Consider the following 55888-nt stretch of genomic DNA (forward strand, 5'->3'; position numbering starts at 1 on the left):
CATTATTGAAAAGTGATGGCTGTTCAACGGCAGAGCAGAGATAACGTTTACCTTTTTAATGTAACCTAATGTTACATGTTTGTTTTCGTTAGGTTTTGGGAAAGATAAAAAATTTGCAAAAGTGAAAAGCCACTAAAATTAAGTGGCTTTTATCGGAAGGGATTAGGCATAAAGAATGGCCTGCACGCGCCAGTGATTAACATGGTGATCTTCCTGCATCTGGACGATGCGATACCAGGATGCGCCCTGTTCATCGGCCTTCAGAGCGACGACACGTTCAACGTCTTGCGGACTCCCCGTGATATTATTGACGGAGATCTGACCAATCTCGTTCAGGCCCGTGACGCAATCCGCGCTGGCAAATTCGGCCGACTGCGCCGTGGTGCTCAGCAGGCCCGCTGAAAGCAATAGCGTCGTTAAAGCAAGGGTTCGTTTCATCGTCAGCTCCTTTTCACGTGTCTCCGGTATCCGCCGGGCAATCCTTCGCGAATAAACTCATTTCCATTGTTGCTGGCATGGAGTTTATTGTGGACAGGAAAATGTCTACGGACGCAAAGCAGTGTAAAAGTCGTTCAAATGATGATGCTTACTTACGGTACAAAATGCCCTGGGCGTACCACTGTCCCGTACTAATGGTTTCATCAATCATCGTGATGACGTAATAATCTGCTTTTGCGGCAACGGCCTGCGCTTCAATTGCGTCTTCTGCATCATCCGGGGAACCACGAACCATCGCGGATACGGTACCCAGGCGTTGTAATCCTTCCGTCTGATTACGACGAATTTCCTGAGGATGATCGGTAACCGGCGGCGCCGGTTCTGGCGTACCCTGCAATACGGAACATCCGCTGAGCAGCGAGACCAGCAATAAAGCGGTAAGCCTGCGCATAAACCTGTCTCTTTTCCTGATAGCCATAGTGTAGTTGTCTGCGAATTTAGTTTTGGGGGAATGTTCCCGAAGTGTTATCTGGGACGTAGATTTCGAATGAAAATATCGTGAAACCGTAATCCAGCTCTCAACATTATGAATCATTCATCAGCACAGGATCGACAATGATTGAAATTGAAACTCGCCAGCTGAGTGAGCATGAAATCATCCATGCTTTTCCGGCTGGTAAAGGTGAACAGCCGCTGCCGACGGTAGTTTTCTATCATGGCTTTCTCTCCTCGAAGCTGGTCTACAGCTATTTTGCCGTCGCGCTGGCGCAGGCCGGTTTCCGGGTGGTCATGCCTGATGCGCCGAATCATGGGGCACGCTTTACGGGCGATGAGCAGGCGCGGCTGGGGCTGTTCTGGCAAACGCTGCACGGCAATCTGACCGAGTTCGCCGGGCTGCGTGACGCGCTCTTGCAGGCCGGGCTGGTGGAGGGGAAACGGCTGGCGGTCGCAGGCGCATCAATGGGCGGAATGACGGCGCTGGGGATCATGGCCAGGCATCCGGAGGTGACGTCCGTGGCTTGCCTGATGGGATCGGGCTACTTTACGTCGCTGGCAAAGACGCTATTCCCGCCGCAGGCCCCTCAGGAGATTGAGACCCTGTTGTCTGAATGGGACGTCAGCCATGCGCTTTCGCAGCTGGCCGATCGTCCGCTGCTGCTGTGGCATGGGGATGCCGACGACGTCGTACCGCCCGGTGAAACGTTCCGCCTGCAACAGGCGCTACAGCGCGAAGGGCTGGACAGTAATCTGACCTGCCTGTGGGGAGCGGGTGTCCGGCACCGTATTACCCCGGCCGCGCTGGAAGCAACCGTAGAATTCTTCCGCCAGCACCTTTAAACGCGCAGCACCGTGACACCCTGATCCTCCAGCTTGCTGAGGATCTCGGGGTTGGCGTTTTTGCCGGTGATCACCATGCTGATTTGCTCGGCGCGGCTGAAAAGCATGCCGGCGCGTTCACCGACCTTGCTGCTGTCGACCAGCACCACCAGCTTGCCCACCACGTTAAGCATGTTCTGCTCTGCCATTGCGGTGAGCATATCGGTTTTATACAGTCCATCCGCCGTCAGGCCTTTGCCGCTGGTAAACATCCAGTGCCCGGCGTAGAGGCTGTTTTCACTGTCCTGCGGGCTCAGGGTGATGGACTGGCTCTTGTTATACTGGCCGCCCATGATCACCACGCTTTCATGTTCCTGGTCAATGAGATAATTGGCCAGCGGCAGATAGTTGGTAATGATTTGCACCGGCTTGCCGCACATTTCACGGCCCAGCAGAAACGCCGTCGAACCGCAGTTGATCACCACGCTCTCCCCGGGATTCACCAGCTGTGACGCCGCTCTGGCAATCCGCACCTTTTCATCGTGATTCTGCGCCTGGTGGATGTTCATCGGCGTCCAGCGTGGACGCTGCTGGCTGATGGCCTCTGCGCCATTGCGGACTTTTTTCAGCTTGCCGCTCTCATCCAGCTTGTTGATATCCCGTCGCGCGGTAGCGGGGGAGATCCCTAAACGTTCGATCACTTTCTCGACGGTGATAAACCCTGTTTGCGCCAGGAGTTCCAGTAAAATTTGATGCCGTTGCGCTTCCGTCATGAGCTATTCCGATAAGAATTGATTTGAAAAGATGATATTTGAAATAGCGTGAAATTACTAAAATAAAAATGACATCGCCAGACGCAGGGTCTGGCGATTGGGCCTCGGTATCAGAGGAAGGACTTGAACGGCAGATCGGGTTCAATCGTAAAGCAATCATCGAAACCACGCGGGTAGTGATACTCAAGATTGTCTTTATCCAGCGGCCAGGTGAACTTGCCGCCAACCTGCCAGATGAACGGCTTGAAGCCATACTTGAGGCGGTCTTTTTTCATCTCCCACAGGACGCGGATCTCTTGCGGATCGGCCTGGAAGTTTGACCAGATATCATGGTGGAACGGGATCACCACTTTGGTTTTCAGCGCTTCGGCCATACGCAGCATATCCGCGCTGGTCATTTTGTCGGTGATCCCGCGCGGGTTTTCACCGTAAGAGCCAAGCGCCACGTCAATCTGGTGCTCGTTACCGTGCTTCGCGTAGTAGTTGGAGTAGTGGGAGTCACCGCTGTGATACAGGGAACCGCCAGGCGTTTTGAACAGATAGTTCACCGCGCGCTCATCCATCCCGTCTGGCAGTACGCCTGCGGCTTTCTGATCGGCAGGCAGGGTGATCAGCGCGGTGCGGTCAAAGGCATCCAGCGCGTGAATCTCAATGTCTTTGATTTTCACCACGTCGCCCGGCTTCATCACGATGCAGCGCTCTTTTGGCACGCCCCAGCCAATCCACAAATCCACGCAGGTCTGCGGCCCGATAAACGGTACGTCGTCCGCGCAGTTTTGCATTACCGCTGCCGCCACGTTCACGTCGATATGATCGTTGTGATCGTGGGTAGAGAGAACGGCGTCGATCTGGCGAATGGCAAAAGGATCAAGCACAAAAGGCGTGGTGCGCAGGTTCGGCTGGAGCTTTTCAACGCCGGCCATACGCTGCATCTGGTGGCCTTTTTTCATCAGTGGATTGCCGTGGCTCTGTTTGCCGGTGCCGCACCAGAAATCAACACAAATGTTGGCGCCGCCTTCTGATTTCAGCCAGATCCCGGTGCAGCCCAGCCACCACATCGCAAATGTGCCAGGAGCAACCTGTTCCTGCTCGATCTCTTCGTTCAGCCAGCTACCCCACTCCGGAAAGGTACTCAGAATCCATGATTCACGGGTGATGGTTTTCACTTTACTCATCGTTTGACTCCTGGTTTTAATCAAAAGTAATCACACTGTGACTTGTTGTGATTAATGCTGGCACTGTTTAAATCGATTTGCAATGGCTTATTTACGGAAAATTCCCCTCGCCACATCACAGAAAAAACATCATGACGTTGATAAGATAACCGCTACAAATGATTAATATACTGAAAATTAAGAATTTATTTATTGGATTGGTTCGGTAGTGAAAATCATTACTAACGCCATGGAAATAAATTGCGTGATTCGTCACAAATAATCAAATGCAATCTTGTGATGATTATTTGTGATTAATAGAGTGATGACACCAACCACACAGGGATTGCCCCTCGTGTTCTCATTTTCTGGAGAGAGTTATGGAGATCCTCTACAACGTCTTTACCGTTTTCTTTAATCAGGTAATGACCAACGCCCCGCTGTTGCTGGGTATCGTGACGTGCCTGGGGTACATCCTGCTGCGCAAAAGCGTCAGCGTGATTATCAAAGGCACCATCAAAACCATCATTGGTTTTATGCTGTTGCAGGCGGGGTCTGGCATTCTGACCAGCACGTTTAAGCCGGTTGTTGCCAAAATGTCAGAGGTGTACGGCATTAACGGCGCCATCTCTGACACTTACGCGTCCATGATGGCCACCATCGATCGCATGGGAGATGCATACAGCTGGGTTGGGTATGCGGTACTGCTCGCGCTGGCGCTGAACATCATTTACGTGCTCCTGCGCCGTATCACCGGTATTCGCACCATCATGCTCACCGGGCACATCATGTTCCAGCAGGCGGGTCTGATTGCCGTTTCTCTCTATATCTTCGGCTACCCAATGTGGACCACGGTCATCTGCACGGCAGTGCTGGTCTCACTTTACTGGGGCATCACCTCCAACATGATGTATAAGCCAACGCAGGACGTTACGGACGGCTGCGGTTTCTCCATCGGTCACCAGCAGCAGTTCGCCTCCTGGATTGCTTACAAAGTCGCGCCGTACCTGGGCAAAAAAGAGGAGAGTGTTGAAGATCTCAAATTGCCTGGCTGGCTGAATATCTTCCACGACAACATCGTCTCCACGGCAATTGTGATGACCATCTTCTTCGGCGCCATCCTGCTCTCCTTTGGCATTGACGTGGTGCAGGCGATGGCGGGTAAAACCCACTGGACGGTCTATATCCTGCAAACCGGTTTCTCCTTCGCTGTTGCTATTTTCATCATCACCCAGGGCGTGCGTATGTTCGTCGCCGAACTGTCGGAAGCGTTTAACGGCATCTCCCAGCGCCTGATCCCTGGCGCGGTGCTGGCGATTGACTGTGCGGCTATCTATAGCTTTGCGCCAAACGCCGTTGTCTGGGGCTTTATGTGGGGCACCATCGGCCAGCTGATTGCGGTCGGCATTCTGGTGGGCTGTGGCTCCTCAATCCTGATTATTCCTGGCTTTATCCCGATGTTCTTCTCCAACGCCACTATCGGCGTGTTTGCTAACCACTTCGGCGGATGGCGCGCAGCGCTCAAGATCTGCCTGGTGATGGGCATGGTTGAAATCTTCGGGTGCGTGTGGGCGGTCAAGCTCACCGGCATGAGCGCCTGGATGGGCATGGCGGACTGGTCAATTCTGGCGCCGCCGATGATGCAGGGCTTTGCGTCCGTCGGGCTGGTCTTTATGGCCGTCATCATCCTGATTGCCCTGGCTTATATGTTCTTCGCTGGCCGTTCGCTGCGGGCTGAAGAAGATGCGGAAAAACAAACAGCAGAAGTGTCTGCTCATTAAGGAGTTTCGATTATGACCGTACGTATCCTGGCTGTGTGTGGCAATGGGCAAGGTAGCTCCATGATCATGAAGATGAAAGTGGACCAGTTTTTAACCCAGTCAAACATTGACCACACGGTGAACAGCTGCGCAGTGGGTGAATACAAAAGTGAACTGAACGGCGCGGACATCATCATCGCCTCAACGCACATTGCCGGCGAGATTAGCGTGTCGGGCAACAAATACGTGGTAGGCGTACGCAACATGCTGTCGCCTGCGGATTTCGGACCAAAGCTGCTGGAAGTGATCAAAGAACACTTCCCACAAGACGTGAAGTAAGGATGCCACATGAAACTACGTGATTCGCTGGCAGAGAATAACTCCATCCTTTTACAGGCCGAAGCCAGCACCTGGCAGGAAGCGGTGAAGCTGAGCGTGGATCTGCTGGTTAAGGCTGACGTTGTCGAGCCGCGTTACTACCAGGCGATTCTGGATGGCGTGGCGCAGCATGGCCCTTACTTTGTGATTGCGCCAGGCCTGGCGATGCCGCATGGCCGCCCGGAAGAGGGCGTCAAGAAAACCGGCTTCGCGCTGGTGACGTTGAAAACGCCGCTGGTGTTTAACCACGAAGATAACGACCCGGTCGACATCCTTATCACTATGGCGGCTGTCGATGCCAATACCCACCAGGAGGTGGGCATCATGCAGATCGTCAATCTGTTTGATGATGAAGCTAATTTTGACCGTTTACGCGCCTGCCGTACCGCGCAGGACGTGCTGGATTTAATTGATAACGCCACTGCGGCGGCCGTTTAAGAGGAATTTAAAATGTCATTACCAATGTTGCAGGTCGCGCTGGATAACCAGACTCTGTCTCACGCTTACGAAACCACCCGTCTGATTGCGGAAGAAGTGGACATCATCGAAGTCGGCACCATTCTGTGCGTGGGCGAAGGCGTTCGTGCGGTTCGTGACCTGAAGGCGCTCTATCCGCATAAAATCGTGCTGGCGGATGCCAAAATCGCCGATGCGGGCAAAATTCTCTCTCGCATGTGCTTTGAAGCCAACGCCGACTGGGTCACCGTGATCTGCTGTGCGGATATCAACACTGCGAAAGGCGCGCTGGACGTGGCGAAGGAGTTCAATGGCGACGTGCAGATTGAACTGACCGGTTTCTGGACCTGGGAGCAGGCGCAGGAGTGGCGCGAAGCAGGTATCCAGCAGGTGGTTTATCACCGCAGCCGTGATGCGCAGGCCGCAGGCGTGGCGTGGGGTGAAGCCGATATCAGCGCGATCAAACGTCTGGCCGATATGGGCTTCAAAGTGACCGTAACCGGTGGCCTGGCGCTGGAAGATCTGCCGCTGTTCAAGGGGATTCCAATTCACGTCTTTATTGCCGGTCGTAGCATTCGCGATGCGGAATCTCCGGTGGAAGCGGCGCGTCAGTTTAAACGCTCAATCGCTCAGCTTTGGGGTTAAGGAGCGGGTATGTTGTCAAAACAGGTCCCGCTTGGCATCTATGAAAAGGCACTCCCTGCGGGGGAGTGCTGGCTGGAGCGGTTACAGCTGGCGAAGCAGCTGGGTTTCGATTTTGTCGAAATGTCGCTGGATGAGACGGACGAGCGTCTTGCTCGCCTGGACTGGAGCCGCGACCAGCGTCTGGCGCTGGTGAGCGCCATTGCCGAAACCGGCGTGCGCGTGCCATCCATGTGCCTGAGCGCTCATCGTCGTTTTCCGCTTGGCAGCGAAGATGATGCCGTACGCGCCGAAGGGCTGGAGATCATGCGTAAAGCTATTCGCTTCGCACAGGATGTCGGCATCCGCGTGATCCAACTGGCGGGTTATGATGTTTACTATCAGGAAGCCAATGATGAAACGCGTCGTCGTTTCCGTGACGGCCTGAAAGAGAGCGTTGAGATGGCAAGCCGTGCGCAGGTGACGCTGGCGATGGAGATCATGGATTATCCGTTGATGAACTCCATCAGCAAGGCGCTGGGCTACGCGCACTATCTGAATAACCCGTGGTTCCAGCTTTATCCGGATATCGGCAACCTGTCGGCATGGGATAACGACGTACAGATGGAGCTTCAGGCGGGCATCGGGCATATCGTGGCGGTGCACGTTAAAGATACCCGTCCCGGCGTGTTTAAAAACGTACCGTTCGGCACCGGGGTGGTGGATTTCGAACGGTGCTTCCAGACGCTCAAACAGACAGGTTATTGCGGGCCTTACCTGATTGAGATGTGGAGCGAAACCGCGGACGATCCGGCGGCAGAAGTGGCGAAAGCCCGGGACTGGGTGTGCGAGCGCATGGCGCGGGCAGGACTGATGGAGGCGGAACATGCTTAAGCTGAAACAGCAGGTCTTTGAAGCCAATATGGATCTCCCGCGCTATGGACTGGTGACGTTTACGTGGGGCAACGTAAGCGCCATCGATCGCGAGCAGGGGCTGGTGGTGATTAAGCCGAGCGGCGTGGCCTATGACGCCATGAAAGCGGACGATATGGTGGTGGTTGACCTGGAAGGACTGGTCGTTGAAGGCAAATGGCGTCCTTCTTCTGATACGGCAACCCATCTGGCGCTGTACCAGCGTTACCCGTCCTTGGGGGGGATTGTACATACCCATTCCACGCACGCCACCGCCTGGGCACAGGCCGGGCTGGCGATCCCTGCTTTGGGTACAACGCACGCGGACTACTTCTTCGGTGATATTCCCTGCACGCGGGCGTTAACGCAGACTGAGGTCGAAGGCGAGTACGAACTTAACACCGGCAGGGTCATTATCGAAACGCTGGGTGAGACGGAACCACTGCATACGCCGGGTATTGTGGTGTACCAGCATGGTCCATTCTCCTGGGGTAAAGATGCGCATGACGCCGTGCATAACGCGGTGGTGATGGAAGAGGTGGCCAGAATGGCGTGGATTGCGCGCGGCATTAACCCACAGCTTCAGGGCATTGATGATTATCTGATGAACAAGCATTTCATGCGTAAGCACGGCCCGAATGCTTATTACGGGCAGAAGTGAATAAGTGCTCTGGAATACCGAAACAGTTGTAACCGGTGGTATTCCGGAGCCATTCATAAAAAAGCCCCCGGGCAGGGGGCAAATTATATATGGCTTTGATTTTCTTTGGCTTTCTTGGTGCTAGCGATAAAGCGTTACTGGTAAATATCTGCACTGGCGTGCATATTACCGTTGCTGCCGGGCTCACGTGTCAGCATGACGTGATAGCATTTTGCGCCCTGCGCATCGGTTTCTTCATTAAGCGCCTGATCTGCTTCACTTTCAGTGGCGAAGTTATGATTGATGTAAATAACGCCTAAGCTCTGCACATCATCCATGTTTCTGGCCTGTTGGCTGTCTATTCTGATGGCTGCCATCGCGTTTGCACTGAGCAAAAGCGCAGCCAAAATGGCGATTGCGATTCTTTTCATGATATGCGCTCCACGACTGCGTGCTGTGATACGGGGGAATGCTCTCCTTCTCTGTTCAGGGTTTCTGATTAAAGTGTAATCGCTACCCGGGTTGGGATGGGTGACCATTTCTGATGATGTTGTTCAAAAAAACAGCGCTTCTGATGAGTGCGATTTTAAATCACCCACTTAGAACAGCTTTACCCTTTGTGCGAATTATTTGTGCAATCAGCTTGAGTTTCCTGGGGGGCGCAAGTATTATGACGCGTCAATTTTTCAGCCGACCTTTAACACGTTCCTTGCCTCCCCGGGCCTCGGCTGACCCAGACAGGAGGCTGAATAATCCGTAAGGAGCAATTCGATGCGTCATTACGAAATCGTTTTTATGGTCCACCCTGACCAGAGCGAACAGGTTCCGGGCATGATCGAGCGTTACTCTGCTGCCATCACTGGTGCAGAAGGCACGATCCACCGTCTGGAAGACTGGGGCCGCCGTCAGCTGGCTTACCCGATCAACAAACTGCACAAAGCACACTACGTTCTGATGAACGTTGAAGCTCCGCAGGAAGTGATCGATGAGCTGGAAACTACCTTCCGCTTCAACGATGCCGTTATCCGCAGCATGGTTATGCGTACCAAACACGCAGTGACCGAAGCATCTCCGATGGTTAAAGCGAAAGACGAGCGCCGTGAGCGTCGCGATGATTTCGCAAACGAAACCGCAGATGATTCTGATGCTGGGGATTCTGAAGAGTAATTTCTGATGACCAACCGTCTGGTGTTGTCCGGCACCGTGTGCAGGACCCCCCTTCGAAAGGTCAGCCCATCAGGAATTCCGCATTGCCAGTTCGTGCTTGAGCATCGTTCTGTGCAAGAGGAAGCCGGGTTTCACCGGCAGGCGTGGTGCCAAATGCCCGTAATTATTAGCGGACACGAAAACCAGGCCATTACTCACAGTTTAACGGTCGGTAGCGCAGTAATCGTTCAGGGGTTCATTTCTTGCCACAAGGCAAAGAACGGCCTGAGCAAAATGGTTCTGCATGCCGAGCAGATTGATTTGATAGATTCTGGAGACTAGCCATATGGCACGTTATTTCCGTCGTCGCAAGTTCTGCCGTTTCACCGCGGAAGGCGTTCAAGAGATCGACTATAAAGATATCGCAACGCTGAAAAACTACATCACCGAAAGCGGTAAGATTGTCCCAAGCCGTATCACCGGTACTCGTGCAAAATATCAGCGTCAGCTGGCTCGCGCTATCAAACGCGCTCGCTACCTGTCTCTGCTGCCGTACACTGATCGTCATCAGTAATCGGGCACGGTCCATTAATACGACTTTAAGAGGATAAGGTAATGCAAGTTATTCTGCTTGATAAAGTAGCAAACCTGGGCAGCCTGGGTGATCAGGTAAACGTTAAAGCGGGTTACGCTCGTAACTTCCTGGTTCCACAGGGTAAAGCTGTTCCAGCTACTAAGAAAAACGTAGAGTTTTTCGAAGCACGTCGTGCTGAACTGGAAGCCAAACTGGCTGACGTTCTGGCGGCTGCTAACGCTCGCGCTGAAGCAATCAACGCACTGGGCACCGTTACCATCGCGTCCAAAGCTGGCGACGAAGGTAAACTGTTCGGTTCCATCGGTACGCGCGATATCGCTGATGCAGTTACTGCGGCAGGCGTTAAAGTGGCTAAGAGCGAAGTTCGTCTGCCGAACGGCGTTCTGCGTACCACTGGTGAGCACGAAGTTGACTTCCAGGTTCACAGCGAAGTGTTCGCTAAACTGGTTGTTAACGTAGTAGCTGAGTAATTTTTTACTCTGCTCGCGTCGAAGCGCCGGCCTTGTGCCGGCGTTTTGCTTTTTAGCGTGACCCTGCGTCATCTTTTGCTCTTGTAAGGTCGCTATTCCTGACGCATTCTCTGATAATAAATTGAAACGCAATTTTATTTATGAGATTTGTCATGGATACTGCTCTGCCCACGCCCGTCTTTGCCCGTCGAAATGTGGCCTATGCCTGCGCCACGCTCTGCTGTCTGCTTTGGGGAAGCTCGTACCCGGCCATTAAAAGTGGCTACGAACTCTTTCAGATCGCGACCGATGATATCCCCTCCAAAGTCGTCTTTGCCGGATACCGTTTTCTGTTTGCCGGCGCGTTGCTGCTGCTTTTTGCCCTGGCCCAGCGAAAACCGATTGGCAGGCTCACGCCCACGCAGTTTGGCCAGCTCACGATCCTCGGACTGACCCAGACCTCCCTCCAGTACACCTTCTTTTATATCGGCCTGGCCTACACGACCGGGGTGAACGGCTCTATCATGAATGCCACCGGGACCTTCTTCAGCGTGCTGCTGGCGCACTTTATCTACCACAACGACAAACTCAGCTATAACAAAACGCTGGGGTGTGTTCTGGGCTTTGCCGGGGTGATGCTGGTGAACTTCCACAGCGGGTTAAGTGAGTTCCAGTTTGTGTGGAAAGGTGACGGATTTGTGGTGCTGGCCGCCTTTATTCTCTCTGCGGCCACGCTTTACGGGAAACGCATTTCCCAGACCGTTGACCCGACGGTGATGACGGGATGGCAGCTGGGGATAGGCGGGGCGGCACTGGTTGCGGGAGGCTATGCCACGGGCGGGACGCTGGAGGTGCACAGCATGAAAGCCGTCGCCGTGCTGGGGTATCTGACGCTGCTCTCATCCGTGGCGTTCGCCCTGTGGAGCGCGCTGCTGAAAGTAAACCGCGTGAGTATGATTGCCCCGTTCAACTTTGTCATACCTGTAGCAGGGACGGTGCTCTCCGCCATCTTCCTCGGCGAAAACATTATGGACATTAAATACGCGATTGCGCTGGTGCTGGTCTGCTCGGGGATCTGGTGGGTGAATAAACGGCGTGCCTGAGAACAAAAGTGCCGGGTGGCGGCATCGCCTTACCCGGCCTGGGCCATTAACGTGCTCTGATGAAACTGCCGTCCGGCTGGCGGGTAAACAGTACCTGCTGCCCGTTGCCGGTATCGATCGTTAACCCGGTCACCACGCCGCTGGCGTTCTGACGGATCTGCACCATCTGACCATTTTGCAGGTTGCTGAGCGGCTTGCCTGCCCCCTCGACTTGCGCCATGGCATACACATCCGTTGCTGGCAAATTGTGGTCGCGGAACAGCTGGGCAAGAGTTTTCCCAGGCTCTACGCGATACGAACGCCACTGCTGCTCAATGCCGGTGGGCTGTTGCGCCTGTGGCTCTGAAGGGGTGGCGGCCTGCTCCTGATCTTCCTGAACCGGTTCAGGTTCAACCGGCGCAACCTGGCCCGGATCGTTAGACGGTGTAACCAGCTGCGTCTGCATCGGCTGTGAACCAGGCTGCGGCTGGCTTTGCGACTGGATATCCAGCTCAGCATTCCGGCTGACCGGCGCGGTATCAACGTTGTCACTGCCGGAAGGAAGCAGGAAGCCGATGACGATCAGCAACGCGCCGATGATAATGCCTCTGCGATGCAAAGGCGGCAGCGGGTCCATGATGCGAAAGTTATCCGGCGCATGCCAGATTTTCGCCAGGGTAGGTTTCAGTTCAAATCGCCCGGGCATGGCTCTCCTCCTGCTCCGCGTCTTTTTATCCTGTCCTGAGAAGTGTAGTTTGCTAACTGCCTGATGGGCGTAACAAAGCCAGCTTTCGTGACATATATTAGGGAAAATCCTGACGGCTACTATTGTTTCCGTTTCGTCGGAGTTTGTCACCTTTACTTAAGACAAAGTTTTACCCATAAGGGCATGGCTGATATGCTGCCCGCTACTTTAAATGTGATGGAAGGAAAACCCATGACCACCCCGACTTTTGACACTATCGAAGCGCAGGCAAGCTACGGCATCGGCTTGCAGGTAGGACAGCAGCTGAGCGAATCCGGCCTGGAAGGTCTGTTACCGGAAGCGCTGGTGGCGGGTATCGCTGACGCGCTGGAAGGCAAGCAGCCCGCTGTGCCGGTTGACGTTGTGCACCGTGCGCTGCGTGAAATCCACGAACGTGCTGACGCCGTACGTCGCGCGCGTTTCGAAGAGATGGCGGCAGAAGGCGTGAAATATCTGGAAGAGAACCGTGAGCGTGAAGGCGTGAACAGCACCGAGTCCGGCTTGCAGTTCCGCGTAATCAATCAGGGTGATGGCGCAATCCCGGCGCGTACCGACCACGTTCGCGTACACTACACCGGTAAGCTGATCGACGGTACCGTGTTCGACAGCTCCGTCGCGCGTGGCGAACCGGCTGAGTTCCCGGTCAACGGCGTTATCGCAGGCTGGATCGAAGCCCTGACCCTGATGCCAGTAGGTTCCAAATGGGAACTGACTATCCCGCACAACCTGGCTTACGGCGAGCGTGGCGCTGGCGCGTCCATTCCGCCATTCAGCACCCTGGTGTTTGAAGTCGAGCTGCTGGAAATCCTGTAATCGGTTTTTCTTATTTCCCTCTCTCCGATCGGGGAGAGGAAAATAGCGATAAAACCCGGAGTTACGACGGAATCAACATTTTGTATTGCAAACGAAACTGTTACGTGTATTTTTGTGAGCTGTTTCGCGCTGTATGAGTGATATGACACTCACTTTCAACATATTATTAACATAATATTCAAATCATAGTATTCATCCCGCCGATTCTTACCTACTATCGATTAGTCCTTACACAGGGGCCGTCATTTATTTGGCGTAAATAAAGGCCAGAAGAGCCTTAACAACACAGACAGGCATAAACAGGAAAATATCACATGGTAGATCAGGTCAAAGTCGCCGCCGCAGAAGAGGCGACGTCTGAACAGTCGCTACGGCGAAATCTCACGAACCGTCACATTCAGCTTATTGCCATTGGCGGAGCCATCGGCACAGGGCTGTTTATGGGCTCGGGCAAAACCATCAGTCTTGCCGGCCCGTCGATCATCTTCGTTTATATGATCATCGGTTTTATGCTCTTTTTCGTGATGCGTGCAATGGGTGAATTGCTGCTCTCGAATCTTGAATACAAATCCTTCAGCGACTTCGCGTCAGACCTGCTCGGCCCGTGGGCGGGCTATTTTACCGGCTGGACCTACTGGTTCTGCTGGGTGGTCACCGGCATGGCTGACGTTGTGGCCATCACGGCGTACGCGCAATTCTGGTTCCCAGGGCTATCGGACTGGGTGGCTTCGCTGGCGGTGATTGTCCTGCTGCTGAGCCTGAACCTCGCCACCGTTAAAATGTTCGGTGAGATGGAGTTCTGGTTCGCGATGATCAAAATCGTCGCCATCATCGCGCTGATTGTCGTCGGGCTGGTGATGGTGCTGACGCACTTCCAGTCGCCAACCGGCGTACAGGCGTCGTTTGCCCATCTGTGGAATGACGGCGGCTGGTTCCCGAAAGGGATCAGCGGCTTCTTTGCCGGCTTCCAGATTGCGGTGTTCGCGTTTGTCGGGATTGAGCTGGTCGGTACCACGGCGGCGGAAACCAAAGATCCGGAGAAATCCCTGCCGCGCGCGATCAACTCCATTCCGCTGCGTATCATCATGTTCTACGTGTTCGCGCTGATCGTCATTATGTCCGTGACGCCATGGAGTTCGGTGGTGCCAACCAAGAGCCCGTTCGTCGAGCTGTTCGTGCTGGTGGGACTGCCTGCTGCCGCGAGCCTGATTAACTTCGTGGTGCTGACCTCTGCGGCCTCTTCCGCGAACAGCGGCGTCTTCTCCACCAGCCGTATGCTGTTCGGTCTGGCGCAGGAGGGCGTTGCTCCGAGCGCGTTTGCCAAACTGTCTAAACGCGCGGTACCGGCGAAAGGGCTGACCTTCTCCTGCATCTGTCTGCTGGGCGGTGTGGTGATGCTCTACGTCAACCCGAGCGTAATCGGCGCGTTCACCATGATCACTACGGTGTCGGCGATCCTGTTCATGTTCGTCTGGACCATTATCCTCTGCTCATACCTGGTGTACCGCAAACAGCGTCCACACCTGCATGAGAAGTCGATCTACAAGATGCCGCTGGGCAAGCTGATGTGCTGGGTGTGCATGGCGTTCTTCGTCTTCGTGCTGGTGCTGCTGACGCTGGAAGAAGATACCCGCCAGGCGCTGATCGTCACGCCGCTGTGGTTTATTGCGCTGGGGCTGGGCTGGCTGTTTATCGGTAAGAAACGTATGGCGAGCATGCGTTAAGCATGTTGCCGGGTGGCGCTGACGCTTACCCGGCCTACGTTCGCGGACGTTGTAGGCCCGGTAAGCGCTAGCGCCGCCGGGCTTTTTTATTCCCCCGCTAATGCACGCGGGAACAGAACGTTATTCTCAAGACTGATGTGTTCCATCAGATCGTCGATCATCTCGTTAATGCCGTTGTACATGGCTTTCCAGGTGGTGCACGCCTCTGGCGGCGGTGTGACGTTGTCGGTGGTGTGTTTAATCACTTCCAGCAGTTCGCCGGCGTCATCATGTTCGCTTTCCATCACGCTGATGGGCCCCATGGCCTGGCTGCCCATGCCCTGTTTGATCATCGGGAAGAGGATCTGCTCCTCTTTCATCATGTGGCTGGAAAGTTCTTCGTGCAGCATGGTCAGGTATTTCGCCAGGCCGCGCGGTATGGAAGGTTTATCGGCATGAACGCGTTCAACTTTGGTCGCCTGTAAAATCAGCTCCGGCAGCTGCTCGCGGTGACGATCGTGGTAACGCACAATGATATGGTCGATGATTTCAGCCAGCGGCGCAGTGCGCCAGTCTTTGTCGACGGGCTGTTCAGCCAGCTGAGCCAGCTCCGCTTCGATAGCCTCTACATCCAGCTCTTTACGCGACGCTGCGCGCGCCAGCGTTTGCTTACCGCCGCAGCAGTAATCCATATCATATTTACGGAACAGCGCAGAAGCGCGAGGGATGGAGAGCGCCAGCTCGCCTAAGGGTTGGTCGCGGAAGGCCATAGCAGTTACCTCATCATCAGAAATATAAGATGCATTTTAAATGCATCTTTAAGTGGATACTATAACCCTTTAGAGGCAAGGGTGAAAACGAGAAAGGGATCACAAAAAAAGCATGCTTTCAACTTGCTGATTGAATGCAGAAAAGGGCTTTCGAAAGTTTTTAAAGGTGGAGAAACAGTAAACAACCTGCCGCGCGTGCCGATAGATACAGGTCAGACAATACCTGTATATAAATAAGGCAACGCATGTTTAAACGTATAAAAGTCATTACTCTTTTGATTTCGGTGCTGCTTGTGCTCGGCATCATGCAGCTGATCTCCGCTGGCATTTTCATTAATGCACTCAATAACGATAAAGAGAACTTCACCGTTTCTCAGCTTTCCAGCCAGAACGTTGCGGAGTTTACCGACGCCTGGATCAGCCTGAACCAGGCGCGCGTCACCCTCAACCGCGGCATGCTGCGCCTGCAAAGCAGCATGGCGTCGCAGATTAACGGCGGGCAGTTGAACGAGCTGGTCAATACCGCGAAAAACCTGCTGGCCGATGCCCAGACCCATTACGATAAATACTATGCGCTGCCGGAAACGCCGGGTATGGACGAGCACCTGGCCGATCGCCTGGAAGAGCAGTACCGCGTCTACTCCGCCACGCTGACGCAAATGAACGTTCTGCTGGGGCAGGGCAATCTGGAAGATATGTTCAAACAAAATGCCGAACAGAAGCAGACCGCGATGCAAAAGGTTTATCGCGAGTGGCGTGAGGCGCAGGCCGCGCTGACCGCCAAAGGTATCCAGGACAATGAAAGCGACTACAAACGCATTCTGTGGATCCTTTCTGCGGTGATGCTGCTGGTGATCGCGGTGATTATTTCCAGCTGGATTGCGATGCGCCGCGTGCTGCTGCTGCCGCTGGAAGAGGTGATCAACCATATCCGCGCCATTGCCGCAGGGGATTTAACCCAGCCGATTCAGGCTGAGGGTAAAAATGAAATGGCGATCCTGGCGCGCAACGTTCAGGAGATGCAGACTGCGCTGGCCAACACGGTGGGCGTGGTGCGTGAAGGCGCAGATACCATCTACACCGGCGCGGGTGAAATCTCGGCGGGCAGCAACGATCTCTCCTCCCGTACCGAACAGCAGGCCGCTTCTCTGGAAGAGACGGCAGCCAGCATGGAACAGTTAACCGCTACCGTGAAGCAAAACGCCGATAACGCGCGTCAGGCGTCACGCCTGGCGCTGGACGCCTCCTCCACCGCGAAGAAGGGCGGTAACGTGGTGGAAGGCGTGGTGCGGACGATGGACGAAATCGCCACCAGTTCCAGCAAAATCGCGCAAATTACTAACGTGATCGACGGCATTGCTTTCCAGACCAATATTCTGGCGCTGAACGCGGCGGTAGAAGCGGCGCGCGCGGGCGAGCAGGGACGTGGCTTCGCGGTTGTCGCGGGCGAGGTGCGTACCCTTGCCCAGCGCAGTGCGCAGGCGGCGAAAGAGATCAAAGCGCTGATCGATGATTCCGGCGAACGCGTCAACGCGGGTTCTCAGCTGGTAAATGAAGCGGGCGCGACGATGGCGGAGATCGTCAATGCGGTTACGCGCGTAACGGACATCATGGGTGAGATTGCGTCGGCCTCCGACGAACAGAGCCGCGGTATCGACCAGGTGGGTCAGGCGGTGGCGGAGATGGATCGCGTCACCCAGCAGAACGCCTCGCTGGTGGAAGAGTCTGCGGCGGCAGCGGCGGCGCTGGAAGATCAGGCAGCACGCCTGAACGACGCGGTGGCGGTGTTTAAGATCACCCGCAACCAGGCGGTGAAAGCCGCGCCCGTGAAGGCTTACGCGCCTAAGGCGCAGCCCGTAGCAACGGCGTCTGAAGCGAACTGGGAGACGTTCTAAAGGCTTGCCCGGTGGCGGCTACGCCTTACCGGGCCTACGAGGCGTTATTTTGTAGGCCGGGTAAGCGTCAGCGCCACCCGGCAGAAATCACCCCTCCGACGCCGGAACGACCATCGGTTTTTCCGGCTTCGCTCTCACCGCAATCACCACCCCAACGACCAGTAGCGCGATCCCGCAGGCCGTTAGCAACGGCGGCACGCTCTGGCGCATCAGGAAGGTATAGAGCAGCCCGGCCAGTGTCTCAAAGACAATCAGCGGCCCCAGTATCACCGTCGGCAGCTTCTGGCTGGCAATGTTCCAGCACAGCGCGCCCACCCACGAACAGAGCACGGCAATGGCGACCATTAACCCGACGAATACCCACGGGCGCGGTCCGAAGGGCAGGGTAAATGCCGGTTGCTGGCTACCCAGCCAGACACACGCGCCCACATAGCCCAGCAACGAGACAGGGAGGGTGACCAGCGCCTGCGCCGTGGCCCACATCATCGGATGCTTATCCGGGTTTTCCCGCAGCCAGCGTGCGTTGCGCAGGGCATACCAGGCCCAACAGACAACCGAAATAAACGCCAGAAAGATCCCTGAACCGTAACGCCACACGCTGAAATTTTCCAGACCATGGCGAAGCTCGGCAATATTCACGCACACCAGCCCCACGGCAATGCAGACCAGCGCCGGCGCCATTTTTGACCACGCCAGTTTGCCGTCACGCTGGCTGTAAAGCAGGTTCGCGAAAACCGGGATGACCACCGGCAGCGTGCCGATAATCATGGTCGACACCGGCGCACCGGTGCGCTGAATGGCGCTCGCCAGACAGACGTAGTAGATCAGATTACCCATCATGGTCAGCGCCAGCGCGGTGAGCCAGTCCTGGCGGCCCAGCTGACGCAGACGCGTGCGCCCCAGCCACGCCAGCGGCACGGCAATCAGCCCCAGCGCCAGGTAACGTCCGGTCGACTGCAATATTGCCGGGTACTCCGGCACAATCAGCGGGCCGACAAAAATCAGCCCCCACATCAAACCCGCAAGCAGGGCATACAACACGCCGCTAATCATTTTTCCATCCATCTTGATTCACTTTGCGCTCAGTGTAGGAGGGCAAAACGGGCGCGTATTGTATGAGGTTGCGCATTAGCGCGGCATAACCTGTTTCTGGTAGCGCACGGGCGTGATGCCGTAGCGACGGGTGAAGGCGCGGGTCAGGTGCGACTGATCGGTCAGCCCGGTCGCGGCGGCCACCTCGGCGGCAGGCATGCCATGGGTGAGGAATGCTTTGGCGCGCCACAGCCGGATGGCCATCAGCATCTGGTGGGGCGTAACGTGGAAATGGGCTTTGAACTGGCGCTGAAAATGGTACGGGCTGAGCGAGACAACGTTAGCCAGCTCGTCCAGGGTCAGCGAGCGCATATAGTTGTCGTGCAGGTAGTCGCGAACGCGTTCGAAGCGGTGCGTGGCCTCCTGCACCACCGGCGCATGGTGGGCCAGCGGCTGAAAAGTCTGAATCAAATCCAGTAGCAGCCCCTTCTGCGCCAGCGGATCGTCCGTGTGCCACAGGCCATAAATCAACTGGCCTATCTGTTGCGAGCGCAGCGGATCGTGACGCGTGACGTCGCTAAACCACCAGTGACGCAGGCCAGTGACCTCTTCCAGCAGGTCGGGTTCGATGTAGACCATCCGGTAGCGCCAGCCGCCTTCAGTGGCGGATTCCCCGGTGTGGATCTCGTCCGGGTTCATGGTCACGACGGATTTTTCCGCGGCAAGATGCTGGGTACCGCGATAGCGGAAGCGTTCGGCACCGGTTTCGATGGTGCCGATACCGAAGGCTTCATGAGTGTGCGGCTCGAAGGCGTAGTCAGAGATATGGGCGTGATAAAGCTCCAGGCCCGGCAGCTGCGCCAGATGGCGAAAGCGCGCGCTGTCTCTCTCATCAGTGAACTGTTCCGGTACGCCTTGCACAGTGAGCCTCCTTGTGGGTCATCGCTTCATTATCAGAGATGACCCGAGGGGACGCCACAAAAAATAACCAATTTTTAACAACTACAGGATGGCTTTGACGCTTTCCGCCAGCGGTGTGGTTGGGCGGCCAATGAGCTTGCTCAGGGTATGGCTGTCGTCGAACAGGCCGCCTTTGGACGCGCCGGTGTCGGAGTCCGCCAGCATTTCCGCCAGCCCGGCAGGCAGACCAACGCCCTTCAGCGCAGCGGCGAAATCGGCTTCGCTGAGGTTCTGATACGTTACCGGCTTACCGCTCTGCTTGCTCAGTTCCGCAGCCAGTTCGCTCAGCGTCCAGGCATTATCACCCGCCAGTTCATACACCTTGCCGGCATGACCCTCTTCAGAAATCACTTTCGCTGCCGCCGCCGCGTAATCCGCACGGGTCGCAGAGGCAATTTTGCCTTCGCCTGCGGCCCCCATAAACACGCCGTGTTCCAGCGCTGGCGGCGCGCTTGCCAGGTAGTTTTCGGTGTACCAGCCGTTGCGCAGCAGGGCGTAAGGCACGCCGGAGGCCGCCAGGGCATTTTCGGTTTCGACGTGCTCAACGTGCAGACCCAGCGGGGATTTGTCAGCATGCAGCAGGCTGGTATAGGCGATGAATTTCACCCCGGCGGCTTTGGCGGCGTTTATCACGTTCTGGTGCTGTACGGCGCGCTGGCCCACTTCGCTGGAGGAGATGAGCAGTAGTTTATCCACGCCGTTCAGTGCGGTGGTAAATGCGGCTTCATCGGTGTAATCCGCCTGACGCACAACGACCCCTTGCTGACGCAACGCTTCGGCTTTCGCCAGGTTACGCACAATAGCCACGATCTGGCTGGCCGGAACGGTTTTCAGCAGTTCTTCAATAACGTGTTGGCCAAGCTGGCCGGTTGCGCCGGTAATCGCGATCATGATGAATCTCCTTCGTGTTTGTCTGGTGTTGTGGCACACTATCACCATAACTAACTTTTAGTAAGTACGTACAAAAAGGTAAGTATGAAAACAACAATACCAACGCTCAGCGAGCAAATGCGCGATGGCAACCTCTTTGCGGAACAGTGCCCGTCACGGGAGGTGCTCAAACACGTAACCAGCCGCTGGGGCGTGCTGATCCTGGTGGCGTTACGTCAGGGGACGCATCGCTTCAGCGATCTGCGCCGCAAGATGGGCGGCGTCAGCGAGAAGATGCTGGCTCAGTCTTTACAGGCGCTGGAACATGACGGGTTTGTCGATCGCGTGTCGTATCCGGTCGTGCCGCCGCATGTGGAGTATAGCCTGACGCCGCTGGGGCGGGAGGTAAGCGAGAAGGTGGCCGCGCTGGCCGACTGGATTGAGGTCAATACGCCGCAGGTGATGGCGAATAGGGACGAGCGTGCGGCATGAAATGCCGGGTGGCGCTTGCGCTTACCCGGCCTACGGGATCGAGGATTGCGGGTAGGCCGGGTAAGGCGAAGCCGCCACCCGGCACAATCATCGCTACCTGCTCAAATCCACCTGATAAATCGCGAACCCAATATCATCCGTCGCGACCTTTTGCATCGGATACTGCGCCTTATCCTTGATAAACGCGGCTGCTTTATCGGACGGAGATGTCTCAAAGCGAATATCCAGCTTAGTGTCGCTGTGGATCGGCGCAAGTCGCCAGTTGTTATCCACCGCCGGATGAATTTCACCCGCCTTTTTCGACACCGCGCTGATCCACGCCGCCAGCACCGAACGGTTCTCATCCGGTGAGGCAAAGGCGATATGGCTGTCACCCGTACCGGCAAACTTACCGCCATAGGCGCGGTAGTTGTTGGTCACCACCAGGAAAGTGGCATTAGGATCAATCGCTTTGCCGTTGAAGGTCAGGTTTTTGATGCGTTCTGCCTGCGGATTAATGGCCTGACATTCGCCGTCATATTTCGCGGGCTGGGTAACGTCAATCTGATAATCCACGCCGTCGATCACGTCGAAGTTGTAGGTGCGGAAACCGTCCCAGTTAATCAGCGACTGCGGTTTGCTGCTGTGCGGATCGATCTGGTTGAACTGTCCGGCAGAGCACTCCAGCCACTCCTTCACCTCTTTCCCGGTGGCTTTCACCACCACGAGTGTGTTGGGATAGAGGTAGAGATCGGCGGCATTACGGAAGGTCAGCTGGCCTTTTTCCACCTCAACGTAGCTGGCCGGATCGTTCTTACGTCCGCCCACTTTGAATGGCGCCGCGGCAGACAGTACCGGCAGATTTGCCAGATCCGGATCGCCCTGAATATAGTGCTCCGCATAGGCTTTCTGCGCCATGTTGACTACCTGCACGGTCGGATCATCCTGTACCAGCGCGAGGAAGCTGTACATGTTATCAGCCGATTTACCGATCGGCTTGCTGACAAATTCACGCGTCGCGTCGTGGTCATGCTTCAGGACGTCGACCAGCTTTTTATCTTCCCCTGCCAGAGATTTTTTGGCCGCTGCGTCGTAGATCGGACGCGCTTCCGCTTTCGACTGCGTGACTTTCCAGCTTCCGCTGTCGTTATTCAGCACCAGATCCACCACGCCAAGGTGGTCACCCCACATGCCCGGCATCACCGATGGCACACCGTTGAGCGTCCCTTTTTCGATGTCCGCGCCTTTGATATCAGCGAAATCTTTGCCCGGGAAGACGGCATGGGCGTGACCAAACAGGATCGCATCCACGCCCGGCACCTGGCTGAGATAGTACACGGAGTTCTCAGCCATCACCTGATACGGGTCGGCCGAGAGGCCGGAGTGGGCCACGACGACCACCACATCCGCCCCTTTCGCCCGCATCTCCGGCGCGTATTTGCGCGCGGTTTCGGTAATGTCGTTGACGGTTACTTTCCCGTCGAGGTTGGCTTTATCCCACGTCATGATCTGCGGCGGTACAAAACCGATATAGCCGATTTTCAGCGTCTGTTTTTTACCGTCCTGGTCGACAACCTCGGTCTCTTTAATCAGATAAGGGGTGAAGAGCGGCTTCTTCGTCTTAACGTCGATGATATTGGCGTTAACGTACGGGAATTTTGCCCCTGCCAGCGCGTCGTGCAGGTATTTCAGACCGTAGTTAAATTCGTGGTTGCCCAGGTTGCCAACCGCATAATCCAGGGTGTTCATCGCTTTATAGACAGGGTGGATCTCGCCTTTTTTCAGCCCCTTCGCCGCCATGTAGTCGCCGAGCGGGCTGCCCTGAATTAAGTCCCCGTTATCGACCAGCAGGCTGTTTTTCACTTCACCGCGGGCGGCGTTGATCAAACTTGCCGTGCGTACCAGTCCGAATTTTTCCGTAGGGGTATCTTTGTAGTAATCGAAGTCCATCATATTGCTGTGCAGATCGGTGGTTTCCAGAATACGGAGATCCACCGTCGCTGCCTGAACGCTTGCCGCAATCAGCGTTGCCAGGAGCGTTGCGCTAAACTTAATCATCTGAGGAGTCCTTTTTTCGATCCAAGCCACAAAAGAATATGTATGTAGTATTTGTTGCTTACAGAAGTGTGAATGCTGCCAGAAAAAAGGGCGCTGAAACCAGAATTGCTTCACAGATAGCGGAATTGTTCACATTACGATATAACTAAAACAATAAGTTATGCCCACTGCGTTAACGAAGAGGTGGAGAATGTTAGATAAAATTTGTCAGCTCGCACGGGATGCGGGTGATGCCATTATGCAGGTGTACGACGGTGCGAAACCGATGGATGTTGTCAGCAAAGCGGATGACTCCCCGGTGACGGCGGCGGATATCGCGGCGCATGCAGTGATCCTGAAAGGTTTGCAGGCCCTGACGCCGGATATTCCGGTCCTTTCTGAAGAAGCGCCCCAGAGCTGGGATGAACGTCAGCACTGGCAGCGTTACTGGCTTGTCGACCCGCTGGACGGCACGAAAGAGTTTATCAAGCGTAACGGTGAATTCACCGTCAACATCGCTCTGATTGAAAACGGGAAAGCGGTACTGGGCGTGGTTTATGCCCCGGTGATGAAGGTGATGTACAGCGCGGCGGAAGGTAAAGCCTGGAAGGAAGAGTGCGGCGTGCGTAAGCAGATCCAGGTGCGTGATGCCCGTCCTCCGCTGGTGGTGATCAGCCGCTCGCACAGTGACAGCGAGCTGGAGGAGTATCTGCAACAGCTGGGTGAACACCAGACGACGTCGATTGGCTCGTCGCTGAAGTTCTGTCTGGTGGCGGAAGGGCAGGCGCAGCTGTACCCACGTTTCGGGCCGACGAACGTCTGGGATACGGCGGCAGGGCATGCGGTGGCGGCGGCCGCTGGCGCGCATGTGCATGACTGGCAGGGTAAGCCACTGGACTACACCCCGCGCGAGTCATTCCTGAATCCGGGCTTCCGGGTGTCACTTTACTGAGTCAGCAGCTTATGCAGCAGGGCAACCACCTGCTGCACCTCATCCTGCGTCAGCGCGCCGTCTTTAACCCACTCTACGCGACCGTTTTTGTCCAGCACGACAATCGCTGAACTCTCCTCTTCCAGCTGCCACGCCTTACGCGTCACGCCGTTGCTGTCGACAATAAACTGCGACCAGGGATAGAGCTTCTTATTGCTCTCAAGGCTTGAGCGCACAAACATGCCGGAGCCGGGAATGGCGTCGTCGGTGTTCACGATGGTAGTGGTCTGGTAGCGATCGTGCGGGAGTTTTGCGGCCTTGATCGCCTCCACGAGGGTAGCGTTTTTCTCTTTAGCGGATGTACGTCCGGCAATATGTTGTACAACTCTCACTTTGCCCGCAAGCTGCGCGCTATTCCAGGCTTTATAGCTAAACTTATCATTGTCGAGAATCAATTCTCCCCGGTCAGCAATGCCGACCGGCGGGACACGTTGTCCTTTTTCAATGTTATGTGCGGAAGCCATCAGCGGCAGCAACAGGCAAGCTGCTACCAGGAGGTTACGTAGGGTCATGGTGTTTCCTTATTGTTAGCAGGTGATCCGACCACTTGGTCATGCGCTTTTAATCATAAGTGCGATCAATAGGCTTTTCCCGCAATCCCGATGCCAGTTTGCGGGCGAACGCACATATCTATGCAAAAACGACGGCATATACTGCGCTGTATCACGCTTTGCAAAGATTATTCTGAATAATTGTAATCAAACGGTAAATAAACTTATGCACACTGGGTAAGTACGAGGTTCTGGTCTATAGTCATTGGGCATCAAAATTTGCGCTCAGGACAGTCGGGCCGATTGTGGCACCGCAAGAGCGTATGATTCGCAGGAGATACAAGAATGAAAATTTTCCAACGCTACAACCCGCTTCAGGTGGCGAAGTACGTGAAGATCCTGTTCCGTGGACGGTTGTACATCAAGGATGTTGGCGCTTTTGAGTTCGATAAGGGCAAAATCCTTATCCCGAAAGTGAAGGACAAACAGCACTTGTCTGTGATGTCCGAAGTCAACCGTCAGGTTATGCGTCTGCAAACTGAGATGGCTTAACCAACGTGCTATGCAGTAGTTGTTAAAAAGACGGCTCCCAATGGGAGCCGTTGATGTTTGTAGGGCCAGTCCAGAGACATACCCTGAAGCAGATAGTTTTGACTTGGCGTTATTTGTATTAACGGGTATAACCATGAATTGATGAAGTTTTTCTTAAAATCTTTTTCAGTGCTAAATATTGATATAAAACATTAAAAACTTGGATCACTATTGGACTTATTATCCATGGCATAAACAATACCCCTATACTTTTTATAAGCGAGTTGTAAAGAGGTCAGCTTTAACTGTTGGCTGAGAAGGGAAGCCGTTACGCATGGAAAATAAATGGAATAATTATGCATCGAGATCTGGTTTTTAAAAATAAGAATATATTTGTGTTATTTATGTTAGCTACCATAGGATATGGGATTTGGCGCATGCTTGGTGACTTTTTTTACCTTGAACAGACTATAGTTTATCGGCATGCCGTAGCTGATAAGTCTATGTTGTATATCACGGAAAGCAGCGCGGGTGCGACGACTTCTTTCGTATATAAATATTATCTTTACACGGCACAAAAGACCGATGAAGTTTTTTTAGAAGACATTAAAAATGGTTATGAACCTTTCCTTGTCACCACCGATCCTGGCGTGAAAGTTAGCATTGAAGACAGAACGATTTTTCTTAAAGTAAGCGGGGATATTTTTAAATTTAATAATATCGTAGGCTCTGCCTTTATTTATCTCAATTCGTCCCCCTTCTAAGGACTTAAAAAATTATTTAAATTACATAAACGGCAGCTTCCGTTTTAAAACAAAAAGGGCAGCTCAACGCTGCCCTTCATAAATTACGCCGACACCTTCTCTTCCGCATCCGGCAGTTTCGGCACCAGCACGGTCGGTTTGCTATCAATACGCGTTACCAGCAACTGATCGATGCGGTAGTTATCAATATCCACCACTTCAAACTTGAAGCCGGAGAACTTCACCGAGTCGGTACGTTTCGGGATTTTACGCAGCATAAACATCATAAAGCCGCCGATGGTCTCGTAGTTGCCGGACTGCGGGAACTCGTCGATGTCGAGCACGCGCATGACGTCTTCAATCGGCGTACCGCCATCGATGAGCCATGAATTTTCGTCACGCTGAACAATCTGCTCTTCCAGCCCCTGGCCGACCAGGTCGCCCATCAGGGTCGTCATAACGTCGTTGAGGGTGATAATGCCCACCACCAGCGCGTATTCGTTCATGATCACCGCGAAGTCTTCCCCGGCGGTTTTGAAACTTTCCAGCGCTTCGGAGAGCGTCAGGGTGTCCGGCACAATCAGGGTGTTGCGGATCTGCACGCCGCTGTTCAGCGCCAGGCTCTGGTTTGCCAGCACGCGGTTCAGCAGGTCTTTGGAGTCCACATAGCCGATGATATGGTCGATATCTTCGTTACAGACCAGGAACTTGGAATGTGGATGCTGCGCCACTTTGGTCTTCAGGCTCTGCTCGTCTTCATGCAGATCGAACCAGATGATGTTTTCACGGCCGGTCATGGAGGACGGCACGGTACGGGATTCCAGTTCGAAAACGTTCTCAATCAGCTCGTGCTCCTGCTTGCGCAGCACGCCTGCCAGCGCCCCGGCTTCCACCACGGCATAAATATCATCGGAGGTGATGTCGTCTTTACGCACCATCGGCAGCTTGAAGATGCGGAAAATGACGTTCGCCAGGCCGTTAAAGAACCACACCAGCGGACGGAAGACATAAAGGCAGAAGCGCATCGGGTTGATGATACGCAAAGCCACAGCTTCTGGCGCAATCATACCGATGCGTTTCGGGGTCAGGTCCGCGAATAAAATGAACAAGCCGGTCACCAGGGAGAAGGAGAGGATGAAGCTCAACTGCTCGGCCAGCTCTACGGACATGTACTTAACAAAGAGGCCATAAAACGCCGGAGAAAACGCTGCATCACCCACGATACCGCCAAGAATGGCGACCGCGTTCAGGCCAATCTGCACCACGGTAAAGAACATGCCGGGATTTTCCTGCATTTTCAGAATGCGTGATGCGTTGATGTTGCCCTCGTCGGCAAGCAGCTTCAGTTTGATTTTACGGGAGGCAGCCAGCGAGATCTCCGATATCGAGAAAAATGCACTGACGGCAATAAGACAAAGTATTACTAAAATACTGTTTAACATAGTTTATCCGGCTTCTCGCCAGATCCTCAGAAGGGGAGTTGATACCATTCGTGTGAAGACACATTGAAGTCAGCTCGTAGCGTTGAGCCGATTATTTCAGCGGTAGTATAGCGTAAAGACGTGTAAACCTGCCAGAGGTCACGTTTTCGGCAAAAAGTGGCCGGAGGGAGAGGCTGTGCGCCACGCGGCTCGCGTGGCGCTGAAGCCGTAATCAGTCCTGTTGTGGAGGCAGACAGACGCCGATGCCGCCAATGCCGCAGTAGCCGTACGGATTTTTATGCAGGTACTGCTGGTGGTCGTCTTCGGCATAGTAGAACGGTTTCGCGGTAGCGATTTCCGTCGTGACCTGACGTTTATCACCGGCCGCCTGCATCGCTTCCTGGAAACGCGTCAGGCTGGCGTGGGCCGCGGCCTCCTGCTCTGGGGTGAGCGGGTAGATGGCCGAACGGTATTGGGTGCCGTGATCGTTACCCTGACGCATGCCCTGCGCCGGGTCATGGTTTTCCCAGAACACCTGGAGCAGCTGTTCATAGCTAATGACGCTCGGGTCATACACCACACGCACCGCTTCAGCATGACCGGTCTCACCGGAACAGACTTCGCGGTAGGTTGGGTTAGGCGTATATCCTCCGGTGTAGCCCGCAGCGGTGCTGTACACGCCCGGCAGTTGCCAGAACAGGCGTTCTACGCCCCAGAAGCAGCCCATGGCAAACAGGGCGATCTCCATTCCATCAGGAACGTTTGTCATTGAATGGTTGTTTACGGCGTGTAATGTCGCCACTGGCATAGGGGTGTTGCGTCCCGGTAACGCATCGGCTTGTGATACCAGATGCTTTTTATCAAATAAACTCACGGTGGGGCCTCCGGGGTAGCGTTGTTTCGGTTAAGGTTGTCACGAAGCGTTTAATTGAACACAATAAATGCGATGAATGAGTCTAGATTTAATCATAAGAAATATTTGGGTGTTACACCCTTTTTCAACCCGTAATTTGGGTTTTTGGCTTTCAGGCCGTATTTTGCCGCGGAGCGGCACTGCATTTGCTTCCAGGGTGGAAACAGGGATATTCAGGAGAAAACGTGACAAAGATCCGCCAGTTATGTTTAGTCAGTTTACTGCTGACCAGCGGGATTGCCAGCGCGGCGAATGTCCGTTTGCAGGTTGAGGGGTTATCCGGGGCGCTGGAAAAAAACGTGCGTGCGCAGCTTTCTACTATCCAGAGCGATGAGGTCACGCCGGATCGGCGTTTTCGCGCGCGCGTGGATGACGCCATTCGCGAAGGCTTAAAGGCGTTGGGGTACTACGAACCCACCATCGATTTCGATTTACGCCCGCCGCCGGCAAAAGGACGTCAGGTGTTGATTGCCCGCGTCTCGCCGGGCGAACCCGTCCTGATTGGCGGCACGAACGTGGTGCTGCGCGGCGGCGCGCGCACGGATCGTGACTACCTGGATCTGCTCAGCACCCGTCCGAAAGTGGGCACTGTGCTCAATCACGGGGATTACGATCGTTTTAAAAAATCATTAACCAGCGTTTCGCTGCGCAAAGGCTACTTCGACAGCCAGTTCAACAAAAGCCAGCTAGGCGTTGCGCTTGAGCGACGTCAGGCATTCTGGGATATCGATTACGACAGCGGCGAGCGCTACCGGTTTGGCGATGTGACCTTCGAAGGATCGCAAATCCGTGATGAGTATCTGCAAAACCTGGTGCCGTTTAAAAAGGGCGACTACTACCAGTCCAGCGATCTGGGCGAGCTGAACCGTCGTTTGTCCGCGACGGGCTGGTTTAACTCCGTGGTGGTAGCACCGGAATTTGAAAAATCCCGTAAAACGAAAGTGTTACCGCTGCATGGCGTGGTCTCTCCGCGCACCGAAAACACCATTGAGACCGGTGTCGGCTACTCCACGGACGTCGGCCCGCGCGTGAAAGCCTCGTGGAAAAAACCGTGGATGAACTCCTACGGCCACAGCCTGACCACCAGCGTGAGCCTGTCTGCGCCTGAACAGCAGCTGGACTTCAGCTATAAAATGCCGCTGCTGAAAAATCCGCTTGAGCAATACTACCTCGTGCAGGGCGGCTTTAAGCGTACCGATTTGAACGATACCGAGCAGGACTCGACGACGCTTGCGGTATCACGCTTCTGGGATCTCTCCAGCGGCTGGCAGCGCGCCATTAACCTGCGCTGGAGCCTCGACCACTTTACCCAGGCAAACGTTACCAACACCACCATGCTGCTTTATCCGGGCGTGATGATCAGCCGTACCCGCTCGCGCGGTGGCCTGATGCCGACCTGGGGCGACTCTCAGCGCTACTCCATCGATTACTCCAACACTGCGTGGGGCTCCGACGTAGACTTCTCCGTCTTTCAGGCGCAAAACGTCTGGATCCGCACGCTGTACGACAAACACCGCTTTGTGATGCGCGGTAATCTCGGCTGGATCGAAACCGGTGATTTCGAACGCGTCCCGCCGGATCTGCGCTTCTTCGCCGGGGGCGACCGCAGCATTCGCGGGTATAAGTACAAATCGATCTCACCTGAAAACGACAAAGGCCAGTTGACCGGGGCGTCAAAACTGGCGACCGGCTCGCTGGAGTACCAGTACAACGTCAGCGGCAAGTGGTGGGGGGCGATGTTCGTTGACGGCGGTGAAGCGGTGAACGATATCCGCCGCAGCGATTTCAAAACCGGCGCGGGCGTAGGCGTGCGCTGGCAGTCACCGGTCGGGCCAATCAAGCTCGATTTCGCCGTTCCGGTGGGCGACAAAGACGAACACGGTTTACAGTTTTACATCGGTCTGGGGCCTGAATTATGAGTTTATGGAAGAAGATAAGCCTCGGGGTGCTGATTTTTATCGTATTACTGCTCGGTACGGTGGCGTTTCTGGTGGGCACCACCACGGGCCTGCATCTGCTGTTTAACGCCGCGAACCGCTGGGTGCCGGGGCTGGAAATCGGCCAGGTGACGGGCGGCTGGCGCGATCTGCGCCTGAAAAATATCCGTTACGAACAGCCCGGCGTGGCGGTGAACGCGGGCGAGTTTCATCTGGCGGTCAAGCTCGGCTGCCTGCGTGACAGCCAGCTGTGCGTAAACGATCTGTCGCTAAAAGACGTTAACGTGGCGATAGATTCCAAAAAAATGCCGAAGTCTGAGCCTGTCGAAGAAGAGGACAGCGGCCCGCTGAATCTCTCCACGCCGTACCCGATTGCGCTCTACCGGGTTGCGCTGGATAACGTCAATATCAAAATCGACGATACGACGGTATCCGTGATGGATTTCACCTCCGGTCTGCGCTGGCAGGAGAAAAACCTCACCCTGACCCCAACCTCCCTGCAAGGGCTGCTGATTGCGCTGCCGAAGGTGGCCGACGTGGCGCAGGAAGAGATCGTCGAGCCGAAGATCCAGAACCCGCAGCCGGAAGAAAAACCGCTGGGCGAAACGCTGAAAGATCTCTTCTCGAAACCGGTTCTGCCGGAGATGACCGACGTGCATCTGCCGCTGAACCTCAATATCGAAGAGTTTAAGGGCGAGCAGCTGCGTCTGACGGGTGATACCGATCTGACAGTCTTCAACATGCTGCTTAAAGTCAGCAGCATCGACGGCAACATGAAGCTCGACGCGCTGGATATCGACTCCAGTCAGGGCTCGGTGAACGCCTCAGGCAATGCGCTGCTGCGCGACAACTGGCCGGTGGATATTACGCTGAACAGCGCCCTGAACATCGATCCGCTGAAGGGCGAAAAGGTGAAGGTGAAGGTCGGCGGCGCGCTGCGTGAGAAGCTGGAGTTCGGCGTGAACCTTTCCGGACCGGTGGATATGGTGCTGCGCGGGCAAACCCAGCTGGCAGAGGCCGGTTTACCGCTCAACCTTGAGGTTGTCAGCAAGCAGCTTTACTGGCCGTTCACCGGCGAAAAACAGTTCCAGGCTGACGATCTGAAGCTGAAGCTGAGTGGCAAAATGACCGACTACACGCTGTCGTTCCGCACGGCAGTGAAGGGGCAGGGGGTACCGCCCGCCGATATCACCCTGGATGCGAAGGGTAACGAGTTGCAGGTTAACCTCGACAAGCTGACCGTGGCGGCGCTGGAAGGAAAAACAGAGCTGACCGCGCTGCTCGACTGGCAGCAGGCGATCAGCTGGCGCGGCGAGCTGAAGCTGACCGGGATCAACACCGCTAAAGAGGTCCCGGACTGGCCGTCAAAACTGGATGGCCTGATCAAAACCCGCGGTAGCCTGTACGGTGGCACCTGGCAGATGGACGTGCCGGAACTCAAGCTCACCGGCAACGTGAAGCAGAACAAAGTCAACGTAGAGGGCTCGCTTAAGGGCAACAGCTATCTCCAGTGGGTGATCCCGGGCCTGCACGTGGCGCTGGGCCGCAACACGGCAGATATCAAAGGCGAGCTGGGGGTGAAAGATCTCGATCTGGATGCCACCATCGACGCGCCAAATCTCGATAACGCCCTGCCGGGTCTTGGCGGCACGGCGAAGGGGTTAGTGAAGGTTCGCGGTACGGTGGAGGCGCCGCAGCTGCTGGCGGACATCACCGCTAATAACCTGCGCTGGCAGGAACTTTCCATTGCCCGCGTGCGCGTCGAAGGGGACGTGAAATCCACCGATCAGATCGGCGGAAACCTGGACCTGCGCGTGGAGCGTATCTCCCAGCCGGACGTGAACATCAGTCTGGTCACGCTGGCGGCAAAAGGTAACGAAAAGCAGCACGATCTCCAGCTGCGCGTGCAGGGCGAGCCGGTCTCCGGGCAGCTGCACCTGACGGGCAGTTTTGATCGCCAGGCAACGCGCTGGAAGGGCGTACTGGATAACACCCGCTTCAGCACGCCGGTCGGCCCGCTGGTGCTGTCCCGATCCATCGCGCTGGACTACCGCAATGCGGAGCAAAAGTTAAGCATTGGGCCACACTGCTGGACCAACCCGAATGCTGAGCTGTGCGTGCCGCAGACCATTGATGCGGGCGCGGAAGGACGCGCGCAGATCAACCTCAACCGTTTCGACCTGGCGATGCTGAAACCGTTTATGCCGGAAACCACCCAGGCCAGCGGGGTCTTCAGCGGTAAAGCGGACGTCGCGTGGGACACCACCAAAGAGGGGCTGCCGCAGGGCAGCGTTACGCTCTCCGGGCGTAACGTGAAGGTGACGCAGGAGGTCAATGACGCGCCGCTGCCGGTAGCGTTCGACACCCTGAATGTGAACGCTGACCTGCGTAACAATCGTGCTGAACTGGGATGGCTGATCCGCCTGACCAACAACGGTCAGTTTGATGGACAGGTGCAAATTACCGATCCGCAAGGGCGGCGCAATCTCGGCGGCAACGTCAATATTCGCAACTTCAACCTGGCGATGGTGAATCCGATCTTCTCGCGGGGAGAAAAGGCGGCGGGGATGCTCAGCGCCAACCTGCGTCTGGCGGGGGATGCGCAAAGCCCGCAGCTGTTTGGCCAGATGCGGTTAAACGGCGTGGACATTGACGGTAACTTTATGCCGTTCGATATGCAGCCAAGCCAGCTGACGATGAACTTTAACGGCCAAAGCTCAACCCTCAGTGGCTCAGTGCTGACGCAGCAGGGACAAATCAACCTGAGCGGTGACGCAGACTGGAGCCAGCTCGACAACTGGCGCGCCCGTATTGCGGCCAAGGGCAGCAGGGTGCGTATCACGGTACCGCCGATGGTGCGCCTGGACGTGTCGCCAGACGTGGTCTTTGAGGCAACGCCGAGTCTCTTCACCCTGGACGGCCGTGTTGACGTACCGTGGGCGCGCATCGTGGTTCACGAAGTGCCGGAAAGCGCGGTTGGCGTCTCCAGTGATGAAGTTATGCTCAATGAAAATCTGAAACCTGTTGAACAGAAGAGCGCTGGCATACCGATCAATAGTAATCTTATCGTGCACGTGGGGAATAACGTGCGTTTGGACGCGTTTGGGCTGAAGGCGAGACTCACGGGTGACCTGAAAGTGGCGCAGGATCAACAGGGGCTTGGCCTCAATGGACAAATCAATATTCCTGAAGGGCGCTTCCATGCCTACGGTCAGGATTTGATTGTGCGTAAAGGCGAGCTGCTGTTCTCCGGTCCACCGGATCAGCCGGTACTCAATATCGAAGCGATACGTAACCCGGAAGCCACCGAAGATGATGTGATTGCGGGCGTGCGCGTGACGGGCTCCGCCGATGAACCTAAGGCAGAGATCTTCTCTGACCCGGCCATGTCGCAACAGGAAGCGCTCTCTTACCTGCTGCGCGGCCAGGGTCTGGATAGCCAACAGGGCGATGGTGCGGCAATGACATCAATGTTAGTCGGTCTGGGGGTTGCACAAAGTGGTCAGGTTGTGGGTAAAATCGGCGAGACGTTTGGCGTAAGCAATCTGGCGCTGGACACTCAGGGCGTGGGTGACTCTTCGCAGGTAGTGGTCAGCGGCTATGTACTGCCGGGTCTACAGGTAAAATATGGCGTGGGGATCTTTGACTCACTGGCTACACTCACGTTACGTTATCGCCTGATGCCTAAGCTATATCTGGAAGCAGTGTCCGGCGTAGACCAGGCACTTGATCTGCTCTATCAGTTTGAGTTTTAGCAATGCGAATATTTGTTTACGGCAGTTTACGAACCAGGCAAGGCAACAGCCACTGGATGACCAACGCCCAGTTGCTGGGAAATTACACAATCGAAAACTACCAGTTGTACAGTCTGGGCCACTATCCAGGCGCAGTTCCGGGGAACGGAACGGTACAGGGTGAGGTTTATCGTATTGATAATGCCACGCTGGCCGAACTTGATGCCTTGCGCACCAGGGGCGGTGAATACGCTCGCCAGTTGATCCAGACGCCTTACGGCAGTGCATGGATGTACGTGTACCAACGTTCGGTCGACGGGTTAACGCTGATTGAAAGCGGTAACTGGTTAGACAGAGACCAGTTCTGAAAAACGACAACGCCACCGTAAGGTGGCGTTGTTTTTTTGCGCCCATTCGCACGGGTTACCGGGATCGAAAGGCACAAAAAAGCCCCGACGCGCGGGGCTTAGTATCAGCAGTAAGAATTACTTCTTAGCAGCACGCTCGAAAGAGGCGATGATTTCTGCTTTCGCCGCTTCTGCGTTATCCCAGCCTTCAACTTTAACCCATTTGCCTTTTTCGAGATCTTTGTAGTGCTCGAAGAAGTGGGCGATCTGCGCTTTCAGCAGCTCTGGCAGGTCGTTCACATCTTTAATGTGATCGTACTCTTTGCTCAGCTTGGTGTGCGGTACGGCAACCAGTTTCGCATCTTCACCCGCTTCGTCAGTCATTTTCAGCACGCCAACAGGACGGCAGCGAATGACGGAGCCTGGCTGCAATGGGTATGGCGTCGGGACCAGTACGTCAACCGGGTCACCGTCCAGAGACAGAGTGTGGTTGATGTAGCCGTAGTTGCACGGATAGAACATGGCGGTAGACATGAAACGGTCAACGAACAGCGCACCGGTGTCTTTGTCGATTTCGTATTTGATTGGATCTGCGTTGGCCGGGATTTCGATCACAACGTAGATGTCTTCTGGCAGTTCTTTACCCGCAGGGACGTTGAGTAAGCTCATGTCGGTGTCCTTTAAAATGGATGGTAAACAAGTGGCAGGTATTATAGCCAACTGGCGCTGAAAGTCTCCGCCTGTTTTCGACTTCTCTCCCTCGCGCCTTCACTTTTCAGACCGTTTCCATGACAGGATAATCCATAAACTCAGCCGCATTTTAAATGTTGAAATGAAAGCGATTACAAACTTGTGATTAACGTTTTATTCACTTTTCTGAAGTGTGATGTAACGCAATCCGTAACATATTCCATTGGCTATAGTTCATCCGCGGAACATCTTTTAACCAACAATAACCTACCCTACGAGGACGTTCATATGTGGAAGCGCTTACTTCTTGTTACAGCAGTTTCGGCAGCCATGTCGTCTATGGCGATGGCCGCACCTTTAACCGTGGGATTTTCGCAGGTCGGATCTGAATCCGGCTGGCGCGCCGCTGAAACGAATGTGGCGAAAAGTGAGGCCGAAAAGCGCGGTATTACGCTGAAAATCGCCGATGGTCAGCAAAAGCAAGAGAACCAGATTAAAGCGGTGCGCTCGTTTATCGCTCAGGGCGTGGATGCCATCTTTATTGCCCCGGTTGTCGCTACGGGCTGGGAGCCGGTGCTGAAGGAAGCCAAAGATGCTGAAATTCCGGTCTTCCTGCTCGACCGTTCCATCGACGTAAAAGACAAATCTCTCTATATGACCACCGTCACCGCCGATAACGTGCTGGAAGGCAAACTGATTGGTGACTGGCTGGTGAAGCAGGTGGATGGCAAGCCGTGTAACGTGGTTGAGTTGCAGGGCACCGTCGGAGCGAGCGTGGCTATCGACCGTAAGAAAGGTTTCGCGGAGGCCATCGCCAAAGCACCAAACATCAAAATCATCCGTTCTCAGTCCGGCGACTTCACCCGCAGCAAGGGTAAAGAGGTCATGGAAAGCTTCATCAAGGCAGAAAATAACGGCAAAAATATTTGCATGGTTTACGCCCACAACGACGACATGGTGATCGGCGCCATCCAGGCCATCAAAGAAGCGGGCCTGAAGCCGGGCAAAGATATCCTCACCGGCTCGATCGACGGCGTACCGGACATCTACAAAGCAATGATTGACGGCGAAGCAAACGCCAGCGTGGAGCTGACGCCAAATATGGCGGGCCCGGCATTCGATGCGCTGGAGAAATTCAAGAAAGACGGCACCCAGCCTGAGAAGTTGACCATCACCAAATCCACGCTCTACCTGCCGGACACGGCGAAAGAAGAGTTAGAGAAGAAGAAAAATATGGGCTACTAAGCCCTCGCCCCCTCACCCTAGCCCTCTCCCCGGAGGGGAGAGGGAAAAGGGCGGGTTGGGCAGAAAATTAAAGATGGGCACGACATAGTCCCCTCTCCCCTCCGGGGAGAGGGTCAGGGTGAGGGGGAAACCATGACCACCGAACAACACCAGGAAATCCTTCGCACAGAAGGCCTGAGTAAATTTTTCCCTGGCGTTAAGGCGCTGGATAACGTTGATTTCAGCCTGCGGCGGGGGGAGATCATGGCGTTGCTCGGCGAAAACGGGGCGGGGAAGTCGACGCTGATTAAAACCCTGACCGGGGTCTATCACGCCGATCGCGGCGCTATCTGGCTGGAAGGTAACGCCATTTCGCCCAAAAACACCGCACATGCCCAGCAACTGGGGATCGGCACGGTCTACCAGGAAGTAAACCTGCTGCCAAACATGTCGGTAGCGGATAACCTGTTTATTGGCCGCGAGCCCAGACGTTTTGGCCTGCTGCGCCGCAAAGAGATGGAAGCGCGCGCCGCGAAGCTGATGGAATCGTATGGCTTCTCTCTCGACGTGCGCGAACCGCTGAACCGTTTCTCCGTGGCGATGCAGCAGATCGTGGCGATCTGTCGCGCTATCGATCTCTCGGCGAAAGTGCTGATCCTCGATGAACCCACCGCCAGCCTCGATACCCAGGAAGTGGAGATGCTTTTTACCCTGATGCGCCAGCTGCGTAATCAGGGCGTTAGCCTGATTTTCGTGACGCATTTCCTCGATCAGGTTTACGAGGTGAGCGACCGTATTACGGTGCTGCGCAACGGCAGCTTTGTCGGCTGCCGGGAAACCCGCGAGCTGCCGCAGATAGAGCTGGTCAAAATGATGCTGGGCCGCGAGCTGGAGACCAACGCGCTTCAGCGCGCGGGCCGTACGCTGCTGAGCGAAAAACCGATCGCCGCGTTTCACGATTACGGCAGAAAAGGGACCATCGCGCCGTTTAACCTCGAGGTACGCCCCGGTGAAATTGTGGGACTGGCGGGTCTGTTAGGCTCCGGGCGCACCGAAACCGCCGAAGTCATCTTCGGGATCAAACCTGCCGACAGCGGAACGGCGCTGATCAAAGGCAAACCACAAACGCTACGTTCACCGCATCAGGCGTCGTGCCTCGGCGTGGGCTTCTGCCCGGAGGACAGGAAAACGGACGGTATTATTGCCGCCGCCTCGGTGCGGGAAAACATCATTCTGGCGCTACAGGCCCAGCGCGGCTGGCTGCGTCCGATCCCTAAGCGCGAGCAGAACGCGATTGCCGAGCGCTTCATCCGCCAGCTCGGTATACGTACCCCGAGCGCGGAACAGCCCATCGAGTTCCTCTCGGGCGGTAATCAGCAGAAGGTGTTGCTCTCGCGCTGGCTGCTCACCAAGCCGCAATTCCTGATCCTCGACGAGCCCACGCGCGGTATCGACGTGGGCGCGCACGCCGAAATCATCCGGCTTATCGAAACGCTCTGCGCCGACGGTCTGGCGCTGCTGGTGATCTCGTCTGAGCTGGAGGAGCTGGTCGGCTATGCCGATCGCGTCATCATCATGCGCGATCGCAGGCAGGTGGCAGAGATCCCGCTGGATAAACTGTCGGTTCCGGCGATCATGAATGCCATCGCGGCGTAAGGAGTCAAATGTGATGTCCCGTTCTCTTTCGCAAACTGGCGAAGCGAAGCGCCGCTTCAGCTGGCCGACCGGCACGCCGCAAATCGTGGCGCTGCTGCTGGTGCTGCTGGTGGATAGCCTGGTGGCTCCGCATTTTTTCCAGATCGTCGTGCAGGATGGCCGCCTGTTTGGTAGCCCGATCGACATCTTAAACCGTGCCGCGCCCGTGGCGCTGCTGGCGATTGGTATGACGCTGGTCATTGCCACCGGCGGGATCGACCTCTCCGTCGGTGCGGTAATGGCGATTGCGGGCGCCACCGCCGCCTCGATGACCGTCGCCGGGCACAGCCTGCCGGTGGTTCTGCTGGCCGCGCTGGGCTCCGGCGTGCTAGCCGGGCTGTGGAACGGCATTCTGGTCGCGGTGCTCAAGATCCAGCCGTTTGTCGCGACGTTGATTTTGATGGTGGCCGGGCGCGGTGTGGCGCAGCTTATTACCTCCGGTCAAATCGTCACCTTTAACTCCCCGAGCCTGGCGTGGATCGGCAGCGGTAATTTTCTGTTCTTCCCGACGCCGGTGATCGTCGCGCTGGTGACGCTGGTGGTGTTCTGGCTTTTCACCCGCAAAACGGCGCTCGGGATGTTCATCGAAGCGGTGGGGATTAACATTCGGGCCGCGAAAAACGCCGGGGTAAATACGCGGCTGATGGTGATGCTGACTTACGTGCTGAGCGGCGTCTGTGCTGCGATTGCCGGGGTGATCGTGGCCGCCGATATTCGCGGAGCTGATGCCAATAACGCCGGACTCTGGCTCGAGCTGGATGCAATCCTTGCGGTGGTTATCGGCGGTGGATCGCTGATGGGCGGACGTTTTAATCTGCTGCTCTCGGTAGTGGGGGCGTTGATTATTCAGGGTATGAATACCGGTATTTTGCTCTCCGGGTTCCAGCCGGAGCTGAATCAGGTCGTCAAAGCGGTCGTGGTGCTTATCGTGCTTATCGTGCAGTCGCCGCGCTTTATCACTCTCATTAAGAGGTTCCGCGGTCATGATAAAACGTAATTTGCCGTTAATGATCACGCTGGGCGTGTTCGTGCTGGGATACCTTTACTGCCTGACCCAGTTCCCGGGCTTCGCCTCCACGCGGGTGATTTGCAACATCCTGACCGACAATGCCTTTTTAGGCATTATCGCCGTCGGCATGACGTTTGTGATCCTCTCCGGCGGGATCGATCTCTCCGTTGGGTCGGTGATCGCCTTTACTGGCGTGTTCCTTGCCAAGGCGATTGGCTTTTGGGGCATTTCGCCGCTGCTGGCTTTTCCGCTGGTGCTGGTCATGGGCTGCGCGTTCGGCGCCTTTATGGGGCTTTTGATCGATGCGCTGAAAATCCCGGCCTTTATTATCACCCTCGCCGGGATGTTCTTCCTGCGCGGCGTGAGCTATCTGGTGTCGGAGGAGTCAATTCCCATTAACCACCCGATCTACGACACGCTCTCCAGCCTGGCGTGGAAAATCCCCGGCGGGGGGCGCCTGAGCGCAATGGGGCTGCTGATGCTGGGCGTGGTGGTGATCGGGATCTTCCTCGCCCACCGTACCCGGTTTGGTAACCAGGTTTATGCCATTGGCGGCAGCGCCACGTCCGCGAACCTGATGGGAATTTCCACGCGCAGCACGACTATCCGCATCTACATGCTTTCGACCGGGCTGGCCACCCTCGCGGGGATTGTATTCTCAGTTTATACCCAGGCAGGCTATGCCCTGGCGGGGGTGGGCGTTGAGCTGGACGCCATTGCCTCGGTGGTGATTGGCGGTACGCTGCTCAGCGGCGGAGTGGGGACAGTCCTCGGCACGCTGTTTGGCGTGGCGATCCAGGGGCTGATTCAGACCTATATCAACTTCGACGGCACGCTCAGCTCCTGGTGGACCAAAATCGCCATCGGCATTCTGCTGTTTATTTTTATCGCGCTCCAGCGCGGCCTGACGGTGCTGTGGGAGAACCGCCAGAGCTCGCCTGTTACCCGGGTGAATACATCTTTAACAGAGCGATAACATGCTGAAATTGCTTAAACTCTAAACATTTTCCGGTAGCGGCCGATACTCTTTTTTTATGCCCAGAAATATCTCGCTACCGGAAATAACATCATGCTTAAAACGCTATCGATTCGTACCGGCTTGCTCTCTTTACTGGCCGTTATGACCCTTCTGCTGCTGATTGTCAGCGGCATCGGCATTTATGCCCTTACACAAAGTTCCGCTTCTCTCCAGCGCATCAATCATCTTCAGGGTGAACAGATGGTGCAGCTGAATGCCGGCTATACGCTGATCCTGCGCGCGCGTAACGAAGCGGGGCAGGCCGTCCGCATGATGGAGGTCGGCCTGCTGGACGATGCGGCCAGGGCGGTCAAAACCATTAACCAGGAAGTGGCGCTGGCACAGAAAACGCTGAAGGACGTGATCGGCAGCGGCGTGGCGGATGAGCAGGGGCAAAAGCTGCTGGATAACGTCGCCGCGAGCCTGGCGGTGTACAACCAGCAGGGTATCAGCCCGATGCTGAAAGCCCTGAACGAGCAAAGCGCGGACAGCTATTACGATCTGCTGGAAAACAAGCTGGTCCCGGTGGCGAAGCAGTTTGATAACGATATGCAGGCGTTCCAGGCATGGAGCGAGGCGCGCGGCAAAGCGGAGGTGAGCGCCGTGCAGGCGAGTAAAACCCGCGTGCTGATCCTGATTATCGTCGCGGCGCTGCTGACGGCTGGCATTATCGTGCTGGCCTGGCTGGTTCTGCGCCATATGCTGCTCGAGCCGCTTTCAGCCTCGATTGCCCAGCTGGAACATGTGGCGGCCGGGGATTTAACCCATACCCTGAACGCGCCGGCGAGCCAGGAATTTAATCGCCTTAACGCGGCGATCGAAGGGATGCGCCAGTCGCTGATGGACTCCGTTCTGCGGGTGCGTGACGCCAGCTCGCAGATTGATACCGGCAGCCGCGAGCTGACGGCCGGGAATATGAACCTGGCTCAGCGCACGGAATCCACCGCCACCTCGCTGGAGCAGACGGCCGCCAGCATGGAAGAGATCACCGCCACGGTGAAACTTAACGCCGATAACGCCGAGCAGGCGCACCAACTGGCGAAGTCGGTCTCCGATACCGCCGATCACGGCAGCGAAATGGTCTGCTATGTCATTGAGAAGATGCGCGACATCTCCGGCAGCTCGGCACGCATCGCCGATATCCTGAGCGTCATCGACGGCATTGCCTTCCAGACCAATATTCTGGCGCTGAACGCCTCCGTTGAAGCGGCGCGTGCGGGTGAGCAGGGGCGAGGTTTTGCGGTCGTGGCGGGTGAGGTGCGTAATCTCGCCAGCCGCAGTGCTGATGCGGCGAAAGAGATCCGCTCGCTTATCAGCGATTCGCAAACCCACGTGAACGAGGGCAGCGAGCTGGCGCAGCAGGCCGGTGAGACGATGGACGAGATCGCCACCGAAGTACTGCGTATGACCAAACTGATGCGTGAAATTGCGACGGCCTCTCAGGAGCAAAGCCGCGGTATTGAGCAGGTGAATATCGCTGTCAATCAGATGGATGAAACGGCGCAGCAAAATGCGGCGCTGGTCCAGCAATCATCTGCGGCAACACGTTCCCTGGAGGAGCAGTCTCGCGAGCTGATGGAAGCGATGGCCTCCTTCAAATTGACGACGCAAACGGCATGACGAAAAAAAGGGGAGCCTGACGGGCTCCCCTTTTCGTGCGTTACGCGTCCGGGAATTCGCGGATCATGCGTTCAACGTCATCCACCATATGGCGGTTGCCGACGAAGAAGGAACGGCGCTGGTGCAGGCTTTCTGGCACGATATCCAGAATACGCTCTTTACCGTCGCTCGCCTTGCCGCCTGCCTGTTCGGCCAGGAATGCCATTGGGTTGCACTCGTACAGCAGACGCAGTTTTCCGTCCGGGTGGCTGGCGGTGCTTGGGTAGAGGTAAATACCGCCCTTCAGCAGGTTACGGTGGAAATCCGCCACCAGCGAGCCGATATAGCGTGAGGTGTACGGGCGCTGGGTGGCTTTATCCTCTTCCTGGCAGAATTTGATGTACTTCTTCACGCCGTTCGGGAATTTGATGTAGTTGCCTTCGTTGATGGAGTAGGTGTTGCCCTTCTCCGGGAAGCGCATACGCTCCTGGCACAGGCAGAATACGCCCAGGGACGGATCGTAGGTAAAGGCGTGTACGCCGCAGCCGGTGGTGTACACCAGCATGGTGGACGAGCCATACACCACATAACCGGCAGCAACCTGTTTACTGCCCGGTTGCAGGAAGTCTTCTTCCGTCACCGGCGTACCAACCGGCGTGACGCGACGGTAGATGGAGAAAATGGTACCGACAGAAACGTTAACGTCAATGTTGGAGGAGCCGTCCAGCGGATCCATCAGAACAACGTATTTCGCGTGTTCACACCCTTCGAATACGACGATCTCATCTTCTTCTTCAGAGGCGATACCCGCAACGATGTCGCGCGCGCGCAGTGCAGCTTTCAGTTTTTCATTGGCGAACAGGTCGAGTTTCTGCTGAACCTCACCCTGAACGTTCTCGGCACCGCTGGCACCCAGGATATCGACCAGACCGGCCTTGTTGATATCGCGGTGGATGATCTTAGCGCCCAGCTTTATTGCCGACAGCAAAGCAGTGAGCTCACCCGTAGCATGAGAGAACTCGTGCTGCTTTTCGACAATAAATTCACCTAACGTTTTCATAACACTTTCCCTGCATCTTATGTTGAGTAAAGCGGTTGATGTCCAACAATCTTAACAAACATTCAAATATTAGCGCAGAGGTGAATCGCGCCAGCAAAATACGGATTTACCTGAAATGCGTTTCACAGCCGCTGACATGTGAGTAAAATGTGCGCCACATTGAAGAAGGATAGTGACGTATGCGCATTCATATATTGGGGATTTGTGGCACTTTCATGGGCGGACTGGCAATGCTGGCGCGCTCGCTGGGCCATGAAGTGACAGGTTCGGACGCCAATGTGTATCCGCCGATGAGCACGCTGCTCGAGAAGCAGGGAATTTCTCTGATTCAGGGATATGACGCCAGCCAGCTGGAGCCGCAGCCGGATCTGGTGATCGTGGGTAACGCCATGACCCGTGGGAATCCATGCGTTGAAGCGGTGCTGGAACGCAATATCCCGTACATGTCTGGCCCGCAGTGGCTGCATGATTTTGTCCTGCGCGACCGCTGGGTTGTCGCCGTTGCCGGGACGCATGGCAAAACCACCACCGCCGGTATGGCGACCTGGATCCTCGAAGCCTGCGGCTACAAGCCGGGCTTTGTGATCGGCGGCGTGCCGGGCAATTTCGACGTCTCCGCGCGTCTGGGCGACAGCCCGTTCTTTGTGATTGAAGCAGATGAATACGACTGCGCGTTCTTCGACAAGCGCTCCAAGTTCGTGCATTACTGCCCACGCACGCTGATCCTCAACAACCTTGAGTTCGATCACGCGGATATCTTTGACGACCTGAAAGCGATTCAGAAACAGTTCCACCATCTGGTGCGCATTGTTCCGGGTCAGGGCCGCATTATCCTGCCGGAGAACGACATCAACCTGAAGCAGACCCTGGCAATGGGGTGCTGGAGCGAGCAGGAGCTGGTGGGCGAGCAGGGGCACTGGCAGGCGAAAAAGCTCAACGCGGATGCCTCCGAATGGGAAGTGCTGCTCGACGGTGAGAAAGTGGGCGAGGTGAAGTGGGGCCTGGTGGGCGAGCACAACATGCACAACGGCCTGATGGCGATCGCCGCGGCGCGTCACGTTGGCGTACTGCCTGCGGATGCCGCCAATGCGCTGGGCACGTTTATCAACGCCCGTCGCCGTCTGGAGCTGCGTGGCGAAGCCCACGGTGTGACGGTGTATGACGATTTCGCGCACCACCCAACGGCCATTCTGGCGACGCTTGCCGCATTGCGTGGCAAAGTTGGCGGCACCGCGCGCATTCTGGCCGTGCTGGAACCGCGTTCGAACACCATGAAAATGGGCATCTGCAAAGACGATCTCGCGCCGTCCTTAGGGCGTGCCGACGAAGTCTTCCTGCTGCAACCGCAGCATATTCCGTGGCAGGTGGCCGAAGTGGCCGACGCCTGCATTCAGCCAGCGCACTGGAGTGCGGACGTGGATGTCTTAGCGGATATGGTGGTGAAAGCCGCACAGCCTGGCGATCACATTCTGGTGATGAGCAACGGCGGGTTTGGTGGTATCCATCAGAAGCTGCTGGACGGTCTGGCGAAGAAAGCCGCGGCCGCAGAGTAAAAAAAGACCCGGTGGCGCTAGCGCTTACCGGGCCTACATTATCTCTTCTCCCTCTCCCCTTTGGAGAGAGGGCTGGGGTGAGGGGTTTACTCTTCGTTCTCAGACAGCTCGCGCAGATACTGGAAAATCAGACGCGCTGACTTCGGCGGCTTATTCCCTTCTTTCTCTTTCTTCGCGTTACGGATCAAAGAACGCAGCTGCTGGCGGTCGGCATTCGGCCACAGGTTCAGCACTTCAGGTACCGCGTCATCACCTTGCTCGATCAGACGATCGCGGATCTGCTCCAGCTTATGGAACAGCGCAACCTGCTGGTTGTGGCGGTTTTTCAGTTTGTCCAGCGCCTGACGGATCGGCTCCACGTCGCGCTGACGCAGCAGTTTCCCGATAAGCTGAAGCTGGCGGCGACGCCCTTCTTTCTTGATTTTCTGTGCCAGTTCAATGGCATCACGCAGATCCTGGTCGAGCGGGATCTTATCCAGCGCGTTTTTACCCAGTTCTACCATTTCTGCGCCAAGCTGTTTTAACTCTTCGGCGTCACGTTTAATTTCACTTTTACTGACCCAGATGATCTCATCATCTTCGTCTTCGATGTCATCACCGGGAACGTCGTCGAGCCAGTCTTCGGGCTGCTTAGTCATGTCAGGCTCCTTAAAAAAAGAGGCTAATGTTACCAGTTAAGACGCGCACTGAAAAACGGTTCTCTGTTAGACTTCACTTAACTCTCTCTTACAGTATGGCATTTGCGATGAAAGTAACCTCACAAGTTGAAGCGCAGCGTAAGATTCTGGAAGAAGCCGTCTCCACCGCGCTGACGCTCGCTTCAGGTAAATCAGATGGCGCCGAAGTGGCGGTCAGCAAAACCACCGGCATTAGCGTGAGCACCCGCTATGGCGAAGTGGAGAATGTAGAATTTAATAGCGATGGCGCGCTGGGGATCACCGTGTATCACCAGAATCGCAAAGGCAGCGCGTCGTCTACCGATCTCAGCCCGGATGCCATCGCCCGAACGGTGCAGGCGGCGCTGGATATCGCGCGTTACACCTCCCCGGATCCTTACGCTGGCGTGTCCGATAAAGAGCTGCTGGCGTTTGACGCGCCCGATCTCGATCTGTTCCATCCCGCGGAAGTGACGCCGGACGAAGCCATTGAGCTGGCCGCGCGAGCCGAGCAGGCTTCTTTGCAGGCTGACAAACGCATCACCAATACCGAAGGCGGCAGCTTTAACAGCCACTACGGCATCAAAGTGTTTGGTAACTCCCATGGCATGTTGCAGGGGTACTGCTCAACCCGCCACTCGCTTTCCAGTTGCGTCATCGCCGAAGAAAACGGCGACATGGAGCGCGACTACGCCTATACCATTGGCCGCGCGCTGGGGGATTTGCAGTCTCCGGAGTGGGTGGGTAAAGCGTGCGCCGAACGCACGCTGTCTCGCCTGTCGCCGCGCAAGCTCTCCACCATGAAAGCCCCGGTGATTTTTGCCAACGAAGTGGCGACCGGTCTGTTTGGCCATCTGGTAGGCGCTATCGCGGGCGGTTCGGTGTACCGTAAATCGACCTTCCTGCTCGACTCGCTGGGCAAGCAGATCCTGCCGGAATGGCTGACCATCGAAGAGCACCCACACCTGCTGAAAGGGCTGGCCTCCACGCCTTTCGACAGCGAAGGCGTACGCACGGAACGCCGGGATATCGTGAAAGACGGCATTCTGACCCAGTGGCTGCTGACCAACTACTCTGCGCGTAAGTTGGGGCTGAAAAGCACCGGGCACGCGGGTGGCATCCACAACTGGCGCATTGCCGGACAGGGCCTGAATTTTGAACAGATGCTGAAAGAGATGGGCACCGGCCTGGTGGTCACCGAGCTGATGGGGCAGGGCGTGAGCGGTATCACCGGCGATTACTCTCGCGGTGCAGCGGGCTTCTGGGTCGAAAACGGTGAAATTCAGTATCCGGTGAGCGAAATCACCATCGCCGGCAACCTCAAGGACATGTGGCGCAATATTGTTACGGTCGGTAACGATATTGAAACACGCAGCAATATTCAGTGTGGTTCTGTATTACTGCCGGAGATGAAAATCGCCGGGCAATAATCCCCGTAAAAGCGTGATTAATAATAAAAAAGGAAGTGAGCAATGCGTAAACACCTGTTAGCGATCGTCGCGGCTTCAACGCTGGTTCTTGGCTCATCTGCGTTTGCTGCCGATCTCGAAGACAACATGGACATCCTCAGTCAAAATCTGAAGGTGGTGCAGAAAACCGACAATGCGGCGGAAATGAAAGACGCACTGACGAAGATGCGTGAAGCTGCGCTGGATGCGCAAAAAGCGACGCCGCCGAAGCTGGAAAGCAAAGCGGCAGACAGCGCCGAGATGAAAGACTACCGCCACGGCTTTGACGTGCTGGTCGGCCAGATTGACGGCGCGCTGAAGCTGGCGAACGAAGGCAAAGTGAAGGAAGCCCAGGCGGCAGCCGATCAGTTTGCGGCGACCCGCAACGCGTATCACAAGAAGTATCGTTAATTGGGTGCCTGAGCTGTACGTCCTCTCTCCGTATGCGGAGGCGCATGATGCGCCCCCGCATCGTTGCTCCCTACTTGCCGGAGCGACAATCCATCCGCGCTGTCACTTCAAGCGAGCCATTACGAAAACGGATCTCGCACAGTGTTTTCCTCGTCACCAGCGTTAAGATGATTATTGTCAAAGAAATAATCATCAAAACCCCGATACTTGGGTTTCTGCGTTTCATGGATGCCTCCTTGCTTTAAAGCGGGCGAGGTAGCGAACTCCACGGTGTGACGTGTCGTTTCGAGCCCCCGCCCTGATTTTTTATCAGGCGGGGCTTTCCACTTTCCGTCCCATGCCTGAGACGGTCAGTCTCAAGCACCCGCCGCCACTCTAGCGAATCTCCATAAGAAAACCTTATCCACGTCACATTTCTACGAGCCTGCTCGTAATCTTTTCCACTCCGCTTAGCAGTCTAATACCGCGTAATAGCGTGATATTCATCACGTAAATCCAGCGATTTATACAGATTCACCGCATTTATGTGGCACAGATCACTGCCGCTGCTCGCCTTTCCACTTCGAAGTGGAAAACAACTCGCTACAAACAATTCCCCCCCAACGTTAGTTTTATTCCAGAGCCATTAACGGGGTAAGACGAGTGATTAACGGAGCGGTAATGAACGACGTTGGGGAACAGGCGGTGCAAACAGAACAGCTCGCGAACACCATGCTTCAGCAGGTCTACGCCCTGCTGGCCCGGCACAACATCATCCCCAACGCGGTACAGGAGCAGATGCTGACCTCCCACGTTCGCGCAATGGCGCACCGGTCCGTGACCGGCGAGCCGCTGCCGGAGGTTGAAGCAGAGCTGTTCGACGAAATTTCACCAGATTCAATGCAACTTGCCCGTGAAGTGGTAGCGCAGTTCGGCAACCTTCCTGATGAAGAGGCCTGGCTGCTCTCCGTTCACTTCGAAGTCGCGAAAGACAACCTTTAAGGAGCAACACATGGAACAGATTACAGTCGTGATTGGCGATCGCCTGGGTAAAGGTCAGAAAGTGGCTGCGGGTGTGGAAAAAGCCGGCGGACGCGCGGTTGTCGTACCGGGCATGGCAGCGGATATGAAGCTCGGTGACGTGATGAAAGCGGAAAACGCCACCTTCGGCATCTCCTTCTGCGGCAGCGGCGGCGCGGGCGCCATCACCGCTCAGACCAAATATGGCTACAAGGCCAAATACGGAATGCGCTCCGTGGATGAGGGTGTGACCGCCATCAACGAAGGCTGCAACGTGCTGGGCTTTGGCTTTATGGATAAAGAAGAGCTGGGCGAGCGTCTGGTACAGGCGTGGCAGAAGAAATACGGCGCGTAAGCATGAAAGAACAGTTCACAACCACGGTGAGAGTGAAGGGGAAGGGCGACGCCAAAGCGCGCGCCTTTGCCGACGCGCTCAACCACGTTCAGGCCGCGGTGATGAAAGCCTCACCGCATATCTTACTGCGTATTGAGCCACAGGATGTGCAGGTCGTTCAGGCGCAAGAAGCGGTGCGAAAAGAAGCGTTTCTGTTCTTCTTTCTGCGCCGGGAAAGACGCACCTACAGCGTGGAGCTGGATGTGACCGTCAACGTGACAGCCATCAATCTCGACCAGGTGGATTTCGTCACGCAACGCTGATTATTCATAAAAGGGCAGACTGATGTTCTTAATTATATTAATAAAATCGCTCATCATCGGCGGCCTGGTAGGCGTCGGTGTCGGGGCCGGGGCTGCACGCATGTTTCATGCGCCTACCACTCAGGGTATGGGCGCGTTTCGTACGTTGGGGGAACTGAACTCCTGCGAAGGGGATCCGGCGTCCCACTTCTCCTTTGGGTTAGGTTTCTTCTTTAACGCCTGGGCCTCTTCCGTGGCCGCAGGTGCCTTCACACAGGACGTTGACCACCGCATCATCCCGAACTGGGGTGCTGCTGCACTGATGATCAAAAACCGTAACGTCGGTGAAACGCTGCATGACCCGCGCAAAATGGCGATTGCCTGCGGCATCATCGGCATGATTGTCGTGACCTTCCTTAACCTGACCGCCTCCTCCGTGCCCGCAGCGCTTCAGGTCACCGCCGTGAAGGTGCTTGTACCGGCGGCTAACCTGCTGGTCAACACCGTGATGCCGGTGATCTTCTGGCTGGCGGCCATCGACGCGGGTAAAAAATCGGGCTTCTGGGCCACCATCTTTGGCGGCGCGGCACAGCTGATCATGGGTAACGCCGTACCGGGTCTGGTACTGGGTATTCTGATCGGTAAAGGCGTGGAGGAGAGCGGCTGGAACCACGTCACCAAAGTGATGATGGCGGCGATCGTTCTGCTCTTCGTGCTGAGCGGCTTCTTCCGCGGCTTCGACATGAAGATGATCGAATCCTTCCATCTGACCGTGCCGAACTGGCTCGACATGATCCACAACTCGCTCAGCGGTAAATAACAGGAGCCTCGACATGGAACAGAATAAAGGTTTTTGGTATGCCGACTGGTCGTTCCCGATCTTCGTTGGCCTGCTCTCCTCCGGCGTGTTTGCCGGGACGCACATGTACTACCTCTACGGCATCGGCGCGTTTAACGAAGTGGCCTTCGTGGCGATGCTGAAAGCGGGCATTGATACCGGCGTTTACGGCGCGGTGGCGGCATTTGGCGCGAGCTTCCTGTTCGCCCGAATTATCGAAGGGTCGCTGGTAGGTATTCTTGATATCGGCGGGGCGATCCAGACCGGCGTGGGCCTCGGCGTACCGGCGCTGCTGCTGGGCGCGGGGATCATGTTCCCGGTGACCAACTTCATTGCCTCGCTGATTACCGGCCTGGTGATTGGTCTGGCGATTGGCTACGTCATCATCCTGGCGCGTAAGTTCACCATCAACCAGAGCAACTCCACCTACGGCGCAGACGTGATGATGGGCGCGGGTAACGCCTCCGGCCGCTTCCTCGGGCCGTTGATTATCCTCAGCGCCATGACCGCTTCCATTCCAATCGGCGTCGGTTCCCTGGTAGGCGCGTTGCTGTTCTACATCTGGCAGAAGCCGATAACCGGTGGCGCCATCCTCGGCGCAATGATTTTGGGCTGGCTGTTCCCGGTCGCCCTTTAATACCCGCGGGCGCTTCGGTGCCCGCCTTATCAGGAGAACCCCATGTTTGATCTACTCCTGCGCCGTGCGCGCCTCGCCGACGATACCCTGACCGATATCGCCATTCAGGACGGGAAGATCGCCGCGACGGGCGAAATTGACGCTCCCGCCCGTAAAACGGTTGAGCTTAACGGTGATGTGTTCGTCAGCGCGGGCTGGATTGACTCCCACGTCCACTGCTACCCGAACTCCCCGATTTACCACGACGAGCCGGACAGCGTGGGCATTGCCACCGGCGTCACCACCGTGGTGGACGCGGGCAGCACCGGGGCCGACGACGTGGACGATTTCTACGCCATCACCCGCAAAGCCTCCACCGAGGTGTTTGCCCTGCTGAACATCTCCCGCGTGGGGCTGATCGCCCAGAACGAGCTGGCCAATATGGCCAATATTGACGCCGACGCGGTGAAAGAGGCGGTGAAACGCCATCCTGATTTTATCGTCGGCCTGAAGGCGCGCATGAGCAGCAGCGTGGTCGGTGAAAACGGCATCACCCCGCTGGCGCGCGCGAAAGCGATCCAGAAAGAGAACGGCGACCTGCCGCTGATGGTGCACATTGGCAACAACCCGCCGAACCTCGACGAAATCGCCGAGCTGCTGAGCTCCGGCGACATCATTACCCACTGCTACAACGGCAAGCCAAACCGCATCCTGACGCCCTCCGGCGAGCTGCGTGCCTCCATTACCTCCGCCCTGAAGCGCGGCGTGCGTCTGGACGTTGGCCACGGTACGGCGAGCTTCAGCTTTGAAGTGGCGAAGCGCGCTATTGCGATGGGCATTCTGCCGCACACCATCAGCTCGGATATTTACTGCCGCAACCGCATCAACGGCCCGGTCGGCTCGCTGGCAAGCGTGATGTCGAAATTCCTCGCCATCGGCATGTCATTGCCGCAGGTGATTGACTGCGTCACCGCCAACGCCGCCGACGGCCTGCGCCTGACGCGCAAAGGCCGCATTCAGCCTGGCCTCGACGCCGATCTGACGCTGTTTACCCTCAAGCGCCAGCCGACGGTGCTGACGGATGCCGAAAACGACAGCCTACAGGCTGAACACATTCTGGTGCCGCTTGCCGCGATCCGCGCGGGCAAGGGCTACATGACCGAACAAGGGAGCACGGAACATGCCTTCGATTTATGAGAAGTACAACTTAAAGCAGGTTATCAACACCTCTGGCCGCATGACGGCGCTGGGCGTCTCCACGCCGCGCCCGGAAGTGGTGCAGGCGGCGATGAACGGCATGAATCACTATTTCGAGATGAAGGAGCTGGTCAATAAAACCGGGGAATACATCGCGAAGCTGCTGGAGGTGGAAGGGGCGACGGTGGTCTCCTGCGCGTCGGCGGGCATTGCCCAGTCCGTGGCGGCTGTGCTGGTGAAAGACAGCGACTGGCTGCTGGAAAACCTGCACGTCACACCGATTGAAAATAACGAGATCGTCCTGCCGAAAGGCCACAACGTGAATTTTGGCGCGCCGGTGGGCACCATGGTGGCGCTTGGCGGCGGCAAGCTGGTGGAAGCGGGCTACGCCAACGAATGTTCCGCCGATCAGCTGGCGGCGGCGATCACCCCGCGCACGGCGGCTATCCTCTACATTAAATCGCACCACTGCGTGCAGAAAAGCATGCTAAGCGTCGAGCAGGCGGCGGTTGTCGCGCGTAAACACGACTTGCCGCTGATCGTTGATGCCGCGGCGGAAGAAGATCTGCATACCTATTACCGATCCGGCGCCGATCTGGTGATCTACAGCGGCGCGAAGGCGATCGAAGGCCCAACCAGCGGCCTGGTGATTGGCAAAACTCAGTACGTTGAGAGGGTGAAGCGCCAGACGGCGGGCATTGGCCGCGCGATGAAGGTGGGCAAAGAGGGCATTCTTGGCCTGACCTGCGCCATCGAACACTACCTGACGGCCACCAAAGAGAGCGGCGCCGAGATGGTGGCGAAAATGACGCCGTTTATCGAGGCGCTCAACACCCTGAACGGTGTGACCGCGCGCGTGGTCTGGGACAGCGCCGGACGCGACATCGCTCGCACCGAAATTAAGTTCGACGAAGCCACCACGGGCGTCGGCACGGGTGACCTGGTGAACGCGCTGAAGCAGGGCGAATACGCCATCTATTTCCGTGGCTACAAGGCCAACGAAGGGATTATTGAGGCGGACGTGCGCAGCGTAAATGCTGACCAGCTGAACATCGTGTACCGTCGCATTAGCGAAGTATTAGGACAGGAGAAAAACGCATGAAACTGACCCCCAACTTTTACCGTGACCGCGTCTGCCTGAACGTGCTGGCAGGCTCAAAGGCCAACGCCAGCGCCATCTATGAGGCGGCGGAAGGCCACGTGCTGGTGGGCGTGCTCTCCAAAAATTACCCGGACGTGGCGAGCGCGGTCGCGGATATGCGTGAGTACGCGAAGCTGATTGATAACGCGCTCTCCGTTGGCCTGGGCGCGGGCGATCCGAACCAGTCGGCGATGGTGAGTGAAATCTCCCGCCAGGTGCAGCCGCAGCACGTTAACCAAGTCTTTACCGGCGTGGCCACCAGCCGCGCGCTGCTGGGGCAAAATGACTCCGTAGTCAACGGTCTGGTCTCTCCGACCGGTACCGTCGGGATGGTGAAAATCTCCACCGGCCCGCTGAGCAGTAACGCGCCGGACGGCATTGTGCCGGTTGAAACCGCCATCGCCCTGCTGAAAGATTTCGGCGGCAGCTCCATCAAATATTTCCCGATGGGCGGCCTGAAGTGCCGTGACGAATACCAGGCGGTGGCGGAAGCCTGCGCCCGTCACGACTTCTGGCTGGAGCCGACCGGGGGAATCGATCTGGAGAACTTCGAGGCGATCTTGCAGATCGCCCTCGACGCGGGCGTGAGCAAAATCATCCCGCATATCTACAGCTCGATTATCGATAAAGCCAGCGGTGATACGCGTCCGGAAGATGTGCGTACGCTGCTGGCGATGACGAAGAAGCTGGTTAAGTAGAACCTGCCCCTCACCCCAGCCCTCTCCCCAAAGGGGAGAGGGTGTAATCGTCCCCTCTCCCCTTTGGGGAGAGGGTTAGGGTGAGGGGAAACAAACCGCACACACCCGAAGGAGCCACCATGCACACCCGAACCCTGCTTGTCGCTTCACTCTCAATGCTCGCCACCGCCGCTGTCGCCCAGACGCAATACGCCTGGGTGGGTACCTATAATCCGAACGGCGAAGGGCTGTACCGCTTTACCGTCGACCCGCAAACCGGTGCGCTGAACGATAAAACGCTGGTGAGCAAGCTGCCGAACGCCGCGCAGTTAACCGTCTCACACGACGGCAAAACGCTCTATCTGGCAAGCGAAGTGGAGCAGGGCGTGGTGCAGGCGCTGCGCATCGGCGATAACGGCACGCTGAGCGAGCTGAATCAGGTGGCCTCCGGCGGCGCGGGGCCGGTATATCTTTCCCTGACGCCGAACGGTAAACATCTGCTGGTGGCAAACTACATCAGCGGAACTGTCGCGGTGCTGCCCGTTAACGCAGACGGCAGCCTGAGCGATGCTACGGACACCCATCAGGACAAAGGCGAACCGGGCGCGGCGAAGCCGGAAGCTGCCGTCGAGGGCAGTTTCGCCATCAGCGATCATAACGGCCCGCATGCGCACATGATCGCCGCCGATCCGAGCGGGAAATACGTTTTTTCCACCGATCTGGGGCTGGATCGCATCTATCAATACCGTTTTGACGATCAAACCGGGAAGCTGACTCCGAACGATCCGCCGTTTATCAGCGCCTCCTCAAAAGGGGCCGGGCCGCGCCACTTCGTCTTTACGCCGAAAGGTGATGCCCTGTGGCTGATTAACGAAGAGGCGTCTACGCTCACCCATTATGCGCTGGACAGTAATGGCAGGCTGAAAGAGGGTAAAACGGTTTCAGCCCTGCCGGACGGTTATAAAGGCACCAGTTTTGCTGCCGGGCTGGCGCTAAGTGCCGACGGGAAACAGCTGTATGTCGCTAACCGTTTGCATAACAGCATCGGGCACTTTACCGTAACGGCAGAGGGTACGCTGACGCATCAGGATGATGTCTGGACGCGCGGCGACTATCCGCGCACCCTGACGCTCGATAAGCAGGGTCGCTGGCTGTACGTCATGAACCAGCGCAGCGACAACATTACCCGTTTCCGCGTGGCGCCGGACGGCAAGCTGAGCGCCGAGCCAGACTATACCCCGGTCGGCAGCCCATCCCAGATGGTCATTTCACCTTAAGCCGTAAGAGGACAACGACGTGCGATTTCCGAACCAACGTTTAGCGCAACTTTTCGATCTGTTGCAAAACGAGACGCTGCCGCAGGACGAGCTGGCGCAGCGGCTGTCGGTTTCCACGCGAACCGTCCGGGCGGATATCACCGCCCTGAACGCGCTGCTGGCCAGCCACGGCGCGCAGTTCATTTTGAGCCGGGGCAACGGCTATCAGCTCAAAATTAATGATGTGGCGCGCTATCAACAATTGCAGGCGTCCCACCCGCGCGCGCTGCGTATTCCGCGAACCGGACCTGAGCGCGTGCACTATCTGGTGGTGCGTTTTCTGACGTCAGCCTTTTCCATCAAGCTGGAGGATCTGGCCGATGAGTGGTTCGTCAGCCGGGCCACGTTGCAGAGCGACATGGTGGAAGTGCGCGAGTGGTTTCACCGTTACAACCTGACGCTGGAAACCCGCCCTCGCCACGGCATGAAGCTGTTTGGCAGCGAGATGGCAATCCGCGCCTGCCTGACCGACCTCCTGTGGGAGCTGGCGCAGCAGGACAGCCTGAACCCGCTGGTGACCGACGTGGCGCTGAACGCGGGCGTGGCGGAAAAGATGGTGCCGGTGCTGCACGATGCGCTGACGCGCCATCACATTCGCCTGACCGACGAAGGCGAGCTGTTCCTGCGCCTGTACTGCGCGGTGTCGGTGCGGCGCATCAGCGAAGGGTATCCGCTGCCGGAATTCCACGCGGAAGACGTGGAAGAGAACGTGCGTGAGGCGGCGAAAGATATCGCGGTGGCTATCCAGGAGCTGGCGGGCAAAGCGCTGTCGCCGTCAGAAGAGAGCTGGCTGTGCGTGCACATTGCGGCGCGGCAGATCCAGGAGATCGCCCCCAGCGCGATTAATGCCGACGACGACGAAGCCCTGGTCAACTACATTCTGCGCTACATCAACACCCACTATAACTACAACCTGCTGAGCGATGAGCAACTGCATGCAGATCTGCTCACGCACATCAAAACCATGATAACCCGCGTGCGGTATCAAATCATGATCCCCAATCCGCTGCTGGATAACATCAAGCAGCACTACCCGATGGCGTGGGATATGACCCTCGCGGCGGTGTCGAGCTGGGGAAAATACACCCCGTATGTGATCAGCGAAAACGAAATTGGTTTTCTGGTGCTGCATATCGGCGTCGGGCTGGAGCGCCACTACAACATCGGCTACCAGCGCCAGCCGCGGGTGCTGCTGGTATGCGACGCAGGTAACGCGATGGTGCGCATGATCGAGGCGGTACTTCAGCGTAAATACCCGCAGATTGAGGTGACGCGCACGCTCACCCTTCGCGAGTACGAGCTTGCCGATGCCATTGGCGAAGACTTTGTGATCTCCACCGCCCGCGTGAGCGAAAAATCCAAACCGGTGGTGATGATCGCCCCGTTCCCGACCGATTATCAGTTAGAGCAGATCGGCAAGCTGGTGCTGGTGGACCGCACCCGGCCGTGGATGCTGGAAAAATACTTCGACGCGGCCCATTTCCGCATTATCGACAAGCCTGTCGACCAGCAAACGCTGTTCCGCGAGCTGTGTGAACAGCTTGAAGCAGAGGGCTTTGTCGGTGCGGAGTTTCTGGATTCGGTTATCGAGCGTGAAGCCATCGTCAGCACCATGCTCGGCGACGGCATTGCGCTGCCGCACTCCCTCGGCCTGCTGGCGCAAAAAACGGTGGTCTACACCGTGCTGGCGCCGCAGGGCATTCAGTGGGGAGATGAAACCGCCCATGTCATCTTCCTGCTCGCCATCAGCAAAAGCGAGTACGAAGAGGCAATGGCGATTTACGACATCTTTGTCACTTTCCTGCGTGAACGCGCGATGGCGCGCCTGTGCCAGTGCGAGAATTTTGCGGCGTTTAAGGCTGTGGCGATGGAGAGTTTGAGTCGGTTTTGACGTTCAGGCGGACAGAGGATATCCGCCTTCATTCAACGCAGATGATGCACAACCTGGTTGCTGCTGCCGCGCCAGATAAGCATAGGATC

59 protein-coding genes (1 of these 59 only partly in view) are annotated in these 55888 nt (G+C 56.3%); 40 read left to right on the forward strand and 19 right to left on the reverse strand.

All coding sequences use genetic code 11. The features are described 5' to 3' along the window. Nucleotides 1–162: 162 nt before the first annotated feature. Nucleotides 163–438 carry a DUF1471 family protease activator YjfN gene (gene yjfN / locus ACOTX1_RS16255; protein ID WP_003856009.1) on the reverse strand — a complete coding sequence of 92 codons (276 nt, stop codon included), beginning with the start codon at nt 436–438 and terminating at the stop codon, nt 163–165. Nucleotides 439–586: 148 nt separating this feature from the next. Beyond that, the gene (gene bsmA / locus ACOTX1_RS16260; RefSeq protein WP_263522409.1) at nt 587–916 is read right to left on the reverse strand and encodes a biofilm peroxide resistance protein BsmA; all 330 of its coding nucleotides are present in this window, start codon (nt 914–916) and stop codon (nt 587–589) included. 137 nt (nt 917–1053) lie between these two features. Here bsmA and yjfP point away from each other — a divergent pair, with 137 nt between their 5' ends. Continuing rightward, a complete protein-coding gene (gene yjfP, locus ACOTX1_RS16265; RefSeq protein ID WP_023315265.1) occupies nt 1054–1776 on the forward strand; it encodes an esterase in 723 nt (240 codons plus the stop codon). Here the strand turns inward: yjfP and ulaR are convergent. Both ulaR and ulaG read right to left on the reverse strand, forming a co-directional pair. Continuing rightward, nucleotides 1773–2528, reverse strand: coding sequence for an HTH-type transcriptional regulator UlaR (gene ulaR / locus ACOTX1_RS16270; protein ID WP_003856014.1), 756 nt, complete (start codon nt 2526–2528; stop codon nt 1773–1775). The two genes, yjfP and ulaR, sit on opposite strands and share 4 nt — an antisense overlap. Before the next feature lie 110 nt (nt 2529–2638). Continuing rightward, on the reverse strand, nt 2639–3703 hold the full coding sequence (ulaG, locus tag ACOTX1_RS16275; protein WP_023315266.1) for an L-ascorbate 6-phosphate lactonase: 1065 nt from the start codon (nt 3701–3703) through the stop codon (nt 2639–2641). A gap of 359 nt (nt 3704–4062) precedes the next feature. On the opposite strand from ulaG, the gene ulaA reads away from it, so the two are divergent. Genes ulaA through ACOTX1_RS16305 form a run of 6 tightly spaced genes read left to right on the forward strand, consistent with a single transcriptional unit; the run spans nt 4063 to nt 8470 of the window. After that, entirely contained in the window at nt 4063–5463 is a 1401-nt protein-coding gene (ulaA, locus tag ACOTX1_RS16280; RefSeq protein ID WP_003856019.1) for a PTS ascorbate transporter subunit IIC, read from the forward strand. Between the two features lie 12 nt (nt 5464–5475). After that, nucleotides 5476–5781, forward strand: a complete 306-nt coding sequence (ulaB, locus tag ACOTX1_RS16285) for a PTS ascorbate transporter subunit IIB (protein WP_003856022.1) — start codon at nt 5476–5478, stop codon at nt 5779–5781. Nucleotides 5782–5790: 9 nt separating this feature from the next. Further along, a complete protein-coding gene (gene ulaC, locus ACOTX1_RS16290; RefSeq protein ID WP_003856024.1) occupies nt 5791–6258 on the forward strand; it encodes a PTS ascorbate transporter subunit IIA in 468 nt (155 codons plus the stop codon). Between the two features lie 12 nt (nt 6259–6270). After that, nucleotides 6271–6921, forward strand: coding sequence for a 3-keto-L-gulonate-6-phosphate decarboxylase UlaD (gene ulaD, locus ACOTX1_RS16295; RefSeq protein ID WP_003856025.1), 651 nt, complete (start codon nt 6271–6273; stop codon nt 6919–6921). 9 nt (nt 6922–6930) lie between these two features. Then, complete coding sequence (locus ACOTX1_RS16300; RefSeq protein WP_003856027.1) at nt 6931–7791, forward strand: L-ribulose-5-phosphate 3-epimerase; 861 nt, start codon at nt 6931–6933, stop codon at nt 7789–7791. Further along, the gene (locus ACOTX1_RS16305) at nt 7784–8470 is read left to right on the forward strand and encodes an L-ribulose-5-phosphate 4-epimerase (protein ID WP_003856029.1); all 687 of its coding nucleotides are present in this window, start codon (nt 7784–7786) and stop codon (nt 8468–8470) included. Before ACOTX1_RS16300 ends, ACOTX1_RS16305 begins: the two co-directional genes overlap by 8 nt. A gap of 134 nt (nt 8471–8604) precedes the next feature. On the opposite strand, the gene yjfY is transcribed toward ACOTX1_RS16305, so the two are convergent. Further along, nucleotides 8605–8880 carry a DUF1471 family protein YjfY gene (gene yjfY, locus ACOTX1_RS16310; RefSeq protein WP_023315267.1) on the reverse strand — a complete coding sequence of 92 codons (276 nt, stop codon included), beginning with the start codon at nt 8878–8880 and terminating at the stop codon, nt 8605–8607. Between the two features lie 340 nt (nt 8881–9220). Here yjfY and rpsF point away from each other — a divergent pair, with 340 nt between their 5' ends. The 5 genes from rpsF (at nt 9221) to ACOTX1_RS16335 (ending at nt 11742) form a co-directional block, all read left to right on the forward strand. After that, entirely contained in the window at nt 9221–9616 is a 396-nt protein-coding gene (gene rpsF / locus ACOTX1_RS16315) for a 30S ribosomal protein S6 (protein WP_003856034.1), read from the forward strand. A gap of 6 nt (nt 9617–9622) precedes the next feature. Beyond that, nucleotides 9623–9937, forward strand: a complete 315-nt coding sequence (priB, locus tag ACOTX1_RS16320; RefSeq protein WP_003856035.1) for a primosomal replication protein N — start codon at nt 9623–9625, stop codon at nt 9935–9937. A gap of 4 nt (nt 9938–9941) precedes the next feature. Beyond that, a complete protein-coding gene (gene rpsR / locus ACOTX1_RS16325) occupies nt 9942–10169 on the forward strand; it encodes a 30S ribosomal protein S18 (RefSeq protein WP_000135199.1) in 228 nt (75 codons plus the stop codon). A gap of 41 nt (nt 10170–10210) precedes the next feature. After that, a complete protein-coding gene (rplI, locus tag ACOTX1_RS16330; protein WP_003856039.1) occupies nt 10211–10660 on the forward strand; it encodes a 50S ribosomal protein L9 in 450 nt (149 codons plus the stop codon). A gap of 152 nt (nt 10661–10812) precedes the next feature. Next, nucleotides 10813–11742, forward strand: coding sequence for a DMT family transporter (locus ACOTX1_RS16335; RefSeq protein ID WP_023315269.1), 930 nt, complete (start codon nt 10813–10815; stop codon nt 11740–11742). Nucleotides 11743–11788: 46 nt separating this feature from the next. Here ACOTX1_RS16335 and ACOTX1_RS16340 read toward each other — a convergent pair whose 3' ends face one another. After that, on the reverse strand, nt 11789–12427 hold the full coding sequence (locus tag ACOTX1_RS16340) for an OapA family protein (protein WP_023315270.1): 639 nt from the start codon (nt 12425–12427) through the stop codon (nt 11789–11791). Between the two features lie 231 nt (nt 12428–12658). Between ACOTX1_RS16340 and fklB the strand changes: the two genes are divergently transcribed. Both fklB and cycA read left to right on the forward strand, forming a co-directional pair. Further along, a complete protein-coding gene (gene fklB, locus ACOTX1_RS16345) occupies nt 12659–13279 on the forward strand; it encodes an FKBP-type peptidyl-prolyl cis-trans isomerase (RefSeq protein WP_008502892.1) in 621 nt (206 codons plus the stop codon). 314 nt (nt 13280–13593) lie between these two features. Beyond that, complete coding sequence (gene cycA / locus ACOTX1_RS16350) at nt 13594–15003, forward strand: D-serine/D-alanine/glycine transporter (RefSeq protein WP_003856045.1); 1410 nt, start codon at nt 13594–13596, stop codon at nt 15001–15003. A gap of 86 nt (nt 15004–15089) precedes the next feature. Here cycA and ytfE read toward each other — a convergent pair whose 3' ends face one another. Further along, nucleotides 15090–15752, reverse strand: a complete 663-nt coding sequence (ytfE, locus tag ACOTX1_RS16355) for an iron-sulfur cluster repair protein YtfE (RefSeq protein ID WP_263522403.1) — start codon at nt 15750–15752, stop codon at nt 15090–15092. 245 nt (nt 15753–15997) lie between these two features. Between ytfE and ACOTX1_RS16360 the strand changes: the two genes are divergently transcribed. After that, the gene (locus ACOTX1_RS16360; protein WP_023315271.1) at nt 15998–17647 is read left to right on the forward strand and encodes a methyl-accepting chemotaxis protein; all 1650 of its coding nucleotides are present in this window, start codon (nt 15998–16000) and stop codon (nt 17645–17647) included. A gap of 87 nt (nt 17648–17734) precedes the next feature. Here ACOTX1_RS16360 and ACOTX1_RS16365 read toward each other — a convergent pair whose 3' ends face one another. The 3 genes from ACOTX1_RS16365 to ACOTX1_RS16375 form a co-directional block, all read right to left on the reverse strand. Then, nucleotides 17735–18700, reverse strand: coding sequence for a DMT family transporter (locus tag ACOTX1_RS16365; protein ID WP_022650265.1), 966 nt, complete (start codon nt 18698–18700; stop codon nt 17735–17737). Between the two features lie 75 nt (nt 18701–18775). After that, complete coding sequence (locus ACOTX1_RS16370) at nt 18776–19600, reverse strand: AraC family transcriptional regulator (RefSeq protein ID WP_023315272.1); 825 nt, start codon at nt 19598–19600, stop codon at nt 18776–18778. Between the two features lie 81 nt (nt 19601–19681). Further along, entirely contained in the window at nt 19682–20530 is an 849-nt protein-coding gene (locus ACOTX1_RS16375; RefSeq protein ID WP_022650267.1) for an SDR family oxidoreductase, read from the reverse strand. A gap of 84 nt (nt 20531–20614) precedes the next feature. On the opposite strand from ACOTX1_RS16375, the gene ACOTX1_RS16380 reads away from it, so the two are divergent. Beyond that, nucleotides 20615–21001 (forward strand): winged helix-turn-helix transcriptional regulator, encoded by a 387-nt coding sequence (locus ACOTX1_RS16380; protein WP_022650268.1) that lies wholly within the window; start codon nt 20615–20617, stop codon nt 20999–21001. A 93-nt stretch (nt 21002–21094) separates the two neighbouring features. Here ACOTX1_RS16380 and ACOTX1_RS16385 read toward each other — a convergent pair whose 3' ends face one another. Next, nucleotides 21095–23038 carry a 2',3'-cyclic-nucleotide 2'-phosphodiesterase gene (locus ACOTX1_RS16385; RefSeq protein ID WP_023315273.1) on the reverse strand — a complete coding sequence of 648 codons (1944 nt, stop codon included), beginning with the start codon at nt 23036–23038 and terminating at the stop codon, nt 21095–21097. A gap of 190 nt (nt 23039–23228) precedes the next feature. Here ACOTX1_RS16385 and cysQ point away from each other — a divergent pair, with 190 nt between their 5' ends. After that, entirely contained in the window at nt 23229–23969 is a 741-nt protein-coding gene (gene cysQ / locus ACOTX1_RS16390; protein ID WP_003856050.1) for a 3'(2'),5'-bisphosphate nucleotidase CysQ, read from the forward strand. Here cysQ and ACOTX1_RS16395 read toward each other — a convergent pair. Then, nucleotides 23963–24520 carry a YtfJ family protein gene (locus ACOTX1_RS16395; protein ID WP_023315274.1) on the reverse strand — a complete coding sequence of 186 codons (558 nt, stop codon included), beginning with the start codon at nt 24518–24520 and terminating at the stop codon, nt 23963–23965. The genes cysQ and ACOTX1_RS16395 overlap by 7 nt on opposite strands. A 324-nt stretch (nt 24521–24844) precedes the next feature. Between ACOTX1_RS16395 and ACOTX1_RS16400 the strand changes: the two genes are divergently transcribed. Further along, a complete protein-coding gene (locus tag ACOTX1_RS16400) occupies nt 24845–25051 on the forward strand; it encodes a DUF1107 domain-containing protein (RefSeq protein ID WP_003856054.1) in 207 nt (68 codons plus the stop codon). 335 nt (nt 25052–25386) lie between these two features. After that, entirely contained in the window at nt 25387–25794 is a 408-nt protein-coding gene (locus ACOTX1_RS16405) for a hypothetical protein (protein ID WP_023315275.1), read from the forward strand. 83 nt (nt 25795–25877) lie between these two features. On the opposite strand, the gene ACOTX1_RS16410 is transcribed toward ACOTX1_RS16405, so the two are convergent. Further along, the gene (locus ACOTX1_RS16410; protein ID WP_022650272.1) at nt 25878–27215 is read right to left on the reverse strand and encodes a hemolysin family protein; all 1338 of its coding nucleotides are present in this window, start codon (nt 27213–27215) and stop codon (nt 25878–25880) included. 211 nt (nt 27216–27426) lie between these two features. Continuing rightward, entirely contained in the window at nt 27427–28068 is a 642-nt protein-coding gene (msrA, locus tag ACOTX1_RS16415; RefSeq protein ID WP_003856057.1) for a peptide-methionine (S)-S-oxide reductase MsrA, read from the reverse strand. 224 nt (nt 28069–28292) lie between these two features. Between msrA and tamA the strand changes: the two genes are divergently transcribed. From tamA to ACOTX1_RS16430, 3 genes are read left to right on the forward strand one after another with little or no spacing between them, the layout of a single operon-like run. Further along, on the forward strand, nt 28293–30026 hold the full coding sequence (gene tamA, locus ACOTX1_RS16420) for an autotransporter assembly complex protein TamA (protein WP_023315276.1): 1734 nt from the start codon (nt 28293–28295) through the stop codon (nt 30024–30026). Beyond that, on the forward strand, nt 30023–33799 hold the full coding sequence (tamB, locus tag ACOTX1_RS16425) for an autotransporter assembly complex protein TamB (protein ID WP_023315277.1): 3777 nt from the start codon (nt 30023–30025) through the stop codon (nt 33797–33799). The genes tamA and tamB overlap by 4 nt, the downstream gene beginning before the upstream one ends. Nucleotides 33800–33801: 2 nt before the next feature. Further along, entirely contained in the window at nt 33802–34146 is a 345-nt protein-coding gene (locus tag ACOTX1_RS16430; RefSeq protein WP_017383925.1) for a gamma-glutamylcyclotransferase family protein, read from the forward strand. A gap of 117 nt (nt 34147–34263) precedes the next feature. Here ACOTX1_RS16430 and ppa read toward each other — a convergent pair whose 3' ends face one another. Further along, nucleotides 34264–34794, reverse strand: coding sequence for an inorganic diphosphatase (gene ppa, locus ACOTX1_RS16435; protein ID WP_006810347.1), 531 nt, complete (start codon nt 34792–34794; stop codon nt 34264–34266). 309 nt (nt 34795–35103) lie between these two features. Here ppa and ytfQ point away from each other — a divergent pair, with 309 nt between their 5' ends. From ytfQ to ACOTX1_RS16460, 5 genes are all read left to right on the forward strand, one after another. Next, nucleotides 35104–36060, forward strand: coding sequence for a galactofuranose ABC transporter substrate-binding protein YtfQ (gene ytfQ / locus ACOTX1_RS16440; RefSeq protein ID WP_017383924.1), 957 nt, complete (start codon nt 35104–35106; stop codon nt 36058–36060). A gap of 132 nt (nt 36061–36192) precedes the next feature. Further along, on the forward strand, nt 36193–37695 hold the full coding sequence (gene ytfR, locus ACOTX1_RS16445; protein WP_017383923.1) for a galactofuranose ABC transporter, ATP-binding protein YtfR: 1503 nt from the start codon (nt 36193–36195) through the stop codon (nt 37693–37695). A gap of 10 nt (nt 37696–37705) precedes the next feature. Next, nucleotides 37706–38731: a galactofuranose ABC transporter, ATP-binding protein YtfT gene (gene ytfT / locus ACOTX1_RS16450; RefSeq protein WP_161353898.1), complete on the forward strand. Its 1026-nt coding sequence runs from the start codon at nt 37706–37708 to the stop codon at nt 38729–38731. Beyond that, on the forward strand, nt 38718–39719 hold the full coding sequence (gene yjfF, locus ACOTX1_RS16455; RefSeq protein WP_017383921.1) for a galactofuranose ABC transporter, permease protein YjfF: 1002 nt from the start codon (nt 38718–38720) through the stop codon (nt 39717–39719). The genes ytfT and yjfF overlap by 14 nt, the downstream gene beginning before the upstream one ends. A 93-nt stretch (nt 39720–39812) precedes the next feature. Continuing rightward, nucleotides 39813–41381, forward strand: coding sequence for a methyl-accepting chemotaxis protein (locus ACOTX1_RS16460; protein WP_023315279.1), 1569 nt, complete (start codon nt 39813–39815; stop codon nt 41379–41381). 40 nt (nt 41382–41421) lie between these two features. Here the strand turns inward: ACOTX1_RS16460 and fbp are convergent, their stop codons facing one another. Further along, nucleotides 41422–42420 carry a class 1 fructose-bisphosphatase gene (gene fbp, locus ACOTX1_RS16465; protein ID WP_003856070.1) on the reverse strand — a complete coding sequence of 333 codons (999 nt, stop codon included), beginning with the start codon at nt 42418–42420 and terminating at the stop codon, nt 41422–41424. A 179-nt stretch (nt 42421–42599) separates the two neighbouring features. On the opposite strand from fbp, the gene mpl reads away from it, so the two are divergent. Further along, nucleotides 42600–43973: a UDP-N-acetylmuramate:L-alanyl-gamma-D-glutamyl-meso-diaminopimelate ligase gene (mpl, locus tag ACOTX1_RS16470; protein ID WP_023315280.1), complete on the forward strand. Its 1374-nt coding sequence runs from the start codon at nt 42600–42602 to the stop codon at nt 43971–43973. Nucleotides 43974–44059: 86 nt separating this feature from the next. On the opposite strand, the gene yjgA is transcribed toward mpl, so the two are convergent. Further along, nucleotides 44060–44611 (reverse strand): ribosome biogenesis factor YjgA, encoded by a 552-nt coding sequence (gene yjgA, locus ACOTX1_RS16475; RefSeq protein ID WP_003856072.1) that lies wholly within the window; start codon nt 44609–44611, stop codon nt 44060–44062. 95 nt (nt 44612–44706) lie between these two features. Here yjgA and pmbA point away from each other — a divergent pair, with 95 nt between their 5' ends. Further along, the gene (pmbA, locus tag ACOTX1_RS16480) at nt 44707–46059 is read left to right on the forward strand and encodes a metalloprotease PmbA (protein WP_023315281.1); all 1353 of its coding nucleotides are present in this window, start codon (nt 44707–44709) and stop codon (nt 46057–46059) included. Between the two features lie 42 nt (nt 46060–46101). Continuing rightward, a complete protein-coding gene (gene cybC / locus ACOTX1_RS16485) occupies nt 46102–46488 on the forward strand; it encodes a cytochrome b562 (protein WP_022650280.1) in 387 nt (128 codons plus the stop codon). 70 nt (nt 46489–46558) lie between these two features. Here cybC and ACOTX1_RS16490 read toward each other — a convergent pair whose 3' ends face one another. Continuing rightward, a complete protein-coding gene (locus ACOTX1_RS16490; RefSeq protein ID WP_017383916.1) occupies nt 46559–46714 on the reverse strand; it encodes a Hok/Gef family protein in 156 nt (51 codons plus the stop codon). 416 nt (nt 46715–47130) lie between these two features. On the opposite strand from ACOTX1_RS16490, the gene ACOTX1_RS16495 reads away from it, so the two are divergent. The 10 genes from ACOTX1_RS16495 to ACOTX1_RS16540 all read left to right on the forward strand — a co-directional run bounded on the left by ACOTX1_RS16495 (nt 47131) and on the right by ACOTX1_RS16540 (nt 55799). Next, a complete protein-coding gene (locus ACOTX1_RS16495; RefSeq protein WP_026080657.1) occupies nt 47131–47469 on the forward strand; it encodes a PRD domain-containing protein in 339 nt (112 codons plus the stop codon). A gap of 10 nt (nt 47470–47479) precedes the next feature. Continuing rightward, nucleotides 47480–47842 carry an SFCGS family glycine-rich protein gene (locus tag ACOTX1_RS16500; protein ID WP_006810339.1) on the forward strand — a complete coding sequence of 121 codons (363 nt, stop codon included), beginning with the start codon at nt 47480–47482 and terminating at the stop codon, nt 47840–47842. Nucleotides 47843–47844: 2 nt separating this feature from the next. Further along, nucleotides 47845–48144, forward strand: a complete 300-nt coding sequence (locus tag ACOTX1_RS16505; protein WP_006810338.1) for a DUF4312 family protein — start codon at nt 47845–47847, stop codon at nt 48142–48144. Nucleotides 48145–48166: 22 nt separating this feature from the next. Beyond that, on the forward strand, nt 48167–48943 hold the full coding sequence (locus ACOTX1_RS16510; RefSeq protein ID WP_006810337.1) for a DUF4311 domain-containing protein: 777 nt from the start codon (nt 48167–48169) through the stop codon (nt 48941–48943). Nucleotides 48944–48956: 13 nt separating this feature from the next. After that, nucleotides 48957–49598, forward strand: a complete 642-nt coding sequence (locus ACOTX1_RS16515; protein WP_003856081.1) for a DUF4310 family protein — start codon at nt 48957–48959, stop codon at nt 49596–49598. Nucleotides 49599–49640: 42 nt separating this feature from the next. After that, entirely contained in the window at nt 49641–50774 is a 1134-nt protein-coding gene (locus ACOTX1_RS16520) for an amidohydrolase/deacetylase family metallohydrolase (protein ID WP_023315282.1), read from the forward strand. After that, on the forward strand, nt 50758–51876 hold the full coding sequence (locus ACOTX1_RS16525) for a DgaE family pyridoxal phosphate-dependent ammonia lyase (RefSeq protein ID WP_421766831.1): 1119 nt from the start codon (nt 50758–50760) through the stop codon (nt 51874–51876). Before ACOTX1_RS16520 ends, ACOTX1_RS16525 begins: the two co-directional genes overlap by 17 nt. Beyond that, nucleotides 51873–52613, forward strand: a complete 741-nt coding sequence (gene dagF, locus ACOTX1_RS16530; RefSeq protein ID WP_023315284.1) for a 2-dehydro-3-deoxy-phosphogluconate aldolase — start codon at nt 51873–51875, stop codon at nt 52611–52613. The genes ACOTX1_RS16525 and dagF overlap by 4 nt, the downstream gene beginning before the upstream one ends. Nucleotides 52614–52732: 119 nt before the next feature. After that, on the forward strand, nt 52733–53869 hold the full coding sequence (locus ACOTX1_RS16535; RefSeq protein ID WP_023315285.1) for a lactonase family protein: 1137 nt from the start codon (nt 52733–52735) through the stop codon (nt 53867–53869). A gap of 19 nt (nt 53870–53888) precedes the next feature. Continuing rightward, nucleotides 53889–55799 (forward strand): BglG family transcription antiterminator, encoded by a 1911-nt coding sequence (locus tag ACOTX1_RS16540; protein WP_023315286.1) that lies wholly within the window; start codon nt 53889–53891, stop codon nt 55797–55799. A gap of 32 nt (nt 55800–55831) precedes the next feature. Here ACOTX1_RS16540 and nrdG read toward each other — a convergent pair whose 3' ends face one another. Then, nucleotides 55832–55888 carry the end of an anaerobic ribonucleoside-triphosphate reductase-activating protein gene (gene nrdG, locus ACOTX1_RS16545; RefSeq protein ID WP_003856093.1) on the reverse strand. The gene runs 408 nt beyond the window's last position, so the window shows 57 of its 465 coding nt (coding positions 409–465); the start codon falls outside the window, past its right edge; it ends in the stop codon at nt 55832–55834.

Source organism: Enterobacter cloacae complex sp. IR5401, assembly GCF_049238425.1.
GTDB classification, from domain to species: domain Bacteria; phylum Pseudomonadota; class Gammaproteobacteria; order Enterobacterales; family Enterobacteriaceae; genus Enterobacter; species Enterobacter hormaechei_C.

Bases quoted from the DNA above. Each gene is read 5' to 3' on its own strand.
- ACOTX1_RS16460 (WP_023315279.1), top strand. From the start codon at position 39,813: ATGCTTAAAACGCTATCGATTCGTACCGGCTTGCTCTCTTTACTGGCC.
- ACOTX1_RS16395 (WP_023315274.1), bottom strand. From the start codon at position 24,520: ATGACCCTACGTAACCTCCTGGTAGCAGCTTGCCTGTTGCTGCCGCTG.
- fbp (WP_003856070.1), bottom strand. From the start codon at position 42,420: ATGAAAACGTTAGGTGAATTTATTGTCGAAAAGCAGCACGAGTTCTCT.
- ACOTX1_RS16335 (WP_023315269.1), top strand. From the start codon at position 10,813: ATGGATACTGCTCTGCCCACGCCCGTCTTTGCCCGTCGAAATGTGGCC.
- ppa (WP_006810347.1), bottom strand. From the start codon at position 34,794: ATGAGCTTACTCAACGTCCCTGCGGGTAAAGAACTGCCAGAAGACATC.
- ACOTX1_RS16365 (WP_022650265.1), bottom strand. From the start codon at position 18,700: ATGATTAGCGGCGTGTTGTATGCCCTGCTTGCGGGTTTGATGTGGGGG.
- tamB (WP_023315277.1), top strand. From the start codon at position 30,023: ATGAGTTTATGGAAGAAGATAAGCCTCGGGGTGCTGATTTTTATCGTA.
- bsmA (WP_263522409.1), bottom strand. From the start codon at position 916: ATGGCTATCAGGAAAAGAGACAGGTTTATGCGCAGGCTTACCGCTTTA.
- ytfE (WP_263522403.1), bottom strand. From the start codon at position 15,752: ATGGCCTTCCGCGACCAACCCTTAGGCGAGCTGGCGCTCTCCATCCCT.
- ACOTX1_RS16300 (WP_003856027.1), top strand. From the start codon at position 6,931: ATGTTGTCAAAACAGGTCCCGCTTGGCATCTATGAAAAGGCACTCCCT.
- cycA (WP_003856045.1), top strand. From the start codon at position 13,594: ATGGTAGATCAGGTCAAAGTCGCCGCCGCAGAAGAGGCGACGTCTGAA.
- ACOTX1_RS16340 (WP_023315270.1), bottom strand. From the start codon at position 12,427: ATGCCCGGGCGATTTGAACTGAAACCTACCCTGGCGAAAATCTGGCAT.
- ACOTX1_RS16380 (WP_022650268.1), top strand. From the start codon at position 20,615: ATGAAAACAACAATACCAACGCTCAGCGAGCAAATGCGCGATGGCAAC.
- ACOTX1_RS16360 (WP_023315271.1), top strand. From the start codon at position 15,998: ATGTTTAAACGTATAAAAGTCATTACTCTTTTGATTTCGGTGCTGCTT.
- cybC (WP_022650280.1), top strand. From the start codon at position 46,102: ATGCGTAAACACCTGTTAGCGATCGTCGCGGCTTCAACGCTGGTTCTT.
- ACOTX1_RS16510 (WP_006810337.1), top strand. From the start codon at position 48,167: ATGTTCTTAATTATATTAATAAAATCGCTCATCATCGGCGGCCTGGTA.
- yjfN (WP_003856009.1), bottom strand. From the start codon at position 438: ATGAAACGAACCCTTGCTTTAACGACGCTATTGCTTTCAGCGGGCCTG.
- ytfQ (WP_017383924.1), top strand. From the start codon at position 35,104: ATGTGGAAGCGCTTACTTCTTGTTACAGCAGTTTCGGCAGCCATGTCG.
- ulaA (WP_003856019.1), top strand. From the start codon at position 4,063: ATGGAGATCCTCTACAACGTCTTTACCGTTTTCTTTAATCAGGTAATG.
- ACOTX1_RS16490 (WP_017383916.1), bottom strand. From the start codon at position 46,714: ATGAAACGCAGAAACCCAAGTATCGGGGTTTTGATGATTATTTCTTTG.
- ACOTX1_RS16400 (WP_003856054.1), top strand. From the start codon at position 24,845: ATGAAAATTTTCCAACGCTACAACCCGCTTCAGGTGGCGAAGTACGTG.
- fklB (WP_008502892.1), top strand. From the start codon at position 12,659: ATGACCACCCCGACTTTTGACACTATCGAAGCGCAGGCAAGCTACGGC.
- ulaR (WP_003856014.1), bottom strand. From the start codon at position 2,528: ATGACGGAAGCGCAACGGCATCAAATTTTACTGGAACTCCTGGCGCAA.
- ACOTX1_RS16305 (WP_003856029.1), top strand. From the start codon at position 7,784: ATGCTTAAGCTGAAACAGCAGGTCTTTGAAGCCAATATGGATCTCCCG.
- ACOTX1_RS16385 (WP_023315273.1), bottom strand. From the start codon at position 23,038: ATGATTAAGTTTAGCGCAACGCTCCTGGCAACGCTGATTGCGGCAAGC.
- rpsF (WP_003856034.1), top strand. From the start codon at position 9,221: ATGCGTCATTACGAAATCGTTTTTATGGTCCACCCTGACCAGAGCGAA.
- ACOTX1_RS16535 (WP_023315285.1), top strand. From the start codon at position 52,733: ATGCACACCCGAACCCTGCTTGTCGCTTCACTCTCAATGCTCGCCACC.
- yjfP (WP_023315265.1), top strand. From the start codon at position 1,054: ATGATTGAAATTGAAACTCGCCAGCTGAGTGAGCATGAAATCATCCAT.
- ACOTX1_RS16430 (WP_017383925.1), top strand. From the start codon at position 33,802: ATGCGAATATTTGTTTACGGCAGTTTACGAACCAGGCAAGGCAACAGC.
- yjgA (WP_003856072.1), bottom strand. From the start codon at position 44,611: ATGACTAAGCAGCCCGAAGACTGGCTCGACGACGTTCCCGGTGATGAC.
- cysQ (WP_003856050.1), top strand. From the start codon at position 23,229: ATGTTAGATAAAATTTGTCAGCTCGCACGGGATGCGGGTGATGCCATT.
- ACOTX1_RS16375 (WP_022650267.1), bottom strand. From the start codon at position 20,530: ATGATCGCGATTACCGGCGCAACCGGCCAGCTTGGCCAACACGTTATT.
- rplI (WP_003856039.1), top strand. From the start codon at position 10,211: ATGCAAGTTATTCTGCTTGATAAAGTAGCAAACCTGGGCAGCCTGGGT.
- ACOTX1_RS16410 (WP_022650272.1), bottom strand. From the start codon at position 27,215: ATGTTAAACAGTATTTTAGTAATACTTTGTCTTATTGCCGTCAGTGCA.
- ACOTX1_RS16405 (WP_023315275.1), top strand. From the start codon at position 25,387: ATGCATCGAGATCTGGTTTTTAAAAATAAGAATATATTTGTGTTATTT.
- priB (WP_003856035.1), top strand. From the start codon at position 9,623: ATGACCAACCGTCTGGTGTTGTCCGGCACCGTGTGCAGGACCCCCCTT.
- ACOTX1_RS16520 (WP_023315282.1), top strand. From the start codon at position 49,641: ATGTTTGATCTACTCCTGCGCCGTGCGCGCCTCGCCGACGATACCCTG.
- ulaB (WP_003856022.1), top strand. From the start codon at position 5,476: ATGACCGTACGTATCCTGGCTGTGTGTGGCAATGGGCAAGGTAGCTCC.
- yjfF (WP_017383921.1), top strand. From the start codon at position 38,718: ATGATAAAACGTAATTTGCCGTTAATGATCACGCTGGGCGTGTTCGTG.
- ytfR (WP_017383923.1), top strand. From the start codon at position 36,193: ATGACCACCGAACAACACCAGGAAATCCTTCGCACAGAAGGCCTGAGT.
- ACOTX1_RS16500 (WP_006810339.1), top strand. From the start codon at position 47,480: ATGGAACAGATTACAGTCGTGATTGGCGATCGCCTGGGTAAAGGTCAG.
- rpsR (WP_000135199.1), top strand. From the start codon at position 9,942: ATGGCACGTTATTTCCGTCGTCGCAAGTTCTGCCGTTTCACCGCGGAA.
- pmbA (WP_023315281.1), top strand. From the start codon at position 44,707: ATGGCATTTGCGATGAAAGTAACCTCACAAGTTGAAGCGCAGCGTAAG.
- yjfY (WP_023315267.1), bottom strand. From the start codon at position 8,880: ATGAAAAGAATCGCAATCGCCATTTTGGCTGCGCTTTTGCTCAGTGCA.
- ulaG (WP_023315266.1), bottom strand. From the start codon at position 3,703: ATGAGTAAAGTGAAAACCATCACCCGTGAATCATGGATTCTGAGTACC.
- ACOTX1_RS16505 (WP_006810338.1), top strand. From the start codon at position 47,845: ATGAAAGAACAGTTCACAACCACGGTGAGAGTGAAGGGGAAGGGCGAC.
- dagF (WP_023315284.1), top strand. From the start codon at position 51,873: ATGAAACTGACCCCCAACTTTTACCGTGACCGCGTCTGCCTGAACGTG.
- mpl (WP_023315280.1), top strand. From the start codon at position 42,600: ATGCGCATTCATATATTGGGGATTTGTGGCACTTTCATGGGCGGACTG.
- ulaD (WP_003856025.1), top strand. From the start codon at position 6,271: ATGTCATTACCAATGTTGCAGGTCGCGCTGGATAACCAGACTCTGTCT.
- ACOTX1_RS16525 (WP_421766831.1), top strand. From the start codon at position 50,758: ATGCCTTCGATTTATGAGAAGTACAACTTAAAGCAGGTTATCAACACC.
- ACOTX1_RS16515 (WP_003856081.1), top strand. From the start codon at position 48,957: ATGGAACAGAATAAAGGTTTTTGGTATGCCGACTGGTCGTTCCCGATC.
- ulaC (WP_003856024.1), top strand. From the start codon at position 5,791: ATGAAACTACGTGATTCGCTGGCAGAGAATAACTCCATCCTTTTACAG.